We start from the raw sequence: 56,475 nt of genomic DNA, 5'->3' as shown, positions 1-56,475 counted from the left end.
ACCACCTGCGCGGGGCAGGTCAGCCCGCCCGAGCAGCGCCACACCACCTCGCCCTCGGGCCGCTCGGCATGTGCGCCACAGACCGGGCAGGTATGGGGGAAGTGAAAGGGCTGCGTTTCATGGTCGCGCGGCAGCACCACGCCAGTTATCTGCGGGATCACGTCGCCTGCGCGCTGCACATGCACAAGGTCGCCTTCGCGGATGTCCTTGCGTGCGATTTCGTCCTCATTATGCAGGCTGGCGCGGGTGACGATCACGCCGCCTACATTGACCGGCTCCAAAAAGGCCACCGGCGTCAGCGCTCCGGTGCGGCCGACCTGTATGTCGATCTTTTCCAGCCGGGTGATGGCCTGCTCGGCGGGGAATTTCCACGCCACCGCCCAGCGGGGCGCACGGCCTGCAAAGCCCAGGCGCTCCTGCAGGGCGCGGTCGTCGAGCTTGTACACAATGCCGTCAATGTCGTAATCCAGCCCCGAGCGTTCGCGCGTCAGGCGCTCCATGAAGGCTTCGGCGGCCTGTGCGTCGGGCACCTGCGTGCTCAGCGGATTGACGCGAAAGCCCCATGCATCAAGCTGTTCCAGATAACCATGATGCGTGGCGGCCAGCGGGCCATCGCAATAGCCTGCGGCATAGGCGAACAGCGAGAGCGGGCGTTTTGCCGTAATGGCGGGGTCAAGCTGGCGCAGCGAGCCCGCGGCGGCGTTGCGCGGATTGGCGAACGGCTTCTCGCCCGCCTCTTCCTGCGCAGCATTCAGCTCAAGGAACGCCTGCTTGGAGAGGAATATCTCGCCCCGGATCTCGATCGTGTCGGGGTAGGGGGCGGGCAACTGGTCGGGAATATCGCGCAGCGTGCGCAGGTTGGCGGTGACGTCCTCGCCTTCCGTGCCGTCGCCGCGCGTGGTGCCGCGCACGAAACGCCCGTGCATGTAGGTCAGGCTGATCGACAGGCCATCGATCTTGGGTTCCGCCACGAAGGAAAGTGCGCGGGCCTGCTCATCACTCAGGCCAAGGAAACGGGCAATACGGCTGACGAAGCCCTCGAATTCCTCCCGCGAGAACACATTGTCCAGCGAGAGCATCGGTACCATGTGTCGGTGGCGGCGGAAGGGGCCGCTGGCCGGTGCTCCGACCGTAGCGCTGGGGCTATCGGCCTGGGCATGGCGCGGAAATTCCAGCTCCAGCCGCGTGTTCAGGCGGCGCAGCGCATCATAGGTTGCATCATCGACCACCGGCGCGTCGTGCTGGTGGTAGGCGGCATCGAGTGCGGGCAGCAGGGTGGCAAGCTGCTTCAGCGTTGCGGCCGCACGGGCCTCGGTCTGTGCTTCTGCCGCATAATCGGCCAGCAGGGCGCGGGCCTGCGCGGCCAGTTCGTCGGTCGGGGCGGCGGGCATGTCAGACCCCTTTCAGCAGGCTGTCGGCCGCGGCACGGGCGGCGGGGGTAATGGTATCACCTGAAAGCATGCGGGCGATTTCCTCGCGCCTTGCCTGCGCGTCGAGCGGGGCGGCATGCGTTTCGGTGCGGCCCTTGTTCACGCTCTTGCTGATGCGCAGATGGGCATCACCGCGTGCGGCCACCTGCGGGCTGTGGGTCACGACCAGAACCTGCACGCTGCGGCCAACAGTGTAGAGCCGCTCGCCAATGGCGGAGGCGGTGGCGCCGCCCACGCCTGAATCGACTTCATCAAACACCAGCGTGGGAATGGCCGAGCGCCCCGCCAGCACCACCTTGAGCGCCAGCATGAGGCGTGAAAGCTCGCCGCCCGAGGCCACCTTGGCCAGGGGCCCCGGCGGCTGGCCGGGATTGGCCGCGATCAGGAACGAGGCCTGTTCCTTGCCACGCGCGTTCCATGCCTCGGCCTCAAGCGGCACGAGGGATACGATAAAGCGCGCGCGCTCCAGCTTGAGCGGCTTGAGCTCGGCCATCACCGCCTGCTCCAGCCTGCGGGCGGCCTTCTCGCGTGCGGCGGTCAGGTCCAGGGCAATTTCCTCAAACCGGGCGCGGGCTTCGGCCACGGTTTTCTCCAGCCCTTCAATGCGGGCATTGCCCGAATCGAGGGCGGCCAGCCGTTCGGTAAAGGCGGCGAGCAGCCCAGGCAACTCCGGCACCGATACGCCATGCTTGCGGGCCTCGGCGCGCAGCGCGAACAGGCGTTCCTCGGTCTGTTCGAGCAGGCGCGGGTCGGCCTGTGCGTCAGATGCCAGGCGCGAGAGCATGTTTTCGGCCTCGGCCAGCGCTTCTTCCGCGCGTTCGAGCGCGTTGAGGGCTTCCTGTGCTGCCGCCTGCTCGACAGCGCCCACGGCCTCCGGGTTGAGGTCGGTGGGGGCGGGCAGCAGGCGTTGCAGGGCGCGGCTGGCATTGCGCAGCGCCGAGGCCGGACCGGGGGAGCGCCGGTCGCGGGGCGCAAGGTCGGCCAGGGCTGCGGCAATGGCCTCGGCGCGGCGTTCGCCCTGCTGCAGCGCCTGGCGCAGGCCAGCAAGCTGGGCTTCCTCATCCTCCTGCGGGGCGAGGGTGCCCAGATCGTCTACCGCCTGGCGCAGCCAGTCTTCCTCACGCGCCGCATTTTCCATTTCCGCGCGCGCCGTGGCCAGTTCCGCCGTGGCCTCGATCCATGTGCGGTAGGCACCCGCCACGCGGCTCCGCAGCGGGCCGGGCACGCCAAAGGCGTCGAGCAGGTCGAGATGGGTGGCCTGATCGGCCAGGCCCATCTGCTCGTGCTGGCCCTGTATCTCCACCAGCAGGGTGGCGGCGCGGCGCAGCAGGCTTATGGCCACCGGCTGGTCGTTGATATAGGCGCGCGAGCGGCCATCGGTCGTGACAACGCGGCGCAGCAGGATCGGCTCGCGCTCATCATCGAGCATGATGCCCTGCTCGCGCAGCAGTTCATGCAGCGGGTGGGCAGGGGCCACCTCGAAACTGGCGCTGACACTGGCCTGCGCGCAGCCCGCGCGCACGAGCGAGGCGCTGGCCCGCTCGCCCAGGGCCAGGCCAAGGCTGTCAAGCAGGATGGACTTTCCCGCCCCGGTCTCGCCCGTCAGCACGGTCAGGCCGGGGGGGAAGGCGAGGTCCAGTTTTTCGATCAGGACCACGTCCCGTATCGAGAGCTGTGTCAGCATGATCGGTTCCTGTTCAGCACGAAGGATCGTTGGCGGAAATCAGAAAACCGAGTGCCACGCCCGCTGGAAGATGTTGCGCCCCTGCTTGTTGTCCTTGCCGTCCACGCCCTTGATCAGGTGGTGGGCGCGCAGATGGTCGTAGGCATCCTCGTACCACTTGCTGCTGGGGTAGTTATAGGCCAGCACGGAGCCGGTCTTGCGGGCCTGTTCGAGCAGGCCCATGTCCAGATAGACCTCGACCAGCCGCTCGAGTGCCTCGGGCACGTGGTTTGTGGTCTGGAAATCCTGCACCACGCGCTGGTAGCGCCCGGCGGCGGCGGGGAAGTCGTTCTGCTGCTGGTAGTAGCGGCCCACCAGCATTTCCTTGCCCGCCAGATGGTCGCGGCACAGGTCGATCTTGAGCTGCGCATCACGGGAATAAGGGCTCTGGGGGAAGCGGGTAATCACCTCTTCCAGCGCATCCATGGCCTCGATGGTGCCCTGCTGGTCGCGCTGCACGTCAGCCACCTGCTCGTAATAGCATAGCGCGCGCAGGTAGAAGGCATAGGCGGCATCGGTGCTGGTGGGGTGCAGTTCCAGAAAGCGGTCAAGCTGCTGCACGGCCTCGGGGTATTTGTTGAGCAGGTAGTTGGCATACCCTTCCATCAACTGCGCATTGGCCGTGTACTGGGAGTAGGGATAGTTGCGCTGGAGCGTGTCGAACTGGTTGACCGACAGCAGGTAGCGGTCCGAGCGCAGGGCATCGACACCGTTATTGTACAATGTCTCGGCCGAGCCGACGCGCGGCGCGCGCTCATTGATGGCGCTTGCGTTGTTGCCGCATGCCGCCAGCAGGCCCGCCAGGGGCAGGAGCGCCAGCCAGCGTGCCGGCTGGCAGGGGCTGCGCAAAGGCTGCGGGGTCGGGTGTGATATGCGTGCGAACATGCCAGCTCTTCCAGTTACGGGAGCTTTATATCATGTGCCGGGTGTGGGTGAAGTCTCCGCGTGCGGATTTCACGCTCCCTCATCACGCAGCCTGCGTACAGGGCTGGCCCGCAGGCGCGCCGGCAGGGGCGAGATGCCAGTTCGCCTTATCGGCAAACAGTTTGCGCAACAGGCGGTTATTGAGGGTATGGCCCGATTTGTGCCCCCTGAAACTCCCCTCGATCAGGCCACCGGCCAGATACAGGTCACCAATTGCATCAAGCACCTTGTGGCGCACGAATTCATCCGGGTGGCGCAGGCCGGCGGGGTTGAGCACGCGGGCGCCATTGACCACCACAGCATTGTCGAGCGAGCCGCCGCGCGCGAGGCCTATGGCGTGCAGGTGCTCGATCTCGGGCTGGAGCACGAAGGTGCGCGCCCGGCTCAGGTGCTGGCGGAACAGGTCGCTGTCAACCTGTGTTGCATAGCGCTGCTGGCCAATGGCGGCAGCGGGAAAGTCGATGGAAAGATCAATGGCCAGCCCCGGCTGCGTGGCGGGGGAGAGTTCGGCAAACGCATCGCCTTCTTCCACCCGTACGGTCCGGGTGATGTGGATATGCTGGCGGCGCGCCTCCTGCCGCCTGCGGCCCGCGCATTCGAGCAGGAACACGAACTCGGCGGCTGAACCGTCAAATACCGGGATTTCCGGCCCATCCACCTCGACAAGCACGTTATCGATGCCACAGCCTGCAAGCGCTGCCATCAGGTGTTCCACCGTGGCAATGCGCGCGCCCTGTGGCTCGTGGCCGAGCACCGTGCTCAGCTGCGTGTCCACCACCGTGTCGTAGCGGGCGGTGACGGGCGGCATGGCGCGGTCGGTGCGGTGAAAGACGATGCCGGTATTCTCTGCCGCGGGCGAAAGGCGCAGGCTGATTCGCGCGCCTGTATGCAGCCCGATGCCCACGCTGCTGATTGGCTGGCTCAGGGTATGCTGCATCTGCCCGTCATGGCTGGATGGCGGCATGAAGGGAAAATGTGCGGGCGGCACCATGCCGTTCATTGCCTGTATCCTTGACGGGAAAATGGGAGAACTCGCGGTAACTGGCATGCTTCCATGCTAGCGCCTTGTTTCCCGTCGGAACAGTCAAGGATTATTGCCTATTGTTACCTGTCTGCAAGCAACTGGCGCGGCCCGATGGGGACCGCGCCAGGGGTATCGTATTACTGCGAGCGGCGCCGCAGGAAGGCGGGAATATCGAGCCCCCCATCCTCGGGCGGCGTGGCGCTGCTGCCCGGCGCGGGCGGGGCGGAAGGCTGCGGCATGGGCTGCTGCTGCACTGAAGGCTCGGTGCGCTGGGGTGGGGGCGCCTCGGGCTGCGGCGGGTTGGAATGGCGGCGCAGCGCCCCGGTCACGATGCCAAACAGGCTGCGGGGTGCGGCCTGCGGCTCAGGTGCTGCCTGGGGCCGGGCGTTTTCCGTAAACAGGGGCGAGCGGGGCGAGCCGCGCTGCGCCTGCGGTGGCACGGCATGGGGCGAGGGCGCGCGCGGCGGTGCGCCAGGCGGGCGTTGCGCCGCACCGGGAGCATGGCCGGGCCGGGGAGCCGCTGGGTGCTGTAGCGGGGGTGCGCCGGGAGGAGGCGGTGCTGCCTGTGCCGCGGCGGGGGGCGCGGGCTGTGCGGCCGCTTCCGGTGCGGGCTGGGGCGGGCTGGCGGGTTCCGCCGCCTCGGCAGGCTGGGTGGTGCTCCGGCCTGCTGGCGGGTTGTCGATGCCCGTGGCCACGACCGAGACGCGGATCTTGCCATTGAGCGAGGTATCAATGGCGGAACCGAAGATGATGTTTGCGTCTTCCGCCACTTCCTCGCGGATGCGGTTTGCCGCCTGGTCCACCTCGAACAGGGTCAGGTCTTCGCCGCCGGTAATGTTGATGAGCAGGCCCTGCGCCCCCTTCATCGAGGTATCTTCAAGCAGCGGGTTCGAGATCGCGGCCTCGGCGGCGGCAATGGCGCGGTTATCGCCCTCGGCATCGCCCGTGCCCATCATCGCCTTGCCCATTTCCGCCATGATGGTGCGGATATCGGCAAAATCGAGGTTGACGAGGCCCGGCGCCATCATGAGGTCGGTCACGCCGCGCACGCCCATGTAAAGCACGTTGTCCGCCATCTTGAAGGCATCGCGCCAGCTCGTGCTTTCATTGGCCATGCGGAACAGGTTCTGGTTCGGGATCACGATCAGCGTGTCAACGAACTGCTGCAGCTCGGCAATGCCCGCCTCGGCCGACTTGGTGCGGCGCATGCCCTCGAACATGAAGGGCTTGGTCACCACGCCCACGGTCAGGATGCCGCGTTCGCGCGCCATGCGGGCAATGACGGGGGCCGCCCCCGTGCCGGTGCCGCCGCCCATGCCCGCGGTGATGAACACCATGTGCGCGCCATCAAGGTGGCGGGAGAGTTCATCGCACGCTTCCTCCGCCGCGGCGCGGCCGATCTCGGGCTTGGCGCCTGCGCCGAGGCCCTGCGTCAGGTGCGGGCCAAGCTGGATGCGGCGGTCGGCCTTGCTGTGCGAAAGCTGCTGGGCATCAGTGTTGGCGACAATGAATTCCACTCCCTGCAACTGCGAATGGATCATGTTGTCCACCGCATTGGTACCACCACCGCCAACCCCGATCACTGTAATGCGGGGGGTGAAATCGGAATGATTCTGCTGCGGGATGGTCAGGTTGAGGGTCATGCTGGGCTCCCGATGGATGGGGGTAGGCGTGCTGGCATACTAACGGCAAAAGTACAATAAAGGGTTTCCGTGCAAGATCATACCCTATCACGTATGAAATCCACAAAACGTCTCACAAGGCCGCCGGGGCGGGCATCGCGCGTGTCGGGCTCGCCCATTTCATCGGCGGCGCCCGCGGCCCAGGCCAGCAGGCCGGCCGATGTGGAGAACATGGGCCATGTGGCTGAATTTTCAGGCAGGCCCACAATGCGGCGCGGGCGGCCAAGGCGCACCTGCCGGTTGAGGATGCGCGCCGCCATGGGGCCGATTCCCTCAAGCAGGGAGCCGCCGCCCGTCAGGATCACGCGGCCGTCCGCCGCGGGCCCCACGGCTGCCATTTCCAGCCTGTCACGTATCATTTCCAGGGTTTCCTCCACGCGTGGATGTATGATCGAGACGATCTTTGAGCGTGAAATTCTGACATAATGATGGTCGTTATCGCCAATCAATTGCACGAGGATTGGATCACTGTCATCGCCCGCGAGCAGCTCGGCCGAGCCATACATGGTCTTGAGCCGCTCCGCGCTGTCGATCGAGGTGGAAAGACCCTGCGCGATATCGCGCGTGATATGCAGCCCCCCCACCGGAATCGTGGCCGTGTGCAGCAGCCTGCCCTCGCCAAACACGCCGATCGAGGTCAGCCCGCCGCCCATGTCCACCACGGTTGCGCCGAGGTTGCGCTCGTCCTCGCTCATCACCGCAAGCCCCGAGGCCAGCGGCGAGGACACCATGCCCGCGATCTTGAGTTCCACGCGCGACAGGACGGCCTCGAGGTTGCGCAGCGCGGTGGTGTTGGCATCGATCACATGCAGCCGTGCCGAGAGCAGGTCGCACAGGTGCCCGCGCGGGTCGAGCACCTCCTGCGTGTCATCCACCGCATAGTCGAGCGGCAGGGTATGGATGGCCGAGCGCCCTTCCGAGATGGCGCGCAGCCGCCCTTCGGCAATGATGCGGCTGACATCGCCCTGCGTGACCTCGCGCCCGCCAACGGGCCAGCGCGCGTTGATGTGACGGCTCTCGGGGTGGCCGCATGACAGGTTGACGAAAATCGAATCGCGCCGCTCCGTCGCCATGTCCTCCGCCTGGGCCACGGCGTTGCGGATGGCCGATTCCGCCTCGCGCAGGTCCACGATTCCGCCCGAGCGCACCCCGTGCGAGCGCCGCCAGCCATGGCCAAGGATGCGGATGGTGTTGTCAGGCTCGCCGCGCCCGATCAGGCAGACAATCTTGGTCGAGCCGATATCAAGCACGCTGAACGGCCCGGTGCGCAGCTTGCGCGTGGGCATGCGCTCGGCGGCAGGCACAAGGGGTGCGGGCGCGCGCGGGCGGGGCACGCGGGCTGGCACGGCAGGGCCACGGATGGCCGGTACCGCAGGGACTGCCGGTGTGGTCGTGCGTGTTGCGGGAAGGGTCGTCCTGACCGGTCCCGGCACTGGATAGGTCATGCCCGCCTCCGTCTCAGGCCGTTATCGGGGGAAAGCCATGGCCGCATGGGGGCCTGCTCGCTCGTGGGGGCTGCCTGTGGCGGGCCGTCGCCCTGGTCGGGTCCATTGCTGTTGTCATTCGGCGTCACGGGGTTCTCACGGATGATCAGGCGGTCTGGCAGGCGCATGTCTATGGCGATAACGGGCCGGTCAAGTATTTTTATGGTTTCCTGCATTTGTGCAAGGCGCTTGAGTGCTGCCGCTTCCTGCCCTTCGGGCAGCAGGATGGTCGTGCCGTTGCGCAACGTCAGGTTCCACCGGCGCTGGCCCACGCGGGCTGCGGCCACGACATGGCTGCTCACCTCGGGCTGGGCCGTGAGTTCATCGATCATGGCGGCGGCGGCAAGATTGGCGTCGGGTCCGACCACGAGCGGCAACTGGCGGAAGGCCTCGGCATCCTTGCCGGTCATGCCCTTGTCGCGCACCTGGTTGCCCGCCCGGTCGATCAGCATGAAATGCCCGTGATTCTGCCATACCGCAAAGGGCTGGCGCTCGAACAGGTGGATGACGATGGTGCCTGGCAGGTGGCGCTCGACCACGGAATGATCGACAAAGGGCAGCGCGTCGATACGCTCGCGCGCCGCCTTGACCGAAAAGCCGAGAATGAAATCGCCCGTGCGCACGCCCAGCGCCTCCTGCAGCGCGCTCTCGCTGGTCAGCACGCAGCCGGTCACGTCAATCTCGGTAATGCGCAGCGGCAGCATGTTGATGATCCGCCCCCTCAGTGCGGCAAAGCGCGGGTCCGAGCCGACATGGCGCAGCGCCGTGACGCCACCGGCCACCAGCCCCGCCAGCGCCAGGACCAGCAGGGCCGGGCGGATCAGGCGTTTCTGGCGGCGCAGGAAGATCGACAGCCTCGAAGGGCGGTCGCCGCTGTCGGTCGGTCGCCTCATGTACGGCAGGTCGCCTGGTCGATCATCCACTGGCACAGCGTGGCGTAGTCCATGCCGCAGGCGGCGGCCTGCTCGGGCAGCAGCGATGTGGGGGTCATGCCCGGCTGGGTGTTGGTCTCGAGGATCACGAGGCGGCCGGGCAGGTCGGCGCCTGCCGTGTCGTCATAACGGAAATCGGTGCGGCTTGCCCCCCGGCAGCCCAGCGCGCGGTGGGCGGCAAGGGCGAGGTCGCGCGCCTGCGCAAAGGCTTCGGGGTGGATGCGCGCGGGCAGTTCGTGGCACGAGCCGCCAGCAGCGTATTTGGCCTGGTAGTCATAGAAGGCGGGGCCACTGCCGGTGGGGGTGATGTCGGTCACGGTCAGGGCGCGGTCATGCAGCACGCCCACGGTCAGTTCGCGGCCGGGAATGTATTCCTCCACCAGCATGTGCGTGCCGAATGTCCAGCCTTGTGCCACCGCGGCGCGGCGGTTGCTGCCCGCGCGGATGATCTCCACGCCTACCGATGACCCCTCATTGAGCGGCTTGACCACATAGGGTGCCGGCAGCGGGTCGGCGGGTTCGAGTGCGGCGGGCGTGAGGCACAGCCCGGTGGCGATGGGCAGGCCGGCTGCCGCGAACACGGCGCGGGCGGCCTCCTTGTCCATGGCGGTGGCCGAGGCCCGCACGCCGGAATGGGTGTAGGGGATGCCCATCCAGTCGAGTATGCCCTGGATCGACCCGTCCTCGCCAAAGCGGCCATGCAAGGCGTTGAACACGGCGTCGGGCCTGCTTGCCTGCAGGTCGCCCACCAGGGCCAGCAGGTCGGGCCCGGGGTCGATGCTGTGCACGTCGTGGCCAAGACTGCGCAGCGCGTCAGCCACGTTGCGCCCGCTATCAAGGCTGACTTCGCGCTCGGCGGAGAGACCGCCCGTCAGCACGCAGATGCGGCGGCGTTTCATGTGTCTTCTCCCGTGCGTTGGGGGGCGGGGCGCCCGATGCGCCTGATTTCCCACCGCAGTGTGACCGCCGTATGGTCATGCACGCGCTGGCGCACGACATCGCCAAGCCGTTCAAGGTCGGCTGCGGTAGCGGTGCCGGTGTTGAGCATGAAGTTGCAGTGCTTCTCGCTGATCTGGGCACCACCCACCACAAGCCCGCGGCAGCCTGCGGCGTCGATCAGTTCCCACGCCTTGCGCTCCGATTCGTCAGGGGCAGGGTTGCGGAAGGTGGAGCCCCCCGTGCGTGCGCGCACCGGCTGGGCGCCCTCGCGGGCCGCGCGGATCTCGTCAATGCGCTGGCGGATGACCGCAGGCGGCGCCTCCTGCGCATTGAGGCGCGCGCGCACCACCACGGCCTGCGGCGGCAGGGAGGCATGGCGGTAGCCAAAGTCAAGCGAGGCGGCGGGCAGGCGCAGCAGCCCGCCATCGCGGGTTACAATTTCCACCCAGTCCAGCACGGTGGCCATGTCCGAGCCGTAAGCGCCTGCGTTCATGGCCACGGCCCCACCGATCGAGCCGGGAATGCCCGCCAGGAATTCAAGCCCCGCCAGGCCAGCTTCGGCCGCGTGCTCGGCCACGGTCATGTCCAGGCAGGCGGCCCCCACGATCAGCCCGTCGCCATCGCGCCGGATGGTTGAAAAACCACGGGCGAGGCGAATGACCAGCCCGTCAATCCCGCCATCGCGCACGATCACGTTCGAACACGCGCCCAGCGCCAGCACCGGAACCTCGAGCGGCAGGTGCTTGAGCACCTGCGCCAGGTCCTCGGCGCTGGCGGGCTGGAACAGAAGCTCGGCAGCCCCCCCCACGCGGAACCACGTGCGCGGGCCAAGGGCGGCCTGCGGAGTCAGGCGGCCACGGGGGCGAAAGCCCTCCGTGTCCAGGACCTGCGCCCATTGCGGCAGGGCGGTGGCGGGCGTGGCGGTCATGAACTGGCATCCGCCTTCTGGGCGGGGGCATGGGCAATGCCCTGCAGTTCCGCAAGCTGGGCGGGCAGCGCCTGCGCCCAGTTGGTGATGCTGCCTGCGCCAAGGCACACCACGAAGTCACCGGGGCGGGCGATGGCGTTGATCATTTCCGCCAGGTGCTCCGGCCCGGGCAGCGGCACGACAGAGCGGTGCCCGCGCTCGCGCAGGCCCTCGACCAGCGCATCGCGGTCGATGCCCTCGATCGGCTGCTCGCCGGCGGCATACACATCGGCAATGATGACCGTGCCCGCATCGTTCATGCAGGTGCAGAACTCGTTGAACAGGCTCTTGAGGCGTGAATAACGGTGCGGCTGCATCACCGCGATCACGTTGCCCGCCCCGGCCTGCCGTGCCGCTTTCAGCACGGCGGCGATCTCGACGGGGTGGTGGCCGTAATCATCGATGATGGTGATGCCCCCGGTCTCGCCCGTGCGGGTGAAACGGCGCTTGACGCCACGGAAGGCGGCAAAGGCCGAGCGGATGGTGGCATCGTCGATTTCCATCTCGGTGCCCACCGCAATCGCCGCCAGCGCGTTCTGCACGTTATGGTGGCCCAGCATGGGCAGGCGGAACGGCCCCGCCCGGCGCGAGCGGTTGCGGTTGCGGTTGGTGATCACGACCTCGAAGGTGGCGCCGAGCTTGTCGGTAATCACCTTCTCGGCACGCACATCCGCCTGCGGCGAGAAGCCATAGGTGATGATGCGGTGGTCGGACAGGCGCGGGATCATCTGCTGCACGGCAGGGTGGTCGATGCACAGCACGGCAAAGCCATAGAACGGAATGTTCGAGACAAACTGGTCATACGCCGCCTGCATCGCCTCTTCCGTGCCCCAGTGGTCGAGGTGCTCGGGGTCCATGTTGGTCACGACCGTAATGACCGAGGGCAGGCGCAGGAACGAGCCATCGCTCTCATCGGCCTCGACCACCATCCAGTCGCCCAGGCCCATGCGGGTGTTGGTGCCGTAGGCCTCGATGATGCCGCCATTGATGACCGTGGGGTCGAGCTTGGCCGCTTCAAGCACGGCGGCGACAAGGCTGGTGGTGGTGGTCTTGCCATGCGTGCCGCCAACAGCCACCGACCAGCGCAGGCGCATCAGCTCGGCCAGCATCTCGGCGCGGCGCACCACCGGGATCAGCCGCGTGCGCGCCGCCACCACCTCGGGGTTGTCGCGCTTGACGGCGGTGGAGGTCACCACCACCTGCGCCCCGCCAAGATTGGCCGCGTCGTGGCCAATGGTGACAGGAATGCCGGCGGCACGCAGGCGGGCTACATTTGCGCTCTCGGCAATGTCGGAGCCCTGCACCGCATAGCCAAGCATGTGCAGCACTTCGGCAATGCCGGACATGCCAATTCCGCCAATGCCGACGAAATGAATGGTGCCAATCGAAAGGGGCAGGGCTCTCATCTACTCAGGTCTCCGTATTCGCGCTGCCGGGAATTAAGCGGTGCGGGGCGTGTCAGGCAAGCGGGCTTCTATCATATCGGCCAGAAGGCGGGCGGCATCAGGGCGGCCAAGGCGGCTTGCGGCCTGCGCCGTGCGGGCCAGCAGGTCGCGGTCAGCCAGCAGGGTGGTCAGGCGCTGCGTGAGTGCCGGGGCGGTAAAATCAGGCTGGCGGATCATCCACGCAGCCCCCGCATCAACCAGCGCCTGCGCGTTGGCGCCCTGTTCATCACGCGCGGCAATGGGCAGTGGCACCAGCAGGGCAGGGCGGCCCGCCACCGCCAGTTCCGCCACCGATGAGCCACCCGCGCGGCCAATCACCAGATGTGCTGCGCGCAGCAGGCCGGGCACGTCATCAAGGAAGGGGGCGATGGTGGCGGGAATGCCCGCCGTTTTATAGGCTGCCTGCACGCGCGCCACATCCTCCGCGCGGGCCTGCTGGGTCACCTGCAGCCGCGCGCGCAGCGCGGGCGGCAGGGCGGCGAGGGCTTCGGGCACCACGTCGCTGAACACGCGCGCGCCGAGCGAGCCGCCCCACACCAAAAGGTTGAGCACGCCGTTGGAGGGTTCATAGCCTTCCCCGCCCAGTGCCGCGATGCCAGGCCGCACTGGCATGCCGGTGAGCGTTGTGGGCACGCCCGCGGGCACGCCCGCCACGGTGGGGAAGGAGGTGGCAATGCCATCCATGCGCGGGGCCAGGAAGCCATTGGCCTTGCCCAGCACCGCATTGCCTTCATGAATGAACAGAAGCGGGCGGCGGCTTTTGCCCAGCAGCCAGCCGCCAAGCAGCGGCGGCACGGAAGGGTAGCCGCCAAAGCCGATGATGGCGGCAGGACAGATGCGGCCAATAATACCGCGTGCCTGCACCGTGCCCCGCGCCAGCGCCAGCGCCGCCCGGCTGGCCCGCATCAGGCCGCGTCCGGCAATGCCAGCGCCCGGCAGGACGAACTGCTGGCGGCCTGCAAAGACGCCACTGTTGCGCCCGCCCGCGCGCTGGTCGGTCATGAGCATGATGTCATGCCCCCGGCGCACCAGCTCGCAGGCCAGCGCCTCGGCAGGGAAGAAGTGGCCGCCGGTGCCCCCGGCTGCGATGGCAATGCAGTGTTGGGTCATGACGATCCTCTCGGTGCGGGGGTAGGGGCTGGCGTAAACTGCCCGAAGCGGGTCTCGTTGGGCCGGTTGCGGGTCAGCGCCAGCACCAGCCCGATGGTCAGCGCCACCGACATGGCCGATGAACCGCCATAGGAAATGAACGGCAGCGTCATGCCCTTGGTCGGGATGAGGTGCAGCGTCGAGCCCATGTTGACAAAGGCCTGCAGCCCGAAGCCCGTCACCAGCCCCGCCGTTGCCACCGCAATGAAGGGATCGTTCTCGCGCAGCAGCTTGAGCAGCGTGCGGATGACGATGGTGGCGAACACGCCAATAATGAACAGGCATACCAGCATGCCGAATTCCTCGCCCGCCACCGCGAACACGAAATCGGCATGCGCATCGGGCAGCAGGTCCTTCACCCGGCCTTCGCCCGGCCCGCGCCCCAAAAGGCCGCCATTGCCAAAGGCGCGCAGCGCGGTATCGATCTGGTAATGGTCACCCACGGCAGGGTGCAAAAACCGCTCCACGCGCGAGCGCACGTGCGGAAACACCATATACGCGCCAATGAACGCCGCCACCATGCTGGCCACGCCCGCGCCGACCAGGAACAGGCTCAGCCCATCGACAAAGAGTTGCGCCAGGAACACGGTGGTGATCACGCTCAGCATGCCGATATCAGGCTGAGACTTGAGCAGCAGCAGCACGAGCGCGAACAGCCCCAGCGCCACCAGCAGGCCGGGCAGATACGGTCGCGTCCTGCGCTCGGTCAGCAGCCAGGCGGTGACCACGGCAAAGAAAGGCTTGAGGAATTCGGAGGGCTGGACCGACATCATGGGCAGCGCGATCCACCGCCGCGCGCCCTTGATCTCGATGCCATGCACAAGGGTCATGAAGGTGGCGCCAAGTGCAAGTGCGAAGCCGATCCACCCCATCAGCCGCACCCCGCGCAGCGAAAGCAGGGAGGTTGCGCATACGATGACGGCCGCAAGCACCAGAAAGACGACCTGCTTGAAAATGAACATGTCGCGCGAGGCACCAATGCGCACCGCCACCGCCGGGCTTGCCGCCAGCATGAGGATATAGCCGAACCCGATCAGGATACCCACGCAGATCAGCGTGACCCGGTCGATGCTCCGCCACCATCGCGCCAGGTGCGAGGTGTTTATGCGCGACAGGTTGCTCATTGCGCGCGGGTGCCCTCCGGGTCGGCCGTAAGGGCCTGCACAAGGGCTGCAAACCGCGCGCCACGGGCTTCAAAACCGCTGAACTGGTCAAAGCTCGCGCAGGCGGGCGAGAGCATCACCACGTCCACGCCCAGCGCGCGGGCGGCCTCGCGCGCTTCGGGCACGGCGCGCTCGAGGGTTTCGACAATGCGGCACGGCACCTTGTACTGCGCAAGGGTCCGGGCCAGCACCGGCGCGTCGCGCCCGATCAGGAGCGCCAGCGCCACGCGCCCGAACAGGGGCGCAAGCGGCTCGATCCCGCCCGCCTTGGCCGTGCCGCCTGCAATCCACACCATGCGCTCATGGCAGGCCAGCGCGCGGGCCGTGGCATCGGCATTGGTGGCCTTGCTGTCATTGATGAAGCGGATGCCCTCCACGCTGCCTACCGTTTTCTGCCGGTGGTCGAGTGCGCTGAAGCTGCGCAGCGCGCCCTCCACCGCAGCCCGCGGCAGGCCCAGATGCAGCGCCATGGCGGTGGCGGCGGCCGCGTTCTCGCGGTTATGGGTGCCGGGCAGGTCGGGCACGTGGGTCAGGTCGGCAATCACGCCGTGGCGGTCGCACAGCGCCTGTGGCGGCGTGCAGTAGAAATCGCATTGCGGTATGTCCGCGCCGCTGATGCAGGCCACGGTCGTGCGGGTGGGCGCAAGCTGGCGGTTCAGGCTGGCGTAATTAGGCAGGGTGGCGCCCAGCACCGCCAGGTCGCCCGGCTCCTGATGGTCGAATACATGCATCTTGGCCCGCGTGTAGCCGGTCATGTCACCATGGCGGTCGAGGTGGTCGGGGGTGAGGTTGAGCAGGCAGGCGGCATCGAAATGCAGCCGTTCCAGCCGCTCGAGCATGTACGATGACATTTCGAGCACGTACACCCCATCATCGGGCAAAAGCGGCAGGCTGAGGGCGGCCGGGCCAAGGTTGCCACCAGCCGCTACCGGAATGCCGCCACATGCCAGCATGTGCGCCAGCAGCACGGTGGTGGTGGACTTGCCATTGGTGCCGGTAATGCCAGCGAAACGCGCCCGCCCGCCCGCCGCCCGCACCGCGCGGAACAGCAGTTCGGCATCGGACAGGATCGGCACGCCCGCATCCATCGCCATGCTCGCCAGCGGGTGCGGGCTGGGCAGGTGGTGCGGAATGCCGGGCGAAAGCACAAGGGCCGCGAGCCCCAGCATGTTGGCAAAGGGGGCGACCTTCAGCCGTTCATGGGTGGCAAGGGCCGCGCGGGCCTCGGGCCGGTCATCCCACGCCTGCACGCTCGCCCCCATGGCCAGCAGGGCGGCAACGGCAGCATTGCCGTTACGGCCCAGCCCCGCCACGCCATAATGGTGGCCCGCGAACAGGGTGGGGGGGAAAGTGCCGCTCACCGCAGTTTCAGCGTGGCCAGACCACACAGCCCCAGCACGATGGACACGATCCAGAAGCGGATCACGATCTTGGATTCCGCCCAGCCCTTTTTCTCGAAATGGTGGTGCAGCGGCGCCATCAGGAACACGCGCCGCCCGGTGCGCTTGTACCAGAACACCTGGATGATGACCGAAAGCGTTTCCACCACGAACAGCCCGCCAACGATGCACAGCACCAGCTCATGCTTGACCGCAACGGCCACGGCGCCCAGCGCGCCACCAAGGGCGAGCGAGCCGGTATCACCCATGAACACGGCGGCAGGCGGCGCGTTGAACCACAGGAAGCCCAGCCCCGCGCCCACAAGGGCGGAGCAGAACACCCCAAGCTCGCCCGTGCCGGGCACGGCGTGCAGTTGCAGGTAGTCGGCAAACACATGGTTGCCCACGAGGTAGGAGATCAGCGCGAACACCAGGGCCGCCACAATGACCGGCACGATGGCCAGCCCGTCCAGCCCGTCGGTAAAGTTCACAGCGTTGCCAAAGCCGGTGATGGTGATCATGGCGAATAGCGGAAAGGCGTAGCCCAGCGGCAGCAGCAGGTCCTTGACGAACGGAAAGGCGAGGTGGTTGGCAAGGTCGGGCGGCATCATGTGCTCGAGCCAGATGCCACCGATCAGCGAGGCCCCGAACTCGCAGCCCAGCCGCATGCGCTTGGACACGCCATCGGTATTGCGGCGTGAGAGCTTGAGGTAGTCATCGGCAAAGCCCACCGCGCCAAAGGCCGCGGTGGTGAGCATGACGGCCCATACGAAGCCGTTGGTCAGGTCCGCCCACAGCAGGGTCGAGCCGAACAGCGAGAGCAGGATCAGTACGCCGCCCATGGTGGGGGTGCCGACCTTCTCGATCAGGTGGCGCTCCGGTCCGAGCTTGCGGATGGGCTGGCCGCCGCGCTGGATGCGGCGCAGCTGCGCAATCAGCGGGTTGCCCAGGCACAGGCTGATGACCAGTGCGGTCAGGCACGCAGCGCCCGAGCGGAACGTGATGTAGCGGAACAGGTTGAGCACGGAGGTATGGGCCGTGGCATGGTGCTCGAACAGGTCATAGAGCATCAGGCCGGTCCCACCCGGGCGTCATCGGCCTTCAGGGCAGCAACGACATGGCGCATGCGGCTGCCGAGGCTGCCCTTGACCATGACCGTGTCGCCCGCGTGCAGGGCAGTGCGCACCAGGGGGGCAAGCGTGGTGGAATCCGGCGCCCAGGCCCCGCGTAGGGCAGGGGGCAGGCTGTCAAAAAGTATTTTCATATTCGGGCCGCAACAGAAGACAGCATCCGCGTTGGCGCGGACGGCAGGGAGGAGGGAGGCATGCTCATGCCGCGCAAACGCGCCGAGTTCAAGCATGTCGCCCAGCACGGCGATGCGCCGCCCCGTGGCAACCAGCCCGAGCAGGTCGAGTGCGGCACGGACAGAGGCCGGTGAGGCGTTATAGCTTTCATCCAGCAGGGCAACCTTGTCATGCATCACCTTTGCAAGTGCGCCGCGGCCTGCGCCGGGGCGGAAGGTGGCAAGGCCCGCCACGGCACGGGCCATGTCAGCGCCCGCCGCATGCGCTGCCGCCAGTGCCAGCATGGCGTTGTCAGCCATGTGCCGCCCCGGCGCGTTGACGCGCGCCATACCCTGCCATGCAGGCAGGCGCAGATAGAATCCGCTACCATGCGCGTCGGATATCACATCGCTTGCCTGCACGGCGCAGTCAGGCGTGTGTCCGACCCACCACAGCGTGGCTTTCATAAGTTCGGCAATGCGCTTGAAATATTCCGACCCCGTAACATTTACTGGTACGATACCGGTCCCGTTGCCACGCACTAGACCCAGCAGGATTTCTGCCTTTTCGCGCGCAATGGCATCCTGGCTACCCATCAGCCCGAGATGCGAGGATGCAACCGTCGTCACCACAGCAACATCCGGGCGTACCATGGCGGCAAGCGGCCGGATCTCGCCTGCATGGTTCATGCCGATCTCGCACACGCAATAGGCACTTGCGGCAGGCAGGCGGGCGAGCGTGAGCGGCACGCCCCAGTGGTTGTTATATGACGCCACGGCGCAATGGGTCGGCCCGCATGCGCTGAGCGCGGCATGCAGCATGTCCTTGACCGAGGTCTTGCCCACGCTGCCGGTCACGGCCAGCATGCGGCCTGCAAAACGCGCGCGGGCAAAACGGGCCATGCCCTGCAGGGCGGCCAGCGTGTCATCCACCTTCAGAATGCGCGGGTCATCACCACAGGGCTCATGCGCCACCACGGCGGCAGCGCCCGCGGCAAGGGCTGCGGCGGCATACGCATGCCCGTTGCTGTTCTCGCCAATCAGCGCAATGAACACATCGCCCGGCTGGAGCGTGCGGGTATCGATCGAAACGCCGGTGCCATCAATGGTCACTGCGCCGGAGGGCGGAAAACGCCCCGATGTCGCGGCCTCAAGGTCCGCGCGGCTCCATAGCACTGTCATTCAGTCCCCGTCAGGCCACGGATTACCGTGGCATCATCAAATGGCAGCACCGTATCCCCCACGATCTGCCCCTGTTCATGGCCCTTGCCCGCCACTACCAGCACGTCGCCCGCGCCCAGCATGTCCAGCCCCGCCGCAATGGCCTGTTTGCGGTCGCCAATCTCGATGGCGCCGGGGCTGGCTGCCATGATGGCCGCGCGAATAGCGGCAGGCGGCTCGCTGCGCGGGTTGTCATCGGTCACGATCACGGTGTCGGCCAGTTGGGTGGCGGTGGCGCCCATCACGGGCCGCTTGGCCCGGTCACGGTCGCCGCCCGCCCCCATCACGATCACCAGCCGGCCCGGCGTGTGGGGGCGCAGCGAGTGCAGCAGGCGGGCGATGGCATCGGGCGTGTGGGCAAAATCGACATAGGCGGCGGCCCCGCCCGGCAGCACGGCGGCGCGCTCGAGCCTGCCACGCACGCCATGCAGGTGCGGCAGGAGGGCAAGTGCGCGCGCGGGCGCATCTTCCGCGCGGCCTGAAAGGGCTGCGGCCATGAGCAGGTTATCGACCTGAAAGCGCCCGACCAGCCTTACGCTGAGCGCGCATTCCCCTGCCGGGGTGGCAATGCGCAGGTCCTGCCCCATGGGGGTTGCGCGGGCGGACAGCAGGCGCAGGGTCTCGCCCTGCGTGCCGGTGGTGCGCAGCACGAGGTTGCGGCGTTGGGCAATGGCGCGCACGGCAGCACAGGTCTCGCCGTCCATGTCCGCATTGAGGGCTGCAATGCCGCCTTCGGGCAGGATCGTGTCGAACAGGCGCAGCTTGGCGGCACGGTAATGCGCGGTGGTGCCGTGATAGTCCAGATGGTCGTGGGTGAGATTGCTGAACCCCGTGGCATAGGGCGTGATGCCATCCAGCCTGCGCTGTTCCAGCCCGTGCGATGACGCCTCGATGGCGACATGCTCCACGCCCCCCGCCGCCATCGCGCCCAGCAGGCGCATCAGGCTCACGCTGTCGGGCGTGGTGAGCACGGGGCCGCAATCAGGCAGTGGGCAGGGGGCCACCGCGCCCAGCGTGCCGATGGTGCCTGCCTGCAAGCCCTGAAGCGCCCAGATCTGGCGCAGGAATTCCGCCGTGCTGGTCTTGCCGTTGGTGCCGGTTATGGCCGCGATACTGGCGGGCAGGCGCGGGGCGAGCGCGCGTGCGATCAGGGCCACCGCACGGCGGCCGTCAGCCACCTGCACGCAGGCAACACCCGGCGGCGGCACGAAATCGGGGTCAGCCTGCACCAGCAGGGCTGCGACGCCATTGGCCACGGCCTGCGGAATATAGGCCCGCCCATCCACCCGCGTGCCACGCAGGGCGGCAAAGATCACGCCGGGGCTGGTGGCGCGGCTGTCTGCCGTGATGGTGGTAATGGTGCCGGTTGTGGCAGGCAGCGCGCGCACGGCGTCCACGCCTGCGCGGTGCAGGAGTTCGGTCAGGTTCATGCCGGTCATCCCCGCTCGCGCTGGTGGTGGGCGGGCGCGCGCCCGGCTTCATTGCGGGCATGCAGGGCATGGCTGGCCGGTGTTGCCTCGGTCACGTCACGGGCGGCATGGGTGCGGGTGGCGGCGCGGGGCGCTGCTTCATGCTCGTGCTCATGCAGTCTGGCCGTGCCGGGGTCGTAGCCCGGCCCGAGCGCGCGGTAGCCACGCGGCACGGCAGGCCGCATGGGAATGGCCAGCGAGGCCTCGATCGCGGCTTCATGCTGCGTATCGGGGAACAGCCCGAGCATGGGGGCGACGCGCGTTATCATGTGGGCTGCCGTGGGGGCCGCGTTCCACCCCGCCGTGGTCCAGCCATGGGTCTGGGCGGTGGGCTTGGGGCTGTCGAGCATGACATAGATGGCATAACGCGGCGCGTTCATAGGGAAGATGCCGGTAAAGGCCGAGACGTTGACATGCTTGAGGTAGCCGCCATGCGCGCCGATCTTTTCCGCCGTGCCGGTCTTGCCGCCCACGTAGTAGCCCGGTGATTCCGCCTTCTGCCCCGTGCCCTTGGCCACGTCGAGGCGCAGGATCTTGCGCAAAATGTCGGAATTGGCAGCCGAGATCAGGCGCTCCGCATCCGCGGGCATGGCGGTATCGGCAGCAGCATCGGCGGGCGCATCCGTGGTGGCGGGGCTCTGGGCCGCGACAAGGGTCGGCCGGAGCAGGAAGCCGCCATTGGCCGTGGCCGCCGTGCCGCGCACGATGGAAAGCGGCGGCTCCGCCACGCCATGGCCGAACGCCACCGTCATGGTGGTCGAAACCCCCCAGTTATGCACGGAAGGGATGATGGGCCGCCCGGCCTCGGGCAGTTCGATCGGCACGCGCGAGAAGAAGCCCATGCGCCGCAGCCACTCCTGCTGGCGGGGTGCACCCGCATCGAGTGCGATATGGGCGGCGGCGGGGTTGGAGGAATAGGCCATGACCTCGGGCAGCGACAGCCACGGGGCGAAATGGTCGTTCTTCATGTCCGATATGGTAAAGCGGCCGATCTTGATGGGCGTGCTCGAAAAACTGTCCCAGATATGGGCAACGCCTTCCTGCAGTGCCATGGCCACGGTCTGGAGCTTGAAGGTCGAGCCGGGCTCGTACATGCCCGTCACGGCACGGTTGAAGCGTGAATCGGCGGCAGCGTGGCCAAAGTCGTTGGCGTCATAATCGGGCAGGCTCACCATGGTGATGATCTCGCCGGTATGCACGTCCATCACGATGGCGCACGCGCCGATGGCCTGGAACATGTCCATCGCGGACTGGAGTTCGTCATGCACCACGTTCTGCACGCGCACGTCGAGAGAGAGGCGCAGGGGCTGGCTGTCGCCATCAAGGCGCTTGTCAAAATACCGCTCGATGCCGGCCACGCCGTGGTCATCGATATCCACCCCGCCCAGGATGTGGGCGGCCACGCGGCCCATGGGGTAGCGGCGGCGCTCGCCGGGTTCGAAATAGATGCCGGGAATGCCGAGGTTGTTGATGGCAAGTTCCTGCGCGGGCGAGATGTCACGCGCCAGATAGACGAACTGCTTGTTCAGCGACAGGCGGCGCTTTGTCTCGGCCTCGTCCAGGCTGGGCAGGGCCTGCTTGAGGCGGTGGGCGGCATCACTCGCGTCGATCATTTCCTGCGGGTTGGCATAGACCTGGGCAACTGGCAGCGACATGGCCAGCACCTGCCCGTTGCGGTCGGTGACCGAGGCCCGGTGCACCTGTGGCAGCACCACGTCGCCCGCGATCATCCCCTTGGGGTCGCTTTTGGGGATGGGGGGCACCTGCGGCGCGATCTGCTGCTGCTGTGGCGGCAGGGGGTTGATGATCGTGGCCAGTGTCAGCTTGAGCGCAATGGCTGAGAACAGCAGGCAGAACCCCCCGGCCACAACCACCAGCCGCGCATGCATGCGGTCCTGCGCCATAAGCGTGCGCAGGCTCCCCCCGGGGGGAGCCTGTCCACCTCTGTCTGGCTGGTTGCTCGAAGGATTTTGCATACGGGTTCCGGGCTACAGGGCCGGTAGGAAAAGGGCGATCAGTTGCTGACGGGCACCGGCGGCGGCAGGCTCGTTACATGCGGCGTGCCCAGAGAACTGCCGCCCATGCGCGGCGGTGCGGTGGGGCGCCATGCCGCCTCGGCTATGTTCTGGCTGCGCGGGTGGTAGCTTGCAGCGGCCATGTGGACAGGGGTGATCATGCTCTCACGCGGGCTGGGTGGCAGGTGCACGGGCTCGGCGGCCGCCATGCGCTCGGGCAGGCGGGCGTGCTCGGGGGCGGCGGCATGCACGGGCGCGCGCGGCTCGATCTGGGCCATGGCGCGGGCCAGCCCGTCATGCTGGGCCGTCGGTTCGCTGTGGCGGGGCGGGAGGGCCGCCATGGCGTGCTCGACATGGGCTGGCGTTGCGGGGGCTGCAATTGCGGGCAGGGCTGCCACGGCCTCATGCACGGGCGCAGGGGCGACATGATCGGCGGCAAGGGTTGCGACCATCGTGGCGCGGGGGACGGGCACGGGGTGGTGCGAGGGCACGCCAACAGGCGGCAGGTGGGTGCCGAGGGCCGACATCTGCACGAACTGCGTGGGCGAGACGGGCTGGAGCCCCTTGTCATAACGGCTGGCCAGCGTGCCAAGCCGGTCGGGCTGGTTCAGCATGGCCCATTCGGCGCGCAGCATGGCGGTCTGCGCGCGGGTGCGCTCCGTCTGCTCCACGATCTGGGCAATCTGGTGGTCGAGTGCTGTGGTCTGCTGTTTCTTGTTATAAAGGAACAGGCCGGACACGGCCGCCACCATGGCAAAGAAAAACGTTACAAACCGACTCATGCGGCAGGTTCCGATGCTGCGATGGATGGGGAGGCAATGCATTCCATCGCGCGCAGTCTTGCGCTGCGTGCACGTGGATTACGATGGGTTTCTTCCGCGCCCGGCCGGATGGGGCGTCCGGTCAGGAGCCTGAATCCGGTGGGGCCCGCGCGCTCGGTCATGGCGCGGGGGTCATGGCGGGAGGGGGCGGGCACGCGGCCTGCCGCGCGCAGCATGGCCTGCTTGACCAGCCTGTCCTCCAGCGAATGGAACGAGACGACAACCAGCCGCCCGCCTGGCGCCAGCAGGGCGGGGGCCTGTTCCAGCACGGCGCGGATCTGGCCCAGCTCGTCATTGACGTGAATGCGCAGCCCCTGGAACGTGCGGGTGGCGGGGTCGATGCCCGAACGGTCGGGGCGCACGACCGAGCGCACCACGTCGGCCAGCTGGGTCGTGCGCAGCAGCGGGGCCTCGGCGCGGGCGCTCACGATGGCGCGCGCCACCCGGCGCGACAGGCGCTCCTCGCCATAATGGTAGATGATATCGGCCAGTTCCTCCTCGGGCAGGGTATTGACCACGTCGGCTGCCGTCGGCCCCGTGTCATTCATGCGCATGTCCAGCGGGCCATCCATGCGGAAGGAGAAGCCGCGCTCGGCCTCGTCGATCTGGTAGGACGACACGCCAAGATCGAGCACGATGCCGTCCACCTTCGCCACGCCCCCTTCAGCCAGCAGGGCCGCCATGTCGGCAAAGCCGCCATGAAGCAGGTGCAGCCGCGTACCGCCATGCCCATCGGGGAAGGTGGGGGCAAGAGCTGCGCCACGCGCGATGGCGGCGGGGTCGCGGTCGATGCCCCACAGCTGGCAGTTGCTGCTGGCCAGGATGGCGCGCGCGTAGCCGCCACCGCCAAAGGTGCCATCCACGTAACGACCGCCATCATGCGGGGCGAGGTATTCCATCACCTCGGCCAGCATCACGGGTACATGGCCGGGGTCGTGCGGGGGGAAGGGGCCGTTCATGACGGCGTGCCCGTGGCGGGCGGCATGCCCCGGCCAGCGGTGAGGCCGCGGGCGCGTAGGCGGGCATCGGCCCGGCGGGCGCTCGCTGCCTGCGGCTCCCAGATCTGGAAGGTGCGGCCCAGCCCCATGAAGGTGGCCTGGTCGGTCAGGCCCGCATGGGCGCGCAGGGATTCGGGCAACAGGATGCGGCCTTCGCGGTCCGCCTCGAACGGATAGGCATCGGCATACAGGGCGGTGGCCAGGTCGTCATGATCTTCGGAAAAAATGTCCATTTCATCCAGCGGGCGGGTCAGTGCGGCAAAAGCATCAGCGGGCCATGCCTCGAGGCAGGGATGCAGATGGGACGGACGCAGGATGGCCAGCGGCTCGCCCGATTTGGCCCGGGCACGCAGCGCGGCACGGAATGCGGAGGGAATGGAAACGCGCCCTTTTGCATCCAGCCGGTTCTGGTGTGTGCCCAGGAATACACTCACGCTGCGCGATGCCCTCCCTCGGCAAATTTAGAAAACCCAGTGATCAGCCCCCGTGGCGCCTGTGACCGCGCCCCTTTCTGAATCTGGTGTGAGCATGGGATAACATGGGATTTTATGGGGGGTCAATTAAAGATGCAGGAAAGATGGTCGAAAAATACCGTTATTGCAGCACAGGTGAGTGAGGCGGCATGTAAAACTGTACCGGGCGCACGCAATATGGCGGGAATGTGCCTTGTTTATGGTTTGTTCTTTAGCGTTAATACTTGTAAACAACTCTGGGTAGAGCGCCCCGCCCAAAGCGGTTGAATTTACAGGATTGGGGAAAATGCCAGACGGTCTGTAAGCCGGGTTCTGTCCGCCCCTTGCGGGGCGGGACGATCATTCCTCTGCGATGCGCATTGCTGCGCACCTGACGCGACCAACCCGAACGACAGGGCGGAAAAACCCCTGATGGCGCCTTGCGGCCCATCCGCCGTTCCTATTCGGTCTTGCTCCCGGTGGGGTTTGCCCTGCCATCCATGTTACCATGCATGCGGTGCGCTCTTGCCGCACCGTTTCACCCTTGCCCCCAACGTCGCCCGCATTGCTGCGCGCGCCGCCGTGAGGGCGGTCTGTTTTCTGTGGCACTGTCCCTGGGGTCGCCCCCGCCGGCCGTTAGCCGGCACCGTTTTTCCGTGGAGCCCGGACTTTCCTCCATCACGTGTATGACCACGTGGCAGCGACCGTCCGACCGTCTGGCATGCGGAAACTGGCGGTGCATGCGCGCAGCGTCAAGCGATAAATGAGGGGGCCTGTGTTCTTTCAATCCGTTTTCCTGCCGGAAAGGCGCTCCATGCCCGATTCAACCGCCGCATCCCGCCCTGGCCTGCTCACCCGCGCCTTGCTGGGCGGCATGCACTGGTGGCACGCGCGGCGGCGTAGCATCGAGCCCCACACGCTGGAGGACATGCGCCGCAAGCTCGACCGCCCATGTTTTCCCATGGGGCTGTCCTCGCTGCAGGTGCGGCGCGTGATCGACTGCCGCGTGCCGGGGCGTGACGGCCTGCTGGCCGCCCGGCTTTATGTGCCCTATGGGCGGGTGCATGGGGTGGTGCTGTTCATGCATGGGGGCGGGTATGTGCATTGCGGGCTGAACTCGCATCACGGCATATGCTGCAGGTTGGCGCGGCAGTCAGGGGCGGCGGTGCTGTCCATCGATTACAGCCTGGCCCCCGAGAACCGCTTTCCCCATGCGGTGGAGGATTGCTGGGCGGCATTGCAGTGGCTGGCGGGCGAGGCGCATCGCTGGGGCGGGCCGATTGCTGTTGCGGGTGACAGCGCGGGCGGCACGCTGGCTGCCGTGCTGGCCCAGATGGCGCGTGATCGGGGCGGCCCGGCGCTTGCCATGCAACTGCTCTATTACCCTTCGCTGTATGGGGAGCGTGACGTGCCCTCCCGCGAGGCCTATGCCACGGGCTACATGCTCTCCACCAAGCTGATGGAATGGTATGCCGAGCAGTATATCCGCACGCCAGCGGACCTGCATGACCCGCGGCTCGCGCCTATTTTCGCGTCCTCGCTCGCTGGCCTGCCGCCTGCCGTGATCGGGCTGGCGCAATGCGACCCCCTGCATGATGAAGGCACCGGCTACGCCCACGCACTGCAGCAGGCGGGAGGCCGGGCCGAAACCCGCACCTGGCGCGGCACGGTGCATGGGTTCCTCAATTTCTACGCCTTTCTGCCCGCTGGCCGTGCTGCCATAAAATATGGCGCCCATGCCCTGCGGCGCGTGCTGCGGGGGCAGGGCTGAAAAACAGGGGCAGTTTCCGGGGAAGCGGCTTCGATCAGGACATCCGGGCTGAAGGCGGCGCGGTATCAGGGCTTCCTTGTGGTAACCTGCACGACCTTAATGGGTGCCTTCTATTTTAATTTCAGTATCGCTTTTGATATTATTCATGAACACATTGAAACCTTGGGCAACTTTCGATATCGCCTCATGGCCCATGTAGTCGCTATCATAATAATATATACAAGCGTCGCCTTTCTTTTTCATCAGAAAGTATGCGCCGCAGCTGCCAAGCGCAAATGGAAAGAAATATTGTGATGTCTCGTCGTCTGCCATGATGGAGGCATGATTGGCTATGTCTTCTATTTCTATAAAATATCGAACATAAGAACTTTGCTGTTCGGAAAGGTCATAATATCCATTCCTGATTTCAGCGCCGTTATGCCGCCTGATGAACTGTAGATATTCGTTATTGAAAATGGCATCGATACCAGCCTCCACTGCCGCTATTTCCTTTTGGGACGGCATGGATTTTGCGTGGCTGATCTTTATCATTCTCTCGGCCGGAGAAAATAATCGCTGCCCTTTTCAGGGCAGCGGGTGGAACATGCCGGGTGACTGCCAGTCGGTCAGCGCCTTCTGGTCCAGCCGGTCGATGCGCAGCGTGAACAGCAGCGGCAGCGTATTACGGTCACCGGGGCATTTGCCGGAATGCTTTTCCATGACCTGAATGCGGGTGGCATCGGCCGGGTCGTTGCCATTGACCACAAACAGCAGGCAGTCCTTCGCATCCGCCGTCATGCCGTTATGGGTGACGATCGTGCGGAAGTGCTCGACAAGGGCGGTATTATCGAACCAGCTCGTGCGCGAGAAGGTCAGCTTGTCGGCGGCCTGGTCCAGCCACCCCATGCGGCCCACGAGGATGACGAGGGCCGCCATGGGGATGAGCATGAGCACGCGGCGGATGATACGCTGCTTGAGCGTGACCGGCGCACGCCTGCGGCTCAGGCGCGGGGGAGAGGGTGGGGTTTCATTGCTCATGCGGCGGTTATTTCTTCATGTCCTCGTGCCACAGATGGCCCGACTGCGAGAGCAGGTTACGCGCCCCTTCCGGGCCCCATGTGCCTGCGGCATAGGGTTCGAGCGGGGCCTTGTTCTCGCGCCAGCCCTGCTCGATGGGGTCGATCCAGCGCCATGCGGCAGCCACCTCGTCGCGGCGGATGAACAGGATCGGGTCGCCGCGCACCACATCGAGCAAAAGGCGCTCATAGGCATCGGGGTAGCGGATGTTGAAGGCTTTCTCGAACTCGATGTTGATGTCGGCCTGGCGCAGGGCCAGGCTGTCGGTAGGGGTGGGGTCCTTGGTCGAGACCGACAGCATCACCCCTTCATCGGGCTGGATGCGGATGATCAGGCGGTTGGGCTCGGGATTGTTGCTAAAGATCGAGCACGGGGCCGACTTGAACTGGATCACGATCTCGCTCGACTTTTCCGCCATGCGCTTGCCCGAGCGCAGGTAGAACGGCACGTTGCCCCACCGCCAGGTCAGGATCTCGGCTTTCAGCGCCACGAAGGTTTCCGTCTCGCTGGTCACGCCTTCGCCAAGGTCTTCAAGGTAGCTGCCTACCGTGCGCTCGCCAATGGTGCCGCGCATGTACTGCCCGCGGGAGGTATAGATGGCCACGTCATCGGCCGAGATGGGCTTGAGCGCGTGCAGCACCTTGAGCTTCTCGTTGCGTACGCTGTCGGCCTCGAGCGAGACCGGCGGGTCCATCGCCACGAGGCACAGCACCTGCAACAGGTGGTTCTGGATCATGTCGCGCAGCGCGCCCGAGCGGTCGTAATACGCGCCGCGCCCTTCCACGCCCACGGTCTCGGCGGCCGTTATCTGCACGTATTCGATGGCGTCGCACGTCCACAGCCGCTCGAACACCGGGTTGGCAAAGCGCAGCGCAATCAGGTTCTGCACCGTCTCCTTGCCCAGGTAATGGTCGATGCGGAAGATATGGTTCTCGGGGAAGTGGCGGCCCACGCTGTCATTGATGGCCTCCGCGCTGGCGAGATCGGTGCCGATGGGTTTTTCCAGCACCACGCGTGACTGTTCGGTCACCAGCCCCTCGCGGCTCAGGTTCTCGCAGATCTGGCCATACAGCGCGGGCGAGGTGGCAAGGTAGTAAACCCGGATGCGCGTTGCGGGCACCGCGTCGAGCAGGGTCTTGAGGGTGGGCCAGTCGCTATCGGCCTGTGCGCCGTTCAGGCTCACGTAATGCACCATGTTCACGAAGCGCTGCACCGTTGCCTCGTCCAGCGCCTCGGGCTTGACGTGCTCGTGCAGGGCTTCTGTTGCGCGCTGCTGGTAGTCCGCGCGCGAGAGCGGCGAGCGCGCGGTGCCGATGATGCGCGAGGCATCGGGGATCTGCCCGTCACGGTAGCGGTGATACAGCGCAGGCAGCAGCTTGCGCATGGTCAGGTCGCCCGTTCCGCCGAAAACGATGTAGTCAAAGGTATCAACGGGGGGAAGATGTGCCATCGAACGTGGGCCTCCTGCCTGTATCTGGTGCCCCGCATGGCCGGGCGGGCATGCTTGACGTATGCGGACATGACGCGAAAGCGGCATATGGGGTGCAGCTTCGATTACGGCCCGGCTCTCCGGCCTGTCAAGTTGGCATTGACCAGCGGGCGGTGGCGCGATAATCCCGCCGTTCCATCCCGTCGCCTAGTGACATTCCCTTCATGTGCGCGCGGGCGGGAACGGCGCAATCACGATATCTGGAGAAACCTGCCATGAATGCTGACAATTTCGAGGCGGACGACAACCCCGCCGCTGTTGGTGGTATCGCAGCCGATCGCCTGCGCAGCATCATCGAACGCGTTGAGCGGCTGGAGGAAGAGCGCAAGGCGCTTGCGGGCGATATCAAGGATATTTTCACCGAGGCGAAGTCAGCAGGCTTTGACGTGAAGGTGATCCGCCAGATCATCCGCCTGCGCAAGCAGGAACCGGCGGAAGTGGAGGAGCAGGAAACCCTGCTCGACATCTACCGCCGCGCGCTTGGCATGTAACCCGCATAGGTTGTAGGATCGTCCTTCCAACGCCCTTTCCGGCCGATGCGTGGGCTGGCCATGGCCGTGCCGGGGCACACTGTCCGTTCAGGTTGCACGCTGCATGATGTCATCGCTTTTCCCGCAATGGATGCCCGCATGGGCGCAGGCCGTGCTGCTGGTGGGCGGCATGCTGTTCACTCTGTTGTGGATGCTGGTGCCGTTTGCCGTGTTTGGCGTAAAGGGGCGGCTTGATAACCTGGCCATCCAGCTTGATGACCTGCAGGCCGAGCTGCGCGTGCTGGCGCTGGGCCTCAATGGACAACAGACGGCACAGCCCCCGGTCGTGGCAGATGCGCTGGCCGACCGGGCACCCACGCCAGTCGATGCGGCTCCCGTATGGGAGCCCGCCCCCCCTGCGCCGCCTGCCGACAGGGGGGAGACAGGGGGCGATGCGCGTGACATTCCCGCTTATGAACGCCGCGTGCCGCGTGCCCAGCCCGCTCCGCCGCCCTCCCGGCCTGTTGAGCCTGCCCCCATGCCGGCACAGCGCGGGCCTGCGGAAGACGATGGCTGGCCGCCGCCGCCGCGTGGGCCAGCGCCCGCCCAGCCTTACGTGCCCCGTCGCCCCGAGCCATCCTATGATGCCGAGGCGGAACCCGGCCTGGCGGAGTGGAGCCGTGAGCCGGTGCGGCCTGCCGCCCCGCGTGTAACGCCTGCGCGCCCGGTCCGGGCTTCGGTCTGGCAGCCTGAGCGCCGCGCGCGCGCCGAGCCTACCCTGCGCTGGCCGCCGCGCCCTGAATGAGGGCGTCGTTTTTTAAAGGTCGGGATGGTTTTGAAGCTTTTTGAAAAAAGCTTCACCAAAAACTTCTGTTTTTATAGGCGGCTTGCTGGCCGGGTCAGCCCATCAGGCTTTCCATTTTTGCCAGCAGCACGAGATCATCGCGGTGGATCAGTTCATCCGCACCCTGCCAGCCCAGCAGGGTCTCGATCTCATCTGACTGGTGGCCCGCGATGCGCCTTGCCTCGTCCGCCGCGTAGGCGGCCAGCCCGCAGGCAATTTTCTGCCCGCTCCGGTCCACCACCGCGATCATGTCGCCACGATCAAAATCGCCGGTCACGTCGGTCACGCCTGCGGGCAGCAGGGAAGAGCCGCCTGCCAGCGCCCGCACCGCGCCATCATCAATCACCGCCTGGCCCGCGGGGGTCAGGCTGCCTGCAATCCAGTTCTTGCGTGCCGAGCGGGCATCGGCTGCGGGCAGGAACCACGTGCAGCGGCCGCCATCGCGCAGGCGGGCAAGCGGGTGCAGCCCTTCGCCTTTTGCAATGGCCATGGCGCAGCCTGCCTGGGTGGCGATGCGGGCCGCCATGAGCTTGGTGCGCATGCCGCCCGAGGAGTAGCCCGGCGGGGGGGCGCCGCCCATGGCCTCGATGCTGGTGGTCAGCTCCGCGATCACGGGCAGGTGCCGGGCATCGGGGTTGGTGCGGGGGTCGGCGGTGTACAGGCCGTCAATATCCGACAGCAGCACAAGCTGGTCGGCATTGATCATCTCGGCCACGCGCGCGCCAAGGCGGTCGTTATCGCCAAAGCGGATCTCGGTGGTGGCGATGGCGTCGTTCTCGTTGATGATCGGCACGCAGCCCAGGCCGAGCAGCGTGTTGAGCGAGGCCCGCGCATTGAGGTAGCGGTTGCGGTTTTCGGTATCATCAGGGGTGAGCAGGAGCTGGGCCGCTGTTATGTCGAAGCGCGAGAGCGCATCGGTCCAGGCCTGCGCCAGCCGGATCTGGCCAACGGAGGCGGCGGCCTGTTTTTCCTCCAGCCGCAGCACGGGGCGCGTCAGCCCGAGCTGGTGGCGCGCCAGCGCAATCGCACCCGATGACACGACAACGACTTCCGTGCCCTGCGCGCGCAGGGCAGCGATGTCCTGCGCCACGCTGTCCAGCCAGGGCTGGCGGGGGGCCGCCTGCTGCGGGTCCACGATCAGGGCGCTGCCAATCTTGATGACAACGCGCCGCGCATGGCTAAGCTGGGGCAGGGCGGTCTCGGTCATGCCTCGGGGGTCTCCGCTTTATGCTGTTCGGCCTGCTCGGCGCGGTTGCGCGTCACGTCATCTTGCAGGCGGCGCAGCACGGTATCGACATGCATGTGCGCAACCGACGACATGGTCATGATTTTCTGCCCGCTTGCCTGCTCAAGGGCGGTGACACGCTCCTCGATTTCCTCGGGCAGGAGGGCGTCGATCTTGTTCAGCACGATGATCTCGGGCTTGTCGGCCAGGCCGCCGCCATATTCGCGCAGTTCGTGGCGGATGGTGCGCCATGCGGCCACCACCTCCTCCGTTTCCGCCGTGCCATCGATCAGGTGCAGCAGCACCGCGCAGCGCTCGACATGGCCCAGGAACCGGTCGCCCAGCCCGCTGCCTTCATGCGCGCCCTCGATCAGGCCGGGAATGTCGGCAATCACGAATTCTTCCGTCACCGACAGGCGCACCACGCCAAGCTGCGGGTGCAGCGTGGTAAACGGATAATCCGCAATCTTGGGCCGGGCGGCCGATACGGTGGACAGGAAGGTGGACTTGCCCGCATTGGGCAGGCCAACCAGCCCTACATCGGCAATCAGCTTGAGCCGCAGCCACACCCAGCGTTCCTCGCCCGGCCAGCCCTTGTCGGCCCGGCGTGGGGCGCGGTTGGTGCTGGTCTTGAAGTGCGCGTTGCCGCGCCCGCCATCACCGCCACGGCACAAAAGCAGCCGCTTGCCCGCCACATCAAGGTCGCCGAGCATGGTCTCGCGGTCTTCATCAAAGATCTGGGTGCCGATGGGCACCTTGATCACCACCGTCTCGGCGGCAGCACCTGTGCGGTCGGAGCCTGCGCCATTACCGCCCTTGCGCGCGCGGAAATGCTGGGTGTAGCGAAAATCGATCAGGGTGTTGAGGTTGTCGACCGCCTCGAAGATGATGTCGCCGCCACGGCCGCCATTGCCACCGTCCGGACCGCCAAATTCGATATACTTCTCACGGCGGAAGGCCACGACACCGTCGCCCCCGTCGCCGGATTTTACATAGATTTTGGCCTGGTCAAGAAACTTCATTGCCTGCGATCCGGTTGGGGCGAGAATGCGTGCCCCGTATGCATGCATGATACCAGAAAATGGCGTGCTGGCGTCATACGAAAAAGGGGGCGGCCAGAATGACCGCCCCCTTCAATTCGGGTAATCCCGTCGTGGCTAAGGCGCGTGCCTTATTCCGCTGCCAGCGGCAGGGCTTCCACGGAAACGTGCACGCGGCCTTCAGCGCGGCGCACGAACTTCACATGGCCATCCACGAGGGAAAACAGGGTGTGGTCGCGGCCAACGCCAACATTCACACCGGGCTTCATCTTCGTGCCGCGCTGGCGCACGATGATGTTGCCTGCGACGACGCTTTCGCCGCCAAACTTCTTGACGCCAAGACGACGCCCGGCGCTATCGCGCCCGTTACGGGACGAACCGCCTGCCTTTTTTTGTGCCATTGCCTGAACTCCTTAAAACTGAAATCTCTGATCGAACCTGCCCGGACCCAGGGCCCGGAGAGGGATCAGGCGGCGTTGATCGCGGAGATGCGCACCACGGTCACCGGCTGGCGGTGGCCATTCTTGCGGCGGCTGTTCTGCCGGCGGCGCTTCTTGAAGATGATGACCTTGGCCAGGCGGTCCTGCGCGATCACGGTTGCCGTGACGGTCGCACCCTTGACGGTGGGCGCGCCAATGGTCGTGCCGCTTTCGCCACCAACGGCGAGAACCTGGTCGAACGTGATGGTGGCGCTGGCTTCGGCTTCCAGCTTCTCAACCTTCAGGACGGCATCTTTCGCAACGCGGTACTGCTTACCGCCGGTACGGATAACTGCAAACATTCTCTATCTATCTTTCCGATCTCTTGGCGTGCGCGGCATTGCGGGAATGCAGGCGGCACGGCCCAGTCGCTTTTTTCTATTGGCCACATTGCAGCGGCGCCCCGTCCGCGCGGGGTGAATGCGGGCTTTTACTGGCTGCGGGGGGCGAGGTCAATATTTTTATGGTGCCGTCGAATAGCGCAAAAAGACCCCTTGCGTGGGGGCGCGTGCCACCCTATAAGCCGCTGCATCACCGCGTGCAGTTGGAGAGGTGCCGGAGCGGTCGAACGGGGCGGTCTCGAAAACCGTTGTGCGTGCAAGCGTACCGTGGGTTCGAATCCCACCCTCTCCGCCACTGCATCGCGTGTGTTTTCCCCAATTTAAATTGCTGGTTTGCGCCATTGAGGCAGCAGTGCCATCGCGCGCGTCAGGTCGTGAAACACGGGCGTGACGTGCGGTGCGGACTGCCTTCACTGTTTTTACGAATGTTGACGGTGAGCGTAAGGGCACCCGCCAGACTGCACGCCCTGTTGCGCGCAAGGACGGCAAGAGCCGCTATCTCTTGATAAAACATGATCACGCGCGGGAAAATGTTCCGTCGACGGCCACCGAAAATTTTCGGGCTGGTTCCGTCAGGTAGTCCCGCACCTCCGGGCTGGCTGGCGAAACCATGTATCCGGTTTCCAGATCGCCCAGAAGCACGGACTCTTCGCGCGGGCGGAGCCGCCAGTGGAGTGCGATCATTACGCATAACGCGGCGTCCAGCTTGTCCTGATCCTGCTTTCGTGGCCGCGCGATCTTGCCACAGGCGAGGCACCATTCTGCCAGTTCCTTGCAGCCCAGCAGATGTGCCTGTTGCGCGGCAGTGGCCGCTACGCGGTTCCAGTCGTCCAGGCGAAAATTTTTTGTGCGGGCCGGGTTATATTTAGGAGCGCTTAACCGCCCGAAGAACCCGTCGCCTAATGAAGCCAGTGCAAGAGCCGGGAAAACTTCGATCAGATAAAGTCCGTTGGTTGCCAGCCGGGCCGCCTCGGGCTGTTCGCGTGCTTTCAGCGCGTTCAGGAAGCGCCAGATTGGCGAAGCATCGCAGAACATGCCTTTTCTTTGCCGGTTGGACGGCTGTACGCCGCCGCCAAGCCAACTGACGAGCGAAGCCGCTACACGCTCTACCGGGCGCATACTGGTCAAATTTGGCACTCTTGTCGGCTGGTCCAGCGCTATGAGTGTGGTGCCATTACCGCAGGCAGGGCGGACGTTTTGTATGAAAGCGAGCGCCTGGTCAAAGGACACTAATTGCGGGGCATGAAACTGCACCGGATACCCATTTTCGATGCTGACAGCGCAAATGGCTCCGGGGGCTTTCGGATTATCTGTCCATGCGGAATCAAAGCCGACGTAAATATCCATAATGGTTTTTTTAACCCTGCCATTGCGCTAGGCGCGGATGGAGTGCGCATCATCACGCATGGGCTGGTTACGGCATTGCGCGTGTTTTTTTCTTATATTCCACCCATCTCGCGGTCATGCACCTTCGTGCCGCCCGCATAGGTCGCGCGGATGCTGCGGTCATCGCCCAGCATCATCAGCGTGAACAGAAGATCGGCCGTGCTGTCGCACATTTCCGTTCGCTGGGCCTGCACTGGCGTGGCCTTCGGGTCGAGAATGCACAGGTCGGCGTCCATGCCCACGGCCACCGTGCCGATCCGCCCATCAAGATGCAGCGCCTGTGCGCCGCCCTGTGTCGCCAGCCAGAAGGCCTGTACGGGGTGCAGGCGGTGGCCGTTCATCTGCGCGATCTTGTAGGCCTCGTTCATGGATTGCAGGTGTGACAGGCTGGTGCCTGCACCAATATCGGTGCCAAGCCCGGTGCGCACCGGGCGTTTTGCATCCATGACGTCAAACAGCCGGAAGGCCCCGCTGCCCAGGAACAGGTTGGAGGTGGGGCAATGCGCCAGCGCGCAGCCGCTGGCATGGCAGCGGCACAGATCGTGCTCGTCCACATAAATGCCGTGGCCCATCACGCTGCGCGGGCGCACCAGGCCCGCGCGGTCATACACATCAAGGTAGGAGCGGCTGTCGGGGAAGAGTTCGGCCACCCACGCCACCTCGGCCCGGTTCTCGGCCAGATGGGTCTGCATGAACAGGCTCTCGTCCTGTGCCAGCAGCGCGCCGGCCAGTTCAAGCTGTTCAGGCGTGCTGGTGGGGGCGAAGCGGGGGGTAACGGCATAGAACTGGCGGTTCCTGCCATGCCAGCGGTCGATCAGCGCGCGCGATTCATCATAGCCGCGCTGGGCGGTATCGCGCAGGAAGTCGGGCGCGTTGCGGTCCATCAGCACCTTGCCCGCCACCATCAGCGTGCCCAGCCGGGTGGATTCGGTAAAGAACGCATCGACCGATTGCGGGTGCACGGTGCAGTACACCGCTGCCGTGGTGGTGCCGCAGCGCAGCAGCTCGCGCAGGAACGTGCGTGCGACTGTCGCGGCATAGTCCTCATCGGCAAAGCGGCGCTCGGTGGGGAAGGTGTAGCGTTCCAGCCATTCCAGCAACTGCTCGCCATAGGCCGCGATCATGGGCAGCTGCGGGTAATGGACGTGGGTATCGATAAACCCTGCCGAGATCAGGCAGCCCCGGTAATCGGCCACGTCGGTGCCGGGCGGTAGGTGGGCGCTGGTTTCGCGGTAGGGGCCGACATGGGTGATGCGCCCGTCGGTAGCCAGGACCAGCCCGTCAGGTTCCTCCACCAGCGCATCGGCAGGCGGCATGAGGAACGGGTTGCCCCGAAAGGTGACGATATGGCCGCGAAGGGCTGTGTGGGCCGGGGGCGTGGGGGCAGGGGTCATGTTGGCTCCATCTCCCTGCCGGTCCGGGCGTTATGTCAGGACATCTCGCTGGTGCGGTAAGGCTGGGAGGCATCAAGGAAGGCGGCGTTGGCGCCAAGTTCATAGGAAATGACCAGCAGATACGCAATGGCGCGGGTGATCTCGATGCGCGATGTAATGTTGCCTTCCGTCGCCTCGAGCCGGCGCAGGCTGCGCGTGGCCCCGCGTGCCACGCGTGCGGTGCGGCCAAAGCGCCCGTACCGCCCGCTGAACTGCGACATGCGGTTGAGGAACAGCTCGATGGCGCGATCGGCCGCGGGTGGCAGTTGCCCACGTTCGAGCACCGTGCGCAGCCGGATGATGTTCAGCCCGATGGTCATGGCCGAAAGCGTGCCCTGCAGGTAGGCCTCGATGGTGGGCGTGGGCGTGGGGCCTGCATGGCGGATCAGGCGCGAGAAGCGGTCGGTATTGCGCCCGATCCATGACTGCGTGCGCGGCATGGGCTGGGCGGAGGCCAGGTGGCGCAGGTCATGCAGCGTGCGGTTGCGCATGCGCCAGCGTTCTTCGTCATTATCAAAGGGCAGCACCGCGCGGAAGATCAGCACCGCAAAGCCGATGCTGCACAGCAGCGCGAAGGAAGCGTTAAAATAGGCGATCTCGTTGAGGCGCGTCTGGTTGCCCGGTCCCACGAGGTTGGGCAGGAACAGGCAGTACGAGGCGGCGGCCCCCGCCGTGGCCGGGTTGCGCGCGGCAAGCCCGCCCGCGATCATGGGCAGGGCAAGGACGGCTGCCAGCATCTCGAACTCGGCCGGGCGCGGCAGGAACAGCAGCACCAGAAAACCCGAGACCAGCACCGCCCAGCACGCCCCGCGCAGGAAGTTCATTGTGCCCACCACCGGGTTCTCGCGCGTGGCGAACAGCCCGCAGGTCACGGCCACCATGGTGATGAAACCGATGCCGTTGGCCCAGGCCGTGACCTCCCATATCAGTGCCGAGGCGCCGATGGCCACGGCGGCGCGGATGCCGTTATAGGCCGCTTCCTTGAAGTCGCGGTGCGCTTCGATGCGGAAATGGAAATGATCGCCCCTGATCTCGTGCTGGCTGGCGTCGAACTCGGCAATGGCCTGTTCAAGTTCGCCCAGCAGTTCATCAAGCGCGTTGTGCAGGATGCGGCAGTTCAGCAGGTCGTCCACCTCGGCGGTCTCGGTGGTGGACTGCATGCTGATTTCATGGCCCAGCGCATCGATGATGCGCTGGCGGCACACGCCGCGCAGGTCCTGCAGGTCCTGCTGGATGTGCGGAATTTCGGAATCGTTTTCCAGCCGCGCGGGCACGCCCAGCAGGAAGGTGCGGGTAAGCAGCGAGGTCTCGGTAAACTGCTCGTTGGTGGTTTCCAGGGCCTTGATGCGCGCCATCATGCCCAGGCCGCGTGAAAGCAGCACCGACACGGCCGCCAGGGCCGCGCGCGCGTGGTCGCCCTCATGCCCGTGCGGGCCCATCTCGACTTCACTGAACTCGATCTGGTCGTTGATGCTCAGGATGGTGCCGAACAGGGCGCGAGAGCGCACGAAGGCTGCGTCATCGCCCGCGAGCAGGTTGGCCACGGCATCGGTGGAGCTGCCCAGCGCCATCTGGATCTTCTGGCGCATGTTGCGCCGCGCGCTCGAGGCGAGGTTATGCGCGAACAGCACCGCCACCAGCGTCTCGCACGTAATGCCCAGCACGATATAGGACGTGCGCGACATGGTGATCATGAAGATGTTGTCAGGGTCGCGCGTGGCGGCGAGCGCGATGATGGCGCAGGTATAGCCCGAGAGCACCAGCGCGTAGGAGCGGAAGTTGCGCACCAGGGTCGCGCACATGCAGCACAGCCCGATCCATATGCTGATGGCGGGAAAGAACAGCCATGGCGCCTGCGGAAACGAGCAGACCAGGATCACCGCGCTGATCGCGCCAATGGCGGTGCCCACCAGTCGCCACCGCGCCTTGGAAAGGCTTTCCCCGCGCGAGCCCTGGGCCACGATCCACACGGTCATGGCGGCCCATGGCGGGTCATCGAGTTCCATCCACATGGCGATCGTGAGCGCCATCAGGGCCGCGACCGTGGTGCGCACGGCAAAGGCCAGCGCTTCAGGCGTGGGGGCGTAGAGCCATTTCAGGCCGCTCATGCGCGCATAGCCTGGCGCGCGGATGGTGGGGAAATGCTTTCCGCTGAAAAGGCGGGTCAGGAAAGAGGGCAGAAGATTGAGGTCTGCAGGCACGATATACGGCTTCCGGCGGCAAGGGGCCCCATACCCATAACCCATCTTGGCATGGCGTAATGGTGTTGCGAGTGCATATCAGGCATCGGCTTTCCTCGTGACGGATTATGTCACGGCAGGGCCGAGGCGGGTGGCAGCCAGGCGCAGGTCGTTGACAAAGCGGTCATATTCGCGCCCCCGCGCCGCTTCATCGGGCAGGCGCAGCAGGTAGGACGGGTGAACCGTTACGAGTCCGTCCGATCCATCTTCCATGGCAATGATGCGCGAACGCTCCCGGCTTATGGTCACGGCACGCCCCAGCAGCGCCGAGGCTGCCGTAACGCCCAGCATGACCACCACCGCGGGGCGGATGATCCGCCGCTCGGCGGCAAGCCATGGGGCGCAGGCGGCAATTTCCGCCGGGCCTGCCTTTTCATGGATGCGGCGTGTCGGGGTGCGGCGGAATTTGAAGTGCTTGACCGTGTTGGTCACGTAAGTGTCGTCCCGCCCGATTCCGGCCTCATGCAGGGCGCGGTCGAACAGCTGCCCCGCCGGGCCGACAAAGGGGCGGCCCGCGCGGTCCTCGATATCACCGGGCTGTTCACCCACGAACATCATGCGCGCCGACTCCCGTCCTTCGCCAAACACGGTCTGGGTGGCATGGGCCGCCATGGGGCAGACCAGGCATGTTTTCGCCGCCAGCGCCACCGCGCGCAACGATGTGATGCGGGCAATGTCAAGGTCGGGCACCATGGGCAGGGCGGGGGGCGGCAGGCCGGTCGGGTCAAGCGGCTGCGGCGCCTGGCCGGGGGCTTCGCGCAGCATTTCGTGGCCGGTCCAGCGCAGCGTGCGGTCCGGCATGTCGAGTTGCCAGGGGGCGAAGGAGAGCTGCAGGGTCAGGAACCGCGCATTGCTCTCGGGCACGTGGCTGGTTGTTTCCACATGGCCCTGATACGGGGCTGCGGCGTTATGGCGGGAAAGGGCCTGGCGGATCTCATCGCGCAGGTGCCGGGTCTGTGCGAGTACATCTTCCTTTGCCCCGGCCATGCGGGCTGCCATGCTTTCGCCTGTCGGTACGCCCATGACATGGTCATAAACCAGCGTATAGGCGAGGGCGAAGCGCTCGGGCAGGGCGGACTGCACCATGATGGCCGCAAGATCCATGACCGCGCGCGGCACGGTAAAGCGTGCGGCGGCCGGGTCTGGCGCGGGCAGGGCGGCGGATTCGGGGCGGGCTGCAACCTGCCATGCAATGTCGGCGGGCGGGATGTGGCGACCGGCAAGGCTGCGCGTGGCGGCGCGCCAGCCCGCGAAGTCGGCTTCATGGGCAAGGGTGACGGTCATATCGGACATAATGGCGGTCTCATCGCGGTGGCGGGCTGGCGCGGCAGCGCCCGCGCGGTGTCAGACAAGGCCCATGGCCCGCGCGCTGCGCCACATCATGTATAATGCCACGACAAAGATCAGGCATGCAAAGATCAGCCGCAGGCGTTGTGGCTGGCGGCCCAGCCTGCGTGCCGCCAGCGTGCCGCCAAGGCCGCCGACCACGCCGCCCGCCACCAGTATGGCCGCCATGGGCAGGTCAACCATCCCTGCCGCGGCATAGCTGGCCGATGTGGTCAGCCCGAAGGCGCATACCGCCACCAGCGAGGTCGCGATGGCGTTGAGCATGGGCATGCCCGTTGCCGCCAGGAGTGCCGGCACGATCAGGAAGCCGCCGCCAATACCGAAAAAGCCCGAGCAGAATCCTGTCGCCCCGCCGTAAAGCAGCACGGGCGCGATGGTGGTGCGCTCGGCGGGGGCAGGGGCCTGTGCCCCCGTGTTGCAGCCGCGCGCCATCAACCCGCCAACGCCCAGCATGACTAGCGCAAACAGGAACAGAAGGTGCTGCCCGTTGATGACCTTGCCGCATGCAGCCCCCACCAGCGCGCCGCCCACGCCCGCACTGGCGAACAGGCCCGCGCATTTCCACCGCACGTTGCCTGCCCGGGCATGGCTGGCAAGGTTGGACAGGGCATTGACCGTGACGGCGACCGCACTCGTGCCGATGGCGCGGTGCGGGTCGGCCATGCCAACCACATAAAGCAGCAGCGGTACGGCTAGGATGGAGCCGCCACCGCCCACAAGCCCGAGCGTGAAGCCAATGATGCCGCCGCTGCCCAGCCCGAGGGCGACCTGCGCCAGGTCAACCATGGAGCATGCCGGAGGGCATCGGGCGCTGGCGTGCGTGGCTGGGAATCATGCGACAAGTCCGGTTCAAGGCGTGCGGAGCCTGATAAATGGTTTATCTTTTTACTATATTATGTATGTATTTTATCAAGCGCTATATTCCCGCTCATGCGGCAGGTCGCTGTTGCGCGGGATGTGAATATGGTACAGCACGCGCTCAAACCGCCAGCTGAGAGGGAGCATTCCATGCCCAAAATGCCGAGAACACGCGAAGTTGCCGAAAACCTTGTGCAGCGCCTGCGGCTTCTGGCCCAGCCCCAGCGGCTCATGGTGCTGGCCTGCCTGCTCGATGGTGAAAAGAGCGTGGGCCAGATTGAAAGCGAAACCGGCATTGGCCAGCCAACCCTGAGCCAGCAGCTTGCGGAACTCCGGCGCGCCGAAATTGTTACAACCCGCAAGGAAGCCCGGCAGGTCATTTACAGTATTAAGGATAGTATGGAGGAAATGCGCGTGCGCCTGATCTGTGCCGTATGCGATCCCGATTTCGACATGGAGCGCCTGGCCGGGCTGGTGCGCCGGGGTGTCGCGGGGCCGGGCCCGGTCAAGGATGAGCCGGCGGCCTGCTTCGCCCGTATATATCTGGAATCGTGACGGCGCGCATTTTCAAAACAATATATTGATGGAAACAATAAAAGTTTTTCCAAAATGCTGCCTTTGTTCAAAATGGCGGCATTTTCCAAAGAATCCTGCCAAACACGCCTCCTCAAAAACGTCCATATGATGGCCGGAGGTCTTGCGACGGGATGCTTTAGCCACATTTTGAATCAATTTTATACAAATAAATGCTTTCCACCGGTGGAATTATTTAATACTGGACGTTCCATATAATATAAGAGGTATAGGTAATTAGAATAAGCGTAGTCGGTTTAATGTCCAGTATTGTATTCAGCAGTCTGTCCGTATATGTAAATGCAATGTAAGGTATCGTGAATAAAACCACGAAATTTGATTGTAAGTTAAAGAGGCGCCCAAACCATGTCTGATACTGAACAGGATTTCCCATGCCTGGAACTGACCGCACAGATCGTGTCGGCACATGTTTCCAATAACAGTGTCGCCGCCGATGTGCTGCCTGACCTGATCCGCAATGTTTACGCGGCACTGTCAACCGTGGGGCGCCCGGCAGAAGAGCCTGAAAAGCTTCAGCCCGCCGTGCCCATCAAGCGCTCGGTATTCGCCGATTACATCGTTTGCCTTGAAGACGGCAAGAAACTCAAGATGCTCAAGCGCCATCTGCAGAGCGCCTATGGCATGACCCCCGACCAATACCGTGAGCGCTGGGGCCTGCCGGCCGAATACCCCATGGTTGCCCCCAACTATGCCGAGCGGCGCTCAAGCCTCGCGCGCGAGATCGGCCTTGGCCGCAAGATCACCGCAGCCTCCGCCGCGGCGGCCGCGTCTGAGGCCGGTGGGGCGGAAGGGGGCCGCGGGCGCCCGGGCCGTCGGCGCAAGGCATGATGCGGGCCTGTTCTTACGTTTGATCCTGCCTTCGGTATGGGCGGTATCCGTGGTATTGCCCTAACCATGGATACCAGCCCCGATATGTCTATGCACGCCACGTCACGCCGCCGCCAGCTTCTGCTCTGGCGGGGGAGTGCCGTGGCTTTTTTTGTTCTTGCCTGCCTGCTGGCCGTCAGCCGCTCGGGCGTGCTGGCCGGTCACGGCCCGCATCTTGTCCACCTCAGGCTTGCGGGGGTGATTGGCACTGACGAGCACGAGAATGTCGAGGCGCTGAAAAAAGCGGCTGATGATGCCTCGGTCAAGGGGCTGGTGCTTGAGGTCAACAGCCCTGGCGGTGCGGTAACGGGGGGCGAGGTGCTGCATGATGCCGTGGCGGCGTTTGCGCGCCGCAAGCCGGTTGTCGTGTCCATGGGCAGTGTGGCGGCTTCGGCGGGGTATATGGTGTCGGTGCCGGCCAGCCGCATTTTTGCCAACCGCTCCACCCTGACAGGCTCGATTGGCGTGTTGCTGGAATCGCCCGATGTGTCCAGCCTGCTCGAGCGGGTGGGCGTGCATGTGGACCAGCTTGTATCCGGCCCCATGAAGGGCCAGCCTTCCGCCGTGCAGCCGCTCTCGCCCCAGGGGCGCGAGATGTTGCAGGGCGTTATTGCCGATCTCTACGGTTTTTTTGTTACCGTCGTGGCGCAGGACCGGCACATGAAGCCCGAGCGCGTGCGTGAACTGGCCGATGGCCGCCCCTATACCGGCCAGCAGGCGCTCGGGCTCGGGCTGGTTGACCAGATCGGCTCGCTTGATGATGCGCGGCAGTGGCTGCTCGGAACCACGCATCTGCCCGATGATGCCCAGGTGACCGATATCGGGCCACAGGCAACCCAGGTTAACTGGCGGCACTGGATCACGGGCATGCTGTCAGGCGTGCCGGGAGCGGAAATGCTGTTGAAAGAAAGCAGCATGCTTGACGGGGCCGTTGCGATCTGGAAACTATAATTTCTTGTTTAATTTGAGGGAAACAGGATGACCAGATCGGAATTGATCGCCGAGCTTGCCGCAGCCCGCCCCCATATCCCCCTGCGGGATGTGGAACGTATCGTTCAGGTCATCTTTGCTGAAATCAGCAATGCCCTGATGCATGGCGACCGGGTGGAACTGCGTGGCTTTGGCGCCTTTACCGTCAAGAAGCGCGATGCCCGCACCGGGCGCAACCCCCGCACGGGGGAGAGCGTATCGGTGGATGAGAAGGTCGTGCCCTTCTTCAAGGCAGGCAAGGAACTGCGCGAACGCGTCAATTCAGCCCCCGCTGCCGACTGAACGGGGCGGCGGGCATCCTATTTTTCAATGATGCATTGAAGCAGGAAGAGAGAAGTTTCCGGGCGCCGCCTTTTTCAAAAAGGGCGGCGTTCCTTTAAGCTTCAGGCCAGAATTCGCCCCGGAAACGTCCAGTGTGTGGCACGCCATGGCGCCAGGCGGGCATGCGTCATCCCGGCCGGAATGAACCGGCGCGGGTGATGCTGCGCGTGCTTAGTGGCGTGCGTTGATTTCCGCGAGCAGGAAGTCGCGGAAAACAGCCACGCGCTTGGAGGTGCGCAGTTCCTCGGGGTAGACGAAATAGGCATCCACCGTGGGCAGCGGCACCTCGGGCAGGATCTTGACGAGGTTGGGGTACTGCGACGCCGCATAAAGCGGAATCGAGCCAATGCCGATGCCTGCCGCAATGGCGCCCGCCATGGCGGCGAGGCTGTTGACCTCAAGGCGGGCCTGACGCCGCTCATCGGATGGCACGCCGGTCTCGGCCAGCCAGTTGATGTGCGGCACGGGCGGGTGATACCCCCCGAACAGGATCAGCTTGTGGGCGTTGAGCTCTTCCAGCGTGCGTGGCGTGCCGTAGTCGTTGAGATAGGACTGCGAGGCATAGATCGGCAGCGGGAAGTCGGCCAGGTGCCGCTGGATCAGGTCCGGCTGGCGGGGCGGGTGCATGCGCACCGCCACGTCGGCCTCGCGCATGCCCAGATCGAGGTCGTTATCTTCCAGGATCAGGGTGATCGAAATATCGGGGTTGGTTTCCATGAACCGGTGCAGCCGCGGCGTGAGCCAGCAGGTGCCAAAGCCGGTTGTGGTTGTTACCCGTAGCCGACCGGCTGCCTTTTCCTTGCTTTCCGTCAGCAGGGACTGGGTCATGGCGAGCTTGGAGAAGACTTCCCGAACCGTCTGGTTCAGTGTCTCGCCCTGCTCGGTCAGGATCAGCCCCCGGGCATGCCGGTGGAAAAGGGGAACCTGCAGCGCTTCTTCCAGGGCTGAAATCTGCCGCGATACCGCAGACTGGCTCAGGTTAAGCACGTCGCCGGCATGGGTGAAGGACCCTGCCTCGGCTACAGCATGAAATATCCGGAGTTTATCCCAGTCCACGCGTTGACTCCGCTTTCTATCTTATAAAGGGCGCGCCAAATGTTATGACACTAGGGGTTGTGGTGAAGGAAATGCTGGAGCAGGTCAAGGACTCATGCAGTCCTTTACTGACCTGCGGCAAGAAAACGCTCGGCCTCGAGTGCGGCCATGCAGCCGGTGCCCGCGGCGGTCACGGCCTGCCTGTATATCTTGTCCTGCACGTCACCTGCTGCAAATACGCCTGGCACCGAGGTGCGCGTGCTACCGGGTGTCGTGGTGATGTAACCATCCGTATCAATGGCCACGACATCACGAAAAATTGTGGTGTTCGGGGCATGGCCGATGGCAACGAACACGCCATCCACGTCGATATGGGTGGTTGCGCCCGTGACCGTATCGCGCAGGTCCGCCCCCGTGACCACGGCAGGCGTGCCGCTGCCGGTAATGCGTTCGACCGCCTTGTTCCACAGTACCGAGATCTTGGGGTTGGCATGCAGGCGGTCCTGCAGGATCTTTTCCGCCCGCAGGGTATCGCGGCGGTGGATCAGGGTGACGTGGCTGGCGTGGTGGGTGAGGTACAGGGCTTCCTCCACCGCCGTGTTGCCGCCGCCAATCACGGCCACGCGCCTGCCACGATAGAAAAAGCCATCACACGTGGCGCAGGCCGATACACCCGCGCCCTGGAATTCCTTCTCGCCCGGCACGCCCAGCCACTTGGCCTGCGCGCCGGTGGCGATGATGACGCTGCGCGCTTCGTACACCGTGCCGGAATCGCCGGTGGCGTAGAAACGGCCGCTGCCATCAGCGCGGGTGAAATCGCATGAGACGATGATGTCATCCATCATGCGCGTGCCGACATTGCGGGCCTGCTCGGCCATCTGCTCCATCAGCTCCGGCCCTTGTATGCCCTTGGCGAAGCCGGGATAGTTCTCGACATCGGTGGTGATCATGAGCTGGCCGCCGGGCTGCAGCCCCGCCACGAGAACGGGCGAGAGGCTGGCGCGCGCGGCATAGATGGCGGCGGTATAACCGGCGGGACCCGCGCCGATGACAAGCAGGTCGGTAGAAACGGTCTGGGGCATGAGATCGGGAAAACCTATCGTATCGTCATAATTTCCTTTGGTATGGTCGTCCACTGGCGTCCGTGCAAGGGTTGGAGTAGAAAGTGCATCATTATCGTGGCACCCGGCCGGGCGGTTGCCCCTTTGTCGAGAGATGGAATGTGCATGGCGGAACGGATGGCTGATCTGGATGCGATTGATCGTCGGATTGTGGCCGAACTTCAGCTCGATGGCCGCATGACGAACGTGGAACTGGCGCGGCGTGTCGGCATTTCCGCGCCGCCATGCCTGCGGCGCATGCGCAGGCTGGAGGAGGACCACGTGATCCGTGGCTACCATGCCGACACCGATGGCGCACGGCTGGGCTGGTCGATCACGCTTTTTGCCCTGATCGGGCTGGACAGCCAGAAGGAAACCGTGCTCGCCGCCTTCGAGGCGCAGGTCTCGGCCTGGCCCGAGGTGCGCGAGTGCCACATGATTCGCGGCGGCGGCGATTTTCTGGTGCGGCTCGTGGCGCGTGACGCCACGCATGAAAACCTGCTGACCCGCCAGTTGACCGAAGCCGCCCATGTGGCGCGCGTGCAGACACTCCAGACCATCCGCACCAGCCTCAACCGCCCCGGCGTGCCTGTGTGAAGGCAATGATGTGAAGAGGGGGAAGGACAGCCCGCGCCCGTGGCTGTGCCTGCTTGGCCTGCTGGCCTGCCTGCGGCTGGTGGTGGCGGCCCTCCTGCCGCTTTCGCCCGATGAGGCCTATTACCGCATCTGGGCGCTGGCGCCTGCGGCAAGCTACCTTGACCACCCGCCCATGGTGGCGGCGTGGATCAGGCTGGGCATGGCGTTCGGCGGCGATGACCCGCTTGGCGTAAGGCTGGTGGGCGTGCTGGCGGGGGCGGGGGTCTCCTTTTTCGTGTTCCGCGCGGTGCGCGACCTGCTGCCTTGTGCTGCGCCCGCGCTGGCATGGCGGGCCTGTGCGCTGTTGCAGGCAACACTTGCGCTGGCCATCCAGTCCGTTGTCATGACGCCGGACATGCCGGTGCTGTTCTTCCTGTCCGTGCTGCTGTGGGTCATGGGGCGCATCGTGGCCGGCGGGGGGGCGCGCTGGTGGCTGGCTGCGGGTCTTGTGGCCGGGCTGGCCTTTGACAGCAAATACACCGCCGTGCTGCCCGTGGCGGGCATTGGCCTGTGGTGGGTGGGGCACGGCCTGTGGCGGCGCGCGCCGGGGCAGGGTCGGCACTGGGCCGCGATGGCAGGTGGACTGGCGCTGGCCGTGCTGTGCGCCACGCCCGTGCTGTGGTGGAACGCAACACATGGCTGGGTCAGCTTTGCCCGCCAGGGTGGCCGCACGGCGGACTGGCACCCGGCAAGGGCCGCCCAGTTCCTGACCGAACTGCTGGCCGGGCAGGTCGGGCTTATGACGCCGGGCATTGCCGCGTTCTTTATGTGGGGGCAGGTGCGTGCGTGGCGGCAGGCGCGGCAGGCGCCCGGTGCGGCCCTGCTGGCCTGTTTCGTGGCCGTGCCTGCATGCGTGTTCGTGCAGCATGGCATAGGCGACCGGGTGCAGGCGAACTGGCCGTTGGTGATCTATCCGGCGCTGGCGGTGGCCACGGCGCTGGTGGGCTGGCGCTGGGCGCGCTGGGCGGTTGGCGGCGGGCTGCTGGTTGGCGCGCTGGTTTACGGGCAGGCGCTGTTTGCCCCGTTGCCTCTTTCTTCCCATGCCGATGTGGCGCTGCGGCAGATGGCGGGGTGGCGCGGGCTGGCGGCGGAAATCAACGCCGTGGCCAGACCCGGCGAATTCGTGGCCGCGTGTGATTACGGCACGGCGGCGGAACTGGCCACGGTGCTGCCCAGCCGCGCCGTGGTGGGCATGGAGCCGCGCTGGGCGCTGTTCAACCTGCCGCATGACGTGACGGGCGGGGGCATTATGGTATGCAACCCGCGCCGTGTGTTCGATACGGATGTGTTCGCCTCCGTGGACAGGCTGGGCACGGTCATGCGCGGGCGCGGGGGGCGCGTGGCCGAGCCGGTTGGCCTGTATCGCGTGCAGTTGCGTGGTGACCTGTCAGCTGCCGAGCGCCAGGCGATGGCGCGCCTGCCGGTCGTGGGCGGGAAATGAGCCTCATGGATCTCTGCCTGTTTCCCTCGGTTTCTTTTACGGGCATGGGTCATTCATCCCCAGCCTTCCAGATGCAGTCGGGCCAGGTTTCAGAAACCGGCGAATGCCAGATACTTCTGCCTACGTAATAAAGTAACCATTCTCTGCAGGTAGCGCCCTGACAGGCAGCAGGCGCCTCTGTTGGACTTCAGGACAATTGTTTCGAAATAAAATAGTATTTTCAGTCTCTATTTTTATTTTAGATAATAGTTTAAGTGCAATGCATCGATAAAAAATAAATGTTTTTGGGTGCTCCCTTTTTCCAAAAAGGCGGTATGCCCCGAAGCAGTCAGGAAAAGGTCTTGCCAGAACGACTGTCAGGGTCACGCCGCATCAGTCAGCCACGGGCAGTGCCTGGCGCACCTGTTCGAGCATGGCCTTCATGCGGAAGGGCTTTTCCAGCAGGGGCAGGGGGGCGTAGCCTGCCAGCCGGTCAGGATCGCCGCTCATCACGATCACATGGCTGCCACGTGCGCGGGCGGCGGCAATGAAGGCATCAGGCTCGCCATCGGGCAGGGTCAGGTCCACCAGCGCCAGCGTGCAGGGGCGGGCTTCAAGCGCCCGCATGGCATCGGCCACGCTGGGGCATATGGTGGCGGTGATGCCGTCGCTTTCCAGCATGGTGGCGACCAGTTCGGCAATCATGGCCTCGTCTTCAACAATCAGCGCGGTGCGGGCGGTCATGACAGGAGACTTTCGGCCCGGTGGTGGGGGGCGGTATCGGTCGTGCGGGTTTGCGGGGCCAGTGGCCACGGCGCGATGCCGCGGGCTGACAGGGCCAGGGCGCCGAGTTCGGGCAGGCCGGGGCTGAAGGCGGCCGGGCGGGCATGCACCTGCTCGAGATCGAACCAGTCGACCGCATCCGCGTCGTCGCCCGCATGGATGTCGGTCCAGCCATTGTCGTGGCATTTCACGGCCACGATCAGGTAGTGAAAGCGGATATGGCCGCTGCCGTCACGATCGATCAGGTCGAAGGCGGTCAGCGTGCCTTCGGCGTGGGTGATGAAGCCGGTTTCCTCGCGCAGTTCGCGCGCGGCGGCGTCAAAACAGGTTTCGCCATGCTCGATGCGCCCGCCGGGAAAGCCCCACAGCCCCTGATCGGGCGGGTTGCGGCGGCGCACGAGCAGCATGCGCCCCTTGCGGACGATGATGGAAAGAACGGCCCCGGCCAGTGTCATGTTATCGGACATGGATGAAATATATCGGATCGTGGCCCCGCATCCATGCCTGTACGGGACCGGAGTGTTCCCGATTGCGTGAACACGCGCGCACGTGGCGGCATGGCGGGCCTATCGCCTGAGTACGATATGCGCCCGGCAGCGTGGCGTGCCATAGACGCCAACGATGGTCTTGCCTTCCGGATGCGCCTCGAACACCATGGGGAAGGCCGCTCCCGAGGGCTGTTGCAGCAGCGTCTCGGCATGATAGTGGGCGTATCCCTTTTCCGGCTGGCCGCGCAGCGGCACGGAGCCATCGGCGGGGGTGAAGGTGAGGGTTTTCGAGCCGACCTGAAAGGTGGAGGTATCGCGCGTCACGTCGGTGCAGTTGCCCTTGTCGGCCACGAGCTGGCCGGTCCACAATCCTTTCGGGTCGTGCAGCGCATCGGCTGCTGCCGGGGGCGCAAGGGCAAGGATGCCAGCCAGGCCAAGGGCCACCGCCGCTGGCCGCACGAGGCATGCAATCATGAAAACGGACCTCTGGTTGGGGTTTCGGAACGCGGCAGGCGACATGGGCCTGCCTCATGCCTTATATTGTGCTATCTGCGCCCGAAAGACTATCCCACCCTTGCACCGGGTCGCCCACTCATGCTGGAAGCCCTGTGTATCGATAATGCCGCGACCGAAAGACACATGATGAACGACACCGTGAATACAGCCCCCCCACCGGCAGGACTTGATGAATCCCTGCATGAAGACCGGATCCTGATCCTGGATTTCGGCAGCCAGGTCACGCAGCTGATTGCCCGCCGCGTGCGCGAGAGCGGGGTGTATTGCGAAATCTGGCCGTATTCCAGCACGGCCGAGCGGATTCGGGCCTTTGCGCCCAAGGGCATCATCCTGTCAGGCAGCCCGGCCAGCGTGCTTGACGAGAATGCGCCCACCATCCCGCCGGTGGTGTTTGAACTGAACGTGCCGGTGCTGGGCATCTGCTACGGGCAGCAGGCCATGTGCCGCATGCTGGGCGGCAGGGTCGAATCATCCGAACACCGGGAATTCGGCCGCGCGCATATCGATATTATCAAGGATTGCGCGCTGTTTCGCGGCACATGGGCGCGTGGTGGGCGCGAGCAGGTGTGGATGAGCCATGGCGACCGCGTGACCGCGCTGCCGCCGGGCTTCCAGGCCGTGGCCGTGAGCGAGGGCGCACCGTTCGCCATCATCGCCGATGAAGGCCGCAGGCTCTATGGCGTGCAGTTCCACCCCGAGGTGGTGCACACCCCGCATGGCGCGGCCCTGCTGCGCAACTTCACGCATGGCGTGGCGGGGTGCCGGGGCACCTGGACCATGGCGGGCTTCCGCGACATGGAGATTGCGCGCATCCGCCAGCAGGTGGGCAAGGGGCGGGTGATCTGCGGGCTTTCTGGCGGGGTTGATTCCTCGGTGGCCGCCGTGCTGATCCATCAGGCCATTGGCGACCAGCTGACCTGCATTTTCGTCGATCCGGGCATCCTGCGCGCGGGCGAGGCGGATGAGGTGATCCGCACGTTCCGCGACCGCTTCAACATCCACCTCATCCACCGCGATGCCTCCGACCTGTTCCTCAACGCGCTTGAGGGCGTGAGCGACCCCGAGATCAAGCGCAAGACCATTGGCCGCCTGTTCATCGAGGTGTTCGAGGAAGAAGCCGCCAAGCTTGGCGGCGCCGAGTTCCTGGCACAGGGCACGCTCTACCCCGATGTGATCGAGAGCGTGAGCTTTACCGGCGGCCCGTCGGTGACCATCAAGTCGCACCACAATGTGGGCGGCCTGCCCGAGCGGATGAAGATGCAGCTTGTCGAGCCGCTGCGCGAACTGTTCAAGGATGAAGTGCGCGAGTTGGGCCGCGAGATGGACATTCCCGAGGCGATCGTGGGGCGCCACCCGTTCCCCGGTCCGGGGCTGGCGATCCGTATCCCCGGTGCCATTACGCGCGAGAAGCTGGCCCTGCTGCGCCGCGTTGATTCGATCTTCCTCGAGGAAATCCGCTCCGCTGGGCTGTATGACGCCATCTGGCAGGCCTTTGCCGTGCTGCTGCCCGTGCGCACCGTGGGTGTAATGGGCGATGGCCGCACCTATGATTACGCCTGCGCCCTGCGCGCCGTGACCAGCACGGATGGCATGACGGCGGATATCTATCCGTTTGACATGTCGTTCCTCAACCGTGTGGCCGGGCGTATTGTCAATGAAGTGCGGGGCGTAAACCGCGTGACGTATGACATTACGTCCAAGCCGCCGGGAACGATTGAGTGGGAATGATTCACAAGGGTCCTGAAGGATCCCATTCCCTCCCCGAACCCTACCTAACATATTGAAATAAAAAGTTAATGTCGTCGTCTGCTATTGCAGACTATCGATGTGCACAGGTTGGTTTTGACGGTATGCGTGACGGACCTCGTCAGGCTTGCCAGTCGGGAATTGTGTGAATACCGTCATGGGCAGATGGGCCTGTGACGGTATTTTTTTACAATAAGTCTTTGTAAACAGATGCTTTTTCTCCGAAACAGCCCACCAAAATCCCTTGACGGTATTTTTGGGTCGGAGGCGGTGCAATGCTTACGGATGCTGCAATTAGATCGTTGAAACCAAAAGAAAAAAAATACAAGGTCGCGGACCGTGACGGGATGTATGTCCTCGTCACGGAAAAAGGCGTGGTGTCCTTTCGAATGGACTACCGTCTGAATGGACGGCGCGAGACCGTGTGTTTCGGGAAATACGGTCCAGGGGGACTATCGCTCGCGCGTGCACGGGAGAAGTGTATTGATGCGAGACGCGCTCTCGCGGAAGGAATTTCTCCGGCGATCGAGAAGCAGCGCAACAAGCGGCGCCTCAAGGAGGCCAGAAGCTTTGGCAAGCTGGGAGAGAAATGGCTGCAGGCTGCAGCAATGGCCGATAGCACCCGGGCCATGCGTCGCGCAATTTTCGAACGGGAACTGCTTCCTGTCTGGAGCAACCGTCTTCTGACCGAGATCACGCCGAATGATCTCAGGACGCATTGTGCAGCGATAGTCGATCGCGGTGCGCCGGCGACGGCGATACACGTTCGGGATATTGTAAAGCAGATCTACAACTTTGGTATTTTGCATGGAGAGAAGGTTGCCAATCTTGCCGACGAGGTCGGACCTTCATCGATCGCGACCTTCGTTCCCAAGGACCGTGCACTTTCTCCCGCTGAAATTCGGGTGTTATTCCGGGTGATAGAAAATGTACCGACGTTGCCGACCATCCGCCTGGGAATGCGGTTCTTTTTACTGTCCATGGTCAGGAAAAGCGAATTGCAGGACGCTGTTTGGGATGAAGTTGATTTCGAGAATGCTGTCTGGACAATTCCTAAAGAACGCATGAAGCGTTCAAAGGCACATAATGTGTATCTCTCTCATCAGATGTTGGACATATTGATCGCATTGAAAACGTGTGCAGGAAATTCGCGTTACCTACTACCGTCTCGCTATGATGCAGACGCGCCGATGTCCCGCGCGACATTCAATCGCGTGACCTATTCAGTCGTCGATCAGGCCAAAAAGGATGGGCTGTCGTTGGAAGCTTTTACGGTCCACGACCTTCGTCGCACGGGATCAACGCTTCTGAATGAACTGGGCTTCAATAGCGACTGGATTGAGAAATGTCTTGCTCATGAAGACGGGCGTTCTTCGCGGGGCGTCTATAATAAAGCAGAATATGAGCTACAACGGCGTCATATGATGCAGGAGTGGTCGAACACCGTGGATGCCTGGATCGCAGGTAAGAAATACGTGCCCAACCTGGTGTCACCATCTATGCCGTTGTTCGAGCCGGATCCTGCCCTTTGATCGGGCGCGTTCGCCTCTGCCTTACGTCGGGACCTCTTGCCGGCATACTTGGTTTCGAACGCCGTTCTTCCAACCATGCTTCCACTTCGGCCAGGTCCCACACGACACAGCGTGGCGAAAGACAGAAGCGGCGCGGGAATTCACCGCGTTGTTCCATTTCGTAAATTGTGCTGTCGGCCAGCGGCACCATTTCACGCAGTTGGCGCCGACGGATTGATTTCCGGGGAGACGATATGGCTCTGGCGTGCATTGATCTGACCTTTCCTATTGGCTCTAATAATAAGAGCCAATAGGTATCGTTGTGCGGAAGTGTATTTTCTATCGTAGGGACAAACGGGACAAAAACGGATAAAAATAGGATAGGGGCAGCCGTTTATACAGGATCTGGATGTCTGTACAGCATAAGGTCAGTCTGTGAAGAGACAGTTCTCAATGCGTATGCCCTGTTGCATGATTGGCGGATCGTCAGAATACGCCTTGGTTCAAGACGTGGACCTTGGCGATCTATGTTCCCGAAAGCAGACGTCAGATCATAACCTGTCTGCGTAACAGGGCAGATATCCATGCGCTTGTGCAGGATGATCATGTCGCTGGAACCTATCGTTGGCGTCCTGCACTGGCGGCGGGACGGATCGACATGATCGACCATGGCCTCCAGTCCGTGTCCTGAAACCGTCGCCGGAGAACATGTGGAAGTGCGCAATATTGTCCCGACTTCCATGGAGATGAACGTCCATCGCGTCTCGCCATTGCCCGCATGGTTGGTCCATGCGTAACTCGACGTGGGCGTGGTGGCTGCCCGATCCAAGGATGCTGCGACCAGGCACCCCGCACGTAACGGGGCAGGAGGATATTGAAAACCCGTTGACAGACCCTGCTTTCGAAGGCTTTGATTAAAACAGCTAGTCCGGTCTTTGCGGACCGTACTTTCGTATGCGTTAACGTGAAACAACGCACAGAAACTGACAGCAGCATGCTGGCAGCCTGTGCGTCTGTGTATCCACAGTCACCGGTCTGTCGGCATGACAGGGATACACAGTGATGAAGCTTTTCCAGTCCTTTTCAAATCGCGATGATGCCCCCGAGATCCGCCGTGTGCGGCATGACCTGGTCAGGCGTAGTCTTGAAGTCCGCACTGTTGAGCGCCTGACCCCGCACATGATCCGTGTCACGCTGGGTGGCCCCGAACTGGCCGGGTTCACCAGTCCATCCCCGGATGATCATATCAAGATCTTCGTGCCCGGCCTGGATGGCGCGCCAACCCGTCGCGATTACACGCCACGCCGTTACGACCCGCAGAACGGTACGCTGCTTCTGGATTTCGTCAATCACCATGGTGGCCCGGCCGCGGCCTGGGCGCGGGCCGCCAAACCGGGTGACCGACTGGAGATCGGTGGTCCACGCGGGTCGCAGATCATTTCCGGCCCGATTGGTCACTGGCTTCTGATCGGCGACGAAACGGCGTTGCCTGCGATCGGACGACGGGTTGAGGCGCTTCCTGCCCGGACGTCCGTTACGACTGTGGTTGCTGTGCCGGGGGCGGAAGACGAGCAGGTCTTTGTCGCGGCTGCAGACCATTCTGCCCATTGGGTCCATCGGCCTATGGAGCAGGCGGATGACGCTGCCAGCATTCTTGCTGTCCTGAATAATCTGGAAATTCTGGACCATACTTTTGTCTGGGTCGGTGCCGAGGCCCGCGTGGCAAAAGCCGTGCGCCAGTATCTTCTCGATGAACGCAGGATTCCGGCACAGTGGATCAAGGCATCCGGCTACTGGGTGAAGGGCCAGGCCGATGCGTCCGTGAAAGACGTCGGGGACGCGCGCTGAACGATAAGGGGCGTGGGTGTCAGGACCATGATGAGGCGCCTCCCTTACAAATTTATACATTTATTCAGCGAGACATGACCTACCTTCGGTTCATGAATCGAAGAAGGCCGAACAGGATATTTTGCCTGATATGAAAAACTTACTTCTGACCCTGACCGTTTTCCTTGCGGTCATGGGGGCAGGGTCGGGATTGCTGCCTGTCTCTGTCCCTTCGGCACAGGCGGCGGATAGCGCTTCCCTGCCGGTGGTCGCACCCGCCATATCGTGCGATGCGCTGGGCCATATCGATCTTGCGCCCGCCGTCGGCGCTGCAGTCCATGGCCAGAAGGCTGCCGTGCTTCAGACGCCGAAGGGGAAATTCTGCAAGGTCACGGGACAGGTCGCTCCTGCGATTTCCTTTGAGGTCGATCTGCCCATGGAGCACTGGACCCAGCGATTCCTGCTGGGTGGATGTGGTGGTCTGTGCGGCATGACGCGTGTGGGCGTCAGTAATGCCGGGGCCTGCGCGCCCGCCCTGAATGGCGAATTCGTCATGGCGGGTGATGACATGGGCCATACCGGCTCCATGATGGGACTGGCGCAGGGCGAGTTTGGCAAGGATCCGCAAAAGCGTATCGACTTCGCCTATCGCGCGAACCATGTCACCACGCTGGCGGCCAAGGCCCTGATGGCGGCTTTCTACGGACAGGCCCCGAAATATTCCTATTTTGTCGGCTGTTCCGATGGTGGGCGCGAAGCACTGATGGAAGCCCAGCGTTTCCCCGATGATTTTGACGGCATTTCCGCCGGTGCCCCGGCCGCCCTGTTTACCGTGCAGAACTCTTTCTACCATGCGTGGAACGTGCGCGGGAACCAGCGTGCCGATGGTACCAGCATCCTGCTGCAAGGCCGCGTGAACGTGCTGCATGATGCCGTCATCCGCCATTGCGATACGCTTTCGGGCGTAAAGGACGGCATTCTCGAAGATCCCCGCACCTGCCATTTCGATCCCGCATGGGTGCGGTGTCCGGCTGGCCAGAGCGACACCGCGCACTGCCTGACGGCGGAGGAAACGCAGGCGGCTGTGCGTCTCTATACCGGGGCAACCGATGCATCCGGTCATCCCTACATCATCGGCGGCCCCCTGCCGGGGTCGGAACTGCAATGGGCGCTGCCCGCGACCGCGGATGGAGAGTCCATGAGCAATGGCATTGCTGCTTCGGCCATTGCCTATGTCATTCCGACGCAGGTGGATGAAAAGGCGGCTGACCTGAGCCGTTTCCGCTTTGATGATGCCTCCTTTGCCCGGATGAGCGAACTGGCCCCGCTGTATAATGCCGAGAACACGGACCTTCATGCGTTTCACAAACGTGGTGGCCGTCTGATCCTGTGGCATGGCCTGGCGGACCAGTCGATCTCGCCCCTGAACACCATCGCCTATTATCAGGGCGTGCAGCGGGAAATGGGCGTGGAGGAGACCGAAAGCTTCCTGAAATTCTACCTGCTGCCCGGTGTGGGCCATTGCGGCAATGGCGAGGGCTTTCCGCAGATCGATTTCCTCTCGCCGCTGATGGGCTGGACTGAAACCGACACCGTGCCCGCCGTCATCCGCACCGAGCGGACAGCACAGGGCAGGGAACCGATGGGACCACCGCCCGGCAGCCATGACAGGCCCCCGGCGGGCGGGCAGATCCATATGGCCCCCATGCTCAGCCAGCCGGATGCGCGGCCGAATACCACGGCAATAGCCAGCCGTCCCGTCTATCCCTACCCATATATTGCCCGGTATGCCGGGGCAGGGGACGTGAACGATGCGCGCAATTATCGACCCGTGAAATCGCCGGTGTCCCTGCCGATGACATTTGCAAGTCATGCCACATCGCTGATCGGCCCGGATAACCAGAAGCTGTATGTCATCCGGGACGGAAAGCTTGTCGTGGAAGGCGCGAAGTAACGGAAATCGTGCCGCTCGGCATCAGATGTCGGGCGGACGACCGAGGCTGTTCAGACTTCATGGCTATATGGGTTCCGGCGCACTGCCCTCGCCCGGCAGAATGATGGAGCAAGGGTCAGCGGTCACGCCCACTGACGTGCCCCCCGAAAATGTGCCCATTTTAAAGTAGAGTCCGATCGAGAAGGATACGGACGAATGAAACGCAGTCG

At 64.7% G+C, this 56,475-nt stretch carries 51 protein-coding genes, 1 tRNA gene and 1 other RNA gene (1 of these 53 only partly in view); 14 read left to right on the top strand and 39 right to left on the bottom strand.

The features are described from left to right. The 21 genes from ligA to rnpB all read right to left on the bottom strand — a co-directional run. Positions 1–1,391, bottom strand: partial view of an NAD-dependent DNA ligase LigA gene (ligA, locus tag DV027_RS03000; protein ID WP_130730478.1) — the 5' portion only. 754 nt of this gene lie to the left of the window's left edge; 1,391 of the gene's 2,145 nt are visible here — the first part of the coding sequence; the start codon lies at positions 1,389–1,391; its stop codon lies off the left edge, out of view. 1 nt (position 1,392) lies between these two features. Further along, positions 1,393–3,114 (bottom strand): DNA repair protein RecN, encoded by a 1,722-nt coding sequence (recN, locus tag DV027_RS02995; protein ID WP_130730477.1) that lies wholly within the window; start codon positions 3,112–3,114, stop codon positions 1,393–1,395. Between the two features lie 39 nt (positions 3,115–3,153). Further along, entirely contained in the window at positions 3,154–4,038 is an 885-nt protein-coding gene (locus tag DV027_RS02990) for an outer membrane protein assembly factor BamD (protein WP_130730476.1), read from the bottom strand. Between the two features lie 82 nt (positions 4,039–4,120). Continuing rightward, complete coding sequence (gene lpxC, locus DV027_RS02985; RefSeq protein ID WP_130730475.1) at positions 4,121–5,077, bottom strand: UDP-3-O-acyl-N-acetylglucosamine deacetylase; 957 nt, start codon at positions 5,075–5,077, stop codon at positions 4,121–4,123. A 161-nt stretch (positions 5,078–5,238) separates the two neighbouring features. Beyond that, on the bottom strand, positions 5,239–6,744 hold the full coding sequence (gene ftsZ / locus DV027_RS02980; protein ID WP_130730474.1) for a cell division protein FtsZ: 1,506 nt from the start codon (positions 6,742–6,744) through the stop codon (positions 5,239–5,241). A gap of 77 nt (positions 6,745–6,821) precedes the next feature. Next, the gene (gene ftsA / locus DV027_RS02975) at positions 6,822–8,228 is read right to left on the bottom strand and encodes a cell division protein FtsA (protein WP_130730473.1); all 1,407 of its coding nucleotides are present in this window, start codon (positions 8,226–8,228) and stop codon (positions 6,822–6,824) included. Next, positions 8,225–9,160 carry a cell division protein FtsQ/DivIB gene (locus DV027_RS02970; RefSeq protein ID WP_130730472.1) on the bottom strand — a complete coding sequence of 312 codons (936 nt, stop codon included), beginning with the start codon at positions 9,158–9,160 and terminating at the stop codon, positions 8,225–8,227. Before DV027_RS02970 ends, ftsA begins: the two co-directional genes overlap by 4 nt. After that, entirely contained in the window at positions 9,157–10,098 is a 942-nt protein-coding gene (locus DV027_RS02965; protein ID WP_130730471.1) for a D-alanine--D-alanine ligase, read from the bottom strand. Before DV027_RS02965 ends, DV027_RS02970 begins: the two co-directional genes overlap by 4 nt. Further along, positions 10,095–11,066 (bottom strand): UDP-N-acetylmuramate dehydrogenase, encoded by a 972-nt coding sequence (murB, locus tag DV027_RS02960; protein WP_130730470.1) that lies wholly within the window; start codon positions 11,064–11,066, stop codon positions 10,095–10,097. The genes DV027_RS02965 and murB overlap by 4 nt, the downstream gene beginning before the upstream one ends. Further along, on the bottom strand, positions 11,063–12,511 hold the full coding sequence (gene murC, locus DV027_RS02955; RefSeq protein WP_130730469.1) for a UDP-N-acetylmuramate--L-alanine ligase: 1,449 nt from the start codon (positions 12,509–12,511) through the stop codon (positions 11,063–11,065). Before murC ends, murB begins: the two co-directional genes overlap by 4 nt. Positions 12,512–12,544: 33 nt before the next feature. Beyond that, on the bottom strand, positions 12,545–13,660 hold the full coding sequence (locus DV027_RS02950) for a UDP-N-acetylglucosamine--N-acetylmuramyl-(pentapeptide) pyrophosphoryl-undecaprenol N-acetylglucosamine transferase (protein WP_130730468.1): 1,116 nt from the start codon (positions 13,658–13,660) through the stop codon (positions 12,545–12,547). Continuing rightward, entirely contained in the window at positions 13,657–14,823 is a 1,167-nt protein-coding gene (locus DV027_RS02945; protein WP_130730467.1) for an FtsW/RodA/SpoVE family cell cycle protein, read from the bottom strand. The genes DV027_RS02950 and DV027_RS02945 overlap by 4 nt, the downstream gene beginning before the upstream one ends. Next, a complete protein-coding gene (murD, locus tag DV027_RS02940) occupies positions 14,820–16,223 on the bottom strand; it encodes a UDP-N-acetylmuramoyl-L-alanine--D-glutamate ligase (RefSeq protein WP_130730466.1) in 1,404 nt (467 codons plus the stop codon). The genes DV027_RS02945 and murD overlap by 4 nt, the downstream gene beginning before the upstream one ends. Then, a complete protein-coding gene (gene mraY / locus DV027_RS02935; protein WP_130730465.1) occupies positions 16,220–17,311 on the bottom strand; it encodes a phospho-N-acetylmuramoyl-pentapeptide-transferase in 1,092 nt (363 codons plus the stop codon). Before mraY ends, murD begins: the two co-directional genes overlap by 4 nt. Continuing rightward, entirely contained in the window at positions 17,311–18,705 is a 1,395-nt protein-coding gene (locus DV027_RS02930) for a UDP-N-acetylmuramoyl-tripeptide--D-alanyl-D-alanine ligase (protein WP_130730464.1), read from the bottom strand. Before DV027_RS02930 ends, mraY begins: the two co-directional genes overlap by 1 nt. Further along, positions 18,702–20,174, bottom strand: coding sequence for a UDP-N-acetylmuramoyl-L-alanyl-D-glutamate--2,6-diaminopimelate ligase (locus tag DV027_RS02925; RefSeq protein ID WP_130730463.1), 1,473 nt, complete (start codon positions 20,172–20,174; stop codon positions 18,702–18,704). Before DV027_RS02925 ends, DV027_RS02930 begins: the two co-directional genes overlap by 4 nt. 5 nt (positions 20,175–20,179) lie before the next feature. Next, positions 20,180–22,189, bottom strand: coding sequence for a peptidoglycan D,D-transpeptidase FtsI family protein (locus tag DV027_RS02920; protein ID WP_130730462.1), 2,010 nt, complete (start codon positions 22,187–22,189; stop codon positions 20,180–20,182). A 38-nt stretch (positions 22,190–22,227) separates the two neighbouring features. Continuing rightward, a complete protein-coding gene (ftsL, locus tag DV027_RS02915) occupies positions 22,228–23,010 on the bottom strand; it encodes a cell division protein FtsL (RefSeq protein ID WP_130730461.1) in 783 nt (260 codons plus the stop codon). Continuing rightward, the gene (gene rsmH, locus DV027_RS02910; RefSeq protein WP_130730460.1) at positions 23,007–24,008 is read right to left on the bottom strand and encodes a 16S rRNA (cytosine(1402)-N(4))-methyltransferase RsmH; all 1,002 of its coding nucleotides are present in this window, start codon (positions 24,006–24,008) and stop codon (positions 23,007–23,009) included. Before rsmH ends, ftsL begins: the two co-directional genes overlap by 4 nt. Further along, on the bottom strand, positions 24,005–24,481 hold the full coding sequence (gene mraZ, locus DV027_RS02905; RefSeq protein ID WP_130730459.1) for a division/cell wall cluster transcriptional repressor MraZ: 477 nt from the start codon (positions 24,479–24,481) through the stop codon (positions 24,005–24,007). Before mraZ ends, rsmH begins: the two co-directional genes overlap by 4 nt. Positions 24,482–24,805: 324 nt before the next feature. Continuing rightward, an RNA gene (gene rnpB, locus DV027_RS02900) (RNase P RNA component class A) lies at positions 24,806–25,219 on the bottom strand. Between the two features lie 94 nt (positions 25,220–25,313). Between rnpB and DV027_RS02895 the strand changes: the two genes are divergently transcribed. Then, positions 25,314–26,270, top strand: a complete 957-nt coding sequence (locus DV027_RS02895) for an alpha/beta hydrolase (protein WP_130730458.1) — start codon at positions 25,314–25,316, stop codon at positions 26,268–26,270. A 96-nt stretch (positions 26,271–26,366) separates the two neighbouring features. On the opposite strand, the gene DV027_RS02890 is transcribed toward DV027_RS02895, so the two are convergent. Genes DV027_RS02890 through zwf form a run of 3 tightly spaced genes read right to left on the bottom strand, consistent with a single transcriptional unit; the run spans position 26,367 to position 28,776 of the window. Continuing rightward, positions 26,367–26,801 (bottom strand): SMI1/KNR4 family protein, encoded by a 435-nt coding sequence (locus tag DV027_RS02890; RefSeq protein WP_130730457.1) that lies wholly within the window; start codon positions 26,799–26,801, stop codon positions 26,367–26,369. A gap of 33 nt (positions 26,802–26,834) precedes the next feature. Further along, complete coding sequence (locus tag DV027_RS02885; protein WP_130730456.1) at positions 26,835–27,287, bottom strand: hypothetical protein; 453 nt, start codon at positions 27,285–27,287, stop codon at positions 26,835–26,837. Between the two features lie 7 nt (positions 27,288–27,294). Continuing rightward, on the bottom strand, positions 27,295–28,776 hold the full coding sequence (zwf, locus tag DV027_RS02880; protein ID WP_130730455.1) for a glucose-6-phosphate dehydrogenase: 1,482 nt from the start codon (positions 28,774–28,776) through the stop codon (positions 27,295–27,297). A gap of 254 nt (positions 28,777–29,030) precedes the next feature. Here zwf and DV027_RS02875 point away from each other — a divergent pair, with 254 nt between their 5' ends. Further along, complete coding sequence (locus tag DV027_RS02875; RefSeq protein WP_061275776.1) at positions 29,031–29,306, top strand: DUF2312 domain-containing protein; 276 nt, start codon at positions 29,031–29,033, stop codon at positions 29,304–29,306. Positions 29,307–29,409: 103 nt separating this feature from the next. Further along, a complete protein-coding gene (locus DV027_RS02870) occupies positions 29,410–30,090 on the top strand; it encodes a hypothetical protein (RefSeq protein WP_130730454.1) in 681 nt (226 codons plus the stop codon). 94 nt (positions 30,091–30,184) lie between these two features. Here DV027_RS02870 and proB read toward each other — a convergent pair whose 3' ends face one another. From proB to rplU, 4 genes are all read right to left on the bottom strand, one after another. Beyond that, positions 30,185–31,336 carry a glutamate 5-kinase gene (gene proB / locus DV027_RS02865; protein ID WP_130730453.1) on the bottom strand — a complete coding sequence of 384 codons (1,152 nt, stop codon included), beginning with the start codon at positions 31,334–31,336 and terminating at the stop codon, positions 30,185–30,187. Beyond that, a complete protein-coding gene (gene obgE / locus DV027_RS02860) occupies positions 31,333–32,376 on the bottom strand; it encodes a GTPase ObgE (RefSeq protein ID WP_130730452.1) in 1,044 nt (347 codons plus the stop codon). Before obgE ends, proB begins: the two co-directional genes overlap by 4 nt. A gap of 149 nt (positions 32,377–32,525) precedes the next feature. Continuing rightward, entirely contained in the window at positions 32,526–32,795 is a 270-nt protein-coding gene (gene rpmA, locus DV027_RS02855) for a 50S ribosomal protein L27 (protein ID WP_130730451.1), read from the bottom strand. 65 nt (positions 32,796–32,860) lie between these two features. After that, positions 32,861–33,175 carry a 50S ribosomal protein L21 gene (gene rplU, locus DV027_RS02850; RefSeq protein ID WP_130730450.1) on the bottom strand — a complete coding sequence of 105 codons (315 nt, stop codon included), beginning with the start codon at positions 33,173–33,175 and terminating at the stop codon, positions 32,861–32,863. 244 nt (positions 33,176–33,419) lie between these two features. Here rplU and DV027_RS02845 point away from each other — a divergent pair. Continuing rightward, positions 33,420–33,509, top strand: a tRNA-Ser gene (locus tag DV027_RS02845). A 221-nt stretch (positions 33,510–33,730) separates the two neighbouring features. Here DV027_RS02845 and DV027_RS02840 read toward each other — a convergent pair. From DV027_RS02840 to DV027_RS02820, 5 genes are all read right to left on the bottom strand, one after another. Beyond that, on the bottom strand, positions 33,731–34,561 hold the full coding sequence (locus DV027_RS02840) for a DUF429 domain-containing protein (protein WP_130730449.1): 831 nt from the start codon (positions 34,559–34,561) through the stop codon (positions 33,731–33,733). Positions 34,562–34,653: 92 nt separating this feature from the next. Further along, positions 34,654–35,994, bottom strand: coding sequence for a guanine deaminase (gene guaD / locus DV027_RS02835; RefSeq protein ID WP_130730448.1), 1,341 nt, complete (start codon positions 35,992–35,994; stop codon positions 34,654–34,656). A 35-nt stretch (positions 35,995–36,029) separates the two neighbouring features. After that, positions 36,030–38,234 (bottom strand): FUSC family protein, encoded by a 2,205-nt coding sequence (locus DV027_RS02830; RefSeq protein WP_130730447.1) that lies wholly within the window; start codon positions 38,232–38,234, stop codon positions 36,030–36,032. Positions 38,235–38,339: 105 nt separating this feature from the next. Beyond that, positions 38,340–39,566, bottom strand: coding sequence for a UdgX family uracil-DNA binding protein (locus DV027_RS02825; RefSeq protein WP_130730446.1), 1,227 nt, complete (start codon positions 39,564–39,566; stop codon positions 38,340–38,342). Positions 39,567–39,617: 51 nt separating this feature from the next. Further along, a complete protein-coding gene (locus DV027_RS02820) occupies positions 39,618–40,406 on the bottom strand; it encodes a sulfite exporter TauE/SafE family protein (RefSeq protein WP_130730445.1) in 789 nt (262 codons plus the stop codon). Between the two features lie 222 nt (positions 40,407–40,628). On the opposite strand from DV027_RS02820, the gene DV027_RS02815 reads away from it, so the two are divergent. The 4 genes from DV027_RS02815 (at position 40,629) to ihfB (ending at position 43,211) form a co-directional block, all read left to right on the top strand. Further along, positions 40,629–41,033 carry an ArsR/SmtB family transcription factor gene (locus DV027_RS02815; protein ID WP_130730444.1) on the top strand — a complete coding sequence of 135 codons (405 nt, stop codon included), beginning with the start codon at positions 40,629–40,631 and terminating at the stop codon, positions 41,031–41,033. A gap of 384 nt (positions 41,034–41,417) precedes the next feature. Then, positions 41,418–41,900, top strand: coding sequence for a Ros/MucR family transcriptional regulator (locus DV027_RS02810; RefSeq protein ID WP_130730443.1), 483 nt, complete (start codon positions 41,418–41,420; stop codon positions 41,898–41,900). Between the two features lie 66 nt (positions 41,901–41,966). Next, the gene (sppA, locus tag DV027_RS02805; protein ID WP_130730442.1) at positions 41,967–42,890 is read left to right on the top strand and encodes a signal peptide peptidase SppA; all 924 of its coding nucleotides are present in this window, start codon (positions 41,967–41,969) and stop codon (positions 42,888–42,890) included. Between the two features lie 27 nt (positions 42,891–42,917). Further along, positions 42,918–43,211: an integration host factor subunit beta gene (gene ihfB, locus DV027_RS02800; RefSeq protein WP_110569229.1), complete on the top strand. Its 294-nt coding sequence runs from the start codon at positions 42,918–42,920 to the stop codon at positions 43,209–43,211. A gap of 210 nt (positions 43,212–43,421) precedes the next feature. Here ihfB and DV027_RS02795 read toward each other — a convergent pair whose 3' ends face one another. Further along, positions 43,422–44,306, bottom strand: a complete 885-nt coding sequence (locus tag DV027_RS02795) for a LysR family transcriptional regulator (RefSeq protein WP_014104779.1) — start codon at positions 44,304–44,306, stop codon at positions 43,422–43,424. Positions 44,307–44,410: 104 nt separating this feature from the next. Continuing rightward, complete coding sequence (trxB, locus tag DV027_RS02790; RefSeq protein WP_130730441.1) at positions 44,411–45,367, bottom strand: thioredoxin-disulfide reductase; 957 nt, start codon at positions 45,365–45,367, stop codon at positions 44,411–44,413. Positions 45,368–45,511: 144 nt separating this feature from the next. Here trxB and DV027_RS02785 point away from each other — a divergent pair, with 144 nt between their 5' ends. Together DV027_RS02785 and DV027_RS02780 are read left to right on the top strand one after the other, a co-directional pair. Further along, the gene (locus DV027_RS02785; protein ID WP_130730440.1) at positions 45,512–45,982 is read left to right on the top strand and encodes an Lrp/AsnC family transcriptional regulator; all 471 of its coding nucleotides are present in this window, start codon (positions 45,512–45,514) and stop codon (positions 45,980–45,982) included. Between the two features lie 10 nt (positions 45,983–45,992). Beyond that, positions 45,993–47,462: an ArnT family glycosyltransferase gene (locus DV027_RS02780; RefSeq protein WP_242621704.1), complete on the top strand. Its 1,470-nt coding sequence runs from the start codon at positions 45,993–45,995 to the stop codon at positions 47,460–47,462. Between the two features lie 372 nt (positions 47,463–47,834). On the opposite strand, the gene DV027_RS02775 is transcribed toward DV027_RS02780, so the two are convergent. The 3 genes from DV027_RS02775 to DV027_RS02765 form a co-directional block, all read right to left on the bottom strand. Continuing rightward, complete coding sequence (locus tag DV027_RS02775; RefSeq protein WP_130730438.1) at positions 47,835–48,185, bottom strand: response regulator; 351 nt, start codon at positions 48,183–48,185, stop codon at positions 47,835–47,837. Beyond that, positions 48,182–48,691 carry an NUDIX hydrolase gene (locus DV027_RS02770; RefSeq protein ID WP_130730437.1) on the bottom strand — a complete coding sequence of 170 codons (510 nt, stop codon included), beginning with the start codon at positions 48,689–48,691 and terminating at the stop codon, positions 48,182–48,184. Before DV027_RS02770 ends, DV027_RS02775 begins: the two co-directional genes overlap by 4 nt. A 99-nt stretch (positions 48,692–48,790) precedes the next feature. After that, on the bottom strand, positions 48,791–49,186 hold the full coding sequence (locus DV027_RS02765; protein WP_130730436.1) for a hypothetical protein: 396 nt from the start codon (positions 49,184–49,186) through the stop codon (positions 48,791–48,793). Positions 49,187–49,354: 168 nt separating this feature from the next. Here DV027_RS02765 and guaA point away from each other — a divergent pair, with 168 nt between their 5' ends. Together guaA and DV027_RS02755 are read left to right on the top strand one after the other, a co-directional pair. Then, positions 49,355–50,956: a glutamine-hydrolyzing GMP synthase gene (gene guaA / locus DV027_RS02760; protein WP_165399098.1), complete on the top strand. Its 1,602-nt coding sequence runs from the start codon at positions 49,355–49,357 to the stop codon at positions 50,954–50,956. Between the two features lie 293 nt (positions 50,957–51,249). Then, positions 51,250–52,506 (top strand): tyrosine-type recombinase/integrase, encoded by a 1,257-nt coding sequence (locus DV027_RS02755; protein ID WP_130730435.1) that lies wholly within the window; start codon positions 51,250–51,252, stop codon positions 52,504–52,506. Here DV027_RS02755 and DV027_RS02750 read toward each other — a convergent pair. Continuing rightward, complete coding sequence (locus tag DV027_RS02750; protein WP_110507796.1) at positions 52,472–52,756, bottom strand: helix-turn-helix transcriptional regulator; 285 nt, start codon at positions 52,754–52,756, stop codon at positions 52,472–52,474. The two genes, DV027_RS02755 and DV027_RS02750, sit on opposite strands and share 35 nt — an antisense overlap. 791 nt (positions 52,757–53,547) lie before the next feature. On the opposite strand from DV027_RS02750, the gene DV027_RS02745 reads away from it, so the two are divergent. Together DV027_RS02745 and DV027_RS02740 are read left to right on the top strand one after the other, a co-directional pair. Beyond that, the gene (locus tag DV027_RS02745) at positions 53,548–54,333 is read left to right on the top strand and encodes a siderophore-interacting protein (protein WP_130730434.1); all 786 of its coding nucleotides are present in this window, start codon (positions 53,548–53,550) and stop codon (positions 54,331–54,333) included. A gap of 130 nt (positions 54,334–54,463) precedes the next feature. After that, positions 54,464–56,266 carry a tannase/feruloyl esterase family alpha/beta hydrolase gene (locus DV027_RS02740; RefSeq protein WP_130730433.1) on the top strand — a complete coding sequence of 601 codons (1,803 nt, stop codon included), beginning with the start codon at positions 54,464–54,466 and terminating at the stop codon, positions 56,264–56,266. Positions 56,267–56,475 lie beyond the last annotated feature (209 nt).

It is taken from the genome of Komagataeibacter xylinus (genome assembly GCF_004302915.1).
Classification (GTDB): Bacteria; Pseudomonadota; Alphaproteobacteria; order Acetobacterales; family Acetobacteraceae; genus Komagataeibacter; species Komagataeibacter xylinus_C.
Note: the sequence above shows the minus strand (reverse complement) of the source record. Positions and strands in the feature narration are given on the sequence as shown.

Coding starts and splice junctions, on each gene's coding strand:
- DV027_RS02920 (WP_130730462.1), bottom strand. CDS start 22,189: ATGCAAAATCCTTCGAGCAACCAGCCAGACAGAGGTGGACAGGCTCCC.
- DV027_RS02990 (WP_130730476.1), bottom strand. CDS start 4,038: ATGTTCGCACGCATATCACACCCGACCCCGCAGCCTTTGCGCAGCCCC.
- ihfB (WP_110569229.1), top strand. CDS start 42,918: ATGACCAGATCGGAATTGATCGCCGAGCTTGCCGCAGCCCGCCCCCAT.
- DV027_RS02895 (WP_130730458.1), top strand. CDS start 25,314: ATGCCCGATTCAACCGCCGCATCCCGCCCTGGCCTGCTCACCCGCGCC.
- recN (WP_130730477.1), bottom strand. CDS start 3,114: ATGCTGACACAGCTCTCGATACGGGACGTGGTCCTGATCGAAAAACTG.
- lpxC (WP_130730475.1), bottom strand. CDS start 5,077: ATGAACGGCATGGTGCCGCCCGCACATTTTCCCTTCATGCCGCCATCC.
- DV027_RS02885 (WP_130730456.1), bottom strand. CDS start 27,287: ATGAGCAATGAAACCCCACCCTCTCCCCCGCGCCTGAGCCGCAGGCGT.
- rsmH (WP_130730460.1), bottom strand. CDS start 24,008: ATGAACGGCCCCTTCCCCCCGCACGACCCCGGCCATGTACCCGTGATG.
- ftsL (WP_130730461.1), bottom strand. CDS start 23,010: ATGAGTCGGTTTGTAACGTTTTTCTTTGCCATGGTGGCGGCCGTGTCC.
- DV027_RS02820 (WP_130730445.1), bottom strand. CDS start 40,406: ATGGTTGACCTGGCGCAGGTCGCCCTCGGGCTGGGCAGCGGCGGCATC.
- DV027_RS02950 (WP_130730468.1), bottom strand. CDS start 13,660: ATGACCCAACACTGCATTGCCATCGCAGCCGGGGGCACCGGCGGCCAC.
- guaA (WP_165399098.1), top strand. CDS start 49,355: ATGAACGACACCGTGAATACAGCCCCCCCACCGGCAGGACTTGATGAA.
- ftsA (WP_130730473.1), bottom strand. CDS start 8,228: ATGACCTATCCAGTGCCGGGACCGGTCAGGACGACCCTTCCCGCAACA.
- DV027_RS02870 (WP_130730454.1), top strand. CDS start 29,410: ATGATGTCATCGCTTTTCCCGCAATGGATGCCCGCATGGGCGCAGGCC.
- mraY (WP_130730465.1), bottom strand. CDS start 17,311: ATGCTCTATGACCTGTTCGAGCACCATGCCACGGCCCATACCTCCGTG.
- DV027_RS02745 (WP_130730434.1), top strand. CDS start 53,548: ATGAAGCTTTTCCAGTCCTTTTCAAATCGCGATGATGCCCCCGAGATC.
- murB (WP_130730470.1), bottom strand. CDS start 11,066: ATGACCGCCACGCCCGCCACCGCCCTGCCGCAATGGGCGCAGGTCCTG.
- rplU (WP_130730450.1), bottom strand. CDS start 33,175: ATGTTTGCAGTTATCCGTACCGGCGGTAAGCAGTACCGCGTTGCGAAA.
- obgE (WP_130730452.1), bottom strand. CDS start 32,376: ATGAAGTTTCTTGACCAGGCCAAAATCTATGTAAAATCCGGCGACGGG.
- rpmA (WP_130730451.1), bottom strand. CDS start 32,795: ATGGCACAAAAAAAGGCAGGCGGTTCGTCCCGTAACGGGCGCGATAGC.
- DV027_RS02815 (WP_130730444.1), top strand. CDS start 40,629: ATGCCCAAAATGCCGAGAACACGCGAAGTTGCCGAAAACCTTGTGCAG.
- guaD (WP_130730448.1), bottom strand. CDS start 35,994: ATGACCCCTGCCCCCACGCCCCCGGCCCACACAGCCCTTCGCGGCCAT.
- DV027_RS02810 (WP_130730443.1), top strand. CDS start 41,418: ATGTCTGATACTGAACAGGATTTCCCATGCCTGGAACTGACCGCACAG.
- proB (WP_130730453.1), bottom strand. CDS start 31,336: ATGACCGAGACCGCCCTGCCCCAGCTTAGCCATGCGCGGCGCGTTGTC.
- DV027_RS02785 (WP_130730440.1), top strand. CDS start 45,512: ATGGCGGAACGGATGGCTGATCTGGATGCGATTGATCGTCGGATTGTG.
- DV027_RS02840 (WP_130730449.1), bottom strand. CDS start 34,561: ATGGATATTTACGTCGGCTTTGATTCCGCATGGACAGATAATCCGAAA.
- DV027_RS02890 (WP_130730457.1), bottom strand. CDS start 26,801: ATGATAAAGATCAGCCACGCAAAATCCATGCCGTCCCAAAAGGAAATA.
- DV027_RS02825 (WP_130730446.1), bottom strand. CDS start 39,566: ATGTCCGATATGACCGTCACCCTTGCCCATGAAGCCGACTTCGCGGGC.
- DV027_RS02970 (WP_130730472.1), bottom strand. CDS start 9,160: ATGAGGCGACCGACCGACAGCGGCGACCGCCCTTCGAGGCTGTCGATC.
- ftsZ (WP_130730474.1), bottom strand. CDS start 6,744: ATGACCCTCAACCTGACCATCCCGCAGCAGAATCATTCCGATTTCACC.
- murC (WP_130730469.1), bottom strand. CDS start 12,511: ATGAGAGCCCTGCCCCTTTCGATTGGCACCATTCATTTCGTCGGCATT.
- DV027_RS02755 (WP_130730435.1), top strand. CDS start 51,250: ATGCTTACGGATGCTGCAATTAGATCGTTGAAACCAAAAGAAAAAAAA.
- DV027_RS02965 (WP_130730471.1), bottom strand. CDS start 10,098: ATGAAACGCCGCCGCATCTGCGTGCTGACGGGCGGTCTCTCCGCCGAG.
- sppA (WP_130730442.1), top strand. CDS start 41,967: ATGGATACCAGCCCCGATATGTCTATGCACGCCACGTCACGCCGCCGC.
- DV027_RS02765 (WP_130730436.1), bottom strand. CDS start 49,186: ATGATTGCATGCCTCGTGCGGCCAGCGGCGGTGGCCCTTGGCCTGGCT.
- DV027_RS02925 (WP_130730463.1), bottom strand. CDS start 20,174: ATGAACCTGACCGAACTCCTGCACCGCGCAGGCGTGGACGCCGTGCGC.
- DV027_RS02945 (WP_130730467.1), bottom strand. CDS start 14,823: ATGAGCAACCTGTCGCGCATAAACACCTCGCACCTGGCGCGATGGTGG.
- DV027_RS02930 (WP_130730464.1), bottom strand. CDS start 18,705: ATGACAGTGCTATGGAGCCGCGCGGACCTTGAGGCCGCGACATCGGGG.
- DV027_RS02775 (WP_130730438.1), bottom strand. CDS start 48,185: ATGACCGCCCGCACCGCGCTGATTGTTGAAGACGAGGCCATGATTGCC.
- DV027_RS02875 (WP_061275776.1), top strand. CDS start 29,031: ATGAATGCTGACAATTTCGAGGCGGACGACAACCCCGCCGCTGTTGGT.
- trxB (WP_130730441.1), bottom strand. CDS start 45,367: ATGCCCCAGACCGTTTCTACCGACCTGCTTGTCATCGGCGCGGGTCCC.
- zwf (WP_130730455.1), bottom strand. CDS start 28,776: ATGGCACATCTTCCCCCCGTTGATACCTTTGACTACATCGTTTTCGGC.
- DV027_RS02770 (WP_130730437.1), bottom strand. CDS start 48,691: ATGTCCGATAACATGACACTGGCCGGGGCCGTTCTTTCCATCATCGTC.
- DV027_RS02750 (WP_110507796.1), bottom strand. CDS start 52,756: ATGCACGCCAGAGCCATATCGTCTCCCCGGAAATCAATCCGTCGGCGC.
- DV027_RS02740 (WP_130730433.1), top strand. CDS start 54,464: ATGAAAAACTTACTTCTGACCCTGACCGTTTTCCTTGCGGTCATGGGG.